The sequence below is a fragment of the Tsukamurella sp. II2bb genome (genome assembly GCF_057815145.1).
Window position 1 is genome coordinate 224,602 of sequence record NZ_JBYPZI010000007.1, and the last position, 56,143, is coordinate 280,744.

At 70.7% G+C, this 56,143-nt stretch carries 54 protein-coding genes and 1 pseudogene (1 of these 55 cut by a window edge); 32 read left to right on the top strand and 23 right to left on the bottom strand.

What is annotated here, in order from left to right; translation table 11 throughout:
* Window positions 1-36: 36 nt before the first annotated feature.
* From ftsH to AC21LY_RS17130, 15 genes are all read left to right on the top strand, one after another.
* Window positions 37-2,466: an ATP-dependent zinc metalloprotease FtsH gene (gene ftsH, locus AC21LY_RS17060; protein WP_489047745.1), complete on the top strand. Its 2,430-nt coding sequence runs from the start codon at window positions 37-39 to the stop codon at window positions 2,464-2,466.
* Complete coding sequence (gene folE / locus AC21LY_RS17065; RefSeq protein WP_489047746.1) at window positions 2,466-3,062, top strand: GTP cyclohydrolase I FolE; 597 nt, start codon at window positions 2,466-2,468, stop codon at window positions 3,060-3,062. Before ftsH ends, folE begins: the two co-directional genes overlap by 1 nt.
* A 20-nt stretch (window positions 3,063-3,082) precedes the next feature.
* Complete coding sequence (folP, locus tag AC21LY_RS17070) at window positions 3,083-3,952, top strand: dihydropteroate synthase (protein WP_489047806.1); 870 nt, start codon at window positions 3,083-3,085, stop codon at window positions 3,950-3,952.
* The gene (folB, locus tag AC21LY_RS17075) at window positions 3,952-4,332 is read left to right on the top strand and encodes a dihydroneopterin aldolase (RefSeq protein ID WP_489047747.1); all 381 of its coding nucleotides are present in this window, start codon (window positions 3,952-3,954) and stop codon (window positions 4,330-4,332) included. The genes folP and folB overlap by 1 nt, the downstream gene beginning before the upstream one ends.
* Entirely contained in the window at window positions 4,329-4,817 is a 489-nt protein-coding gene (gene folK / locus AC21LY_RS17080) for a 2-amino-4-hydroxy-6-hydroxymethyldihydropteridine diphosphokinase (protein WP_489047748.1), read from the top strand. Before folB ends, folK begins: the two co-directional genes overlap by 4 nt.
* Complete coding sequence (locus AC21LY_RS17085; RefSeq protein ID WP_489047749.1) at window positions 4,814-5,341, top strand: DUF3180 domain-containing protein; 528 nt, start codon at window positions 4,814-4,816, stop codon at window positions 5,339-5,341. Before folK ends, AC21LY_RS17085 begins: the two co-directional genes overlap by 4 nt.
* A gap of 105 nt (window positions 5,342-5,446) precedes the next feature.
* On the top strand, window positions 5,447-6,526 hold the full coding sequence (locus AC21LY_RS17090) for a DUF6779 domain-containing protein (RefSeq protein WP_489047750.1): 1,080 nt from the start codon (window positions 5,447-5,449) through the stop codon (window positions 6,524-6,526).
* Between the two features lie 110 nt (window positions 6,527-6,636).
* Window positions 6,637-7,608 carry a Rossmann-like and DUF2520 domain-containing protein gene (locus tag AC21LY_RS17095; RefSeq protein ID WP_489047751.1) on the top strand — a complete coding sequence of 324 codons (972 nt, stop codon included), beginning with the start codon at window positions 6,637-6,639 and terminating at the stop codon, window positions 7,606-7,608.
* The gene (gene panC, locus AC21LY_RS17100) at window positions 7,605-8,510 is read left to right on the top strand and encodes a pantoate--beta-alanine ligase (protein WP_489047752.1); all 906 of its coding nucleotides are present in this window, start codon (window positions 7,605-7,607) and stop codon (window positions 8,508-8,510) included. The genes AC21LY_RS17095 and panC overlap by 4 nt, the downstream gene beginning before the upstream one ends.
* Window positions 8,510-8,944, top strand: a complete 435-nt coding sequence (panD, locus tag AC21LY_RS17105; protein ID WP_489047753.1) for an aspartate 1-decarboxylase — start codon at window positions 8,510-8,512, stop codon at window positions 8,942-8,944. The genes panC and panD overlap by 1 nt, the downstream gene beginning before the upstream one ends.
* Window positions 8,944-9,777 (top strand): type III pantothenate kinase, encoded by an 834-nt coding sequence (locus AC21LY_RS17110; protein ID WP_489047754.1) that lies wholly within the window; start codon window positions 8,944-8,946, stop codon window positions 9,775-9,777. Before panD ends, AC21LY_RS17110 begins: the two co-directional genes overlap by 1 nt.
* Before the next feature lie 158 nt (window positions 9,778-9,935).
* A complete protein-coding gene (locus AC21LY_RS17115) occupies window positions 9,936-10,310 on the top strand; it encodes a rhodanese-like domain-containing protein (protein WP_489047755.1) in 375 nt (124 codons plus the stop codon).
* A gap of 128 nt (window positions 10,311-10,438) precedes the next feature.
* Window positions 10,439-12,199 (top strand): lysine--tRNA ligase, encoded by a 1,761-nt coding sequence (lysS, locus tag AC21LY_RS17120; protein ID WP_489047756.1) that lies wholly within the window; start codon window positions 10,439-10,441, stop codon window positions 12,197-12,199.
* Window positions 12,200-12,383: 184 nt separating this feature from the next.
* Entirely contained in the window at window positions 12,384-12,728 is a 345-nt protein-coding gene (locus AC21LY_RS17125; RefSeq protein WP_489047757.1) for a histone-like nucleoid-structuring protein Lsr2, read from the top strand.
* Between the two features lie 286 nt (window positions 12,729-13,014).
* A complete protein-coding gene (locus tag AC21LY_RS17130; RefSeq protein WP_489047758.1) occupies window positions 13,015-15,594 on the top strand; it encodes an ATP-dependent Clp protease ATP-binding subunit in 2,580 nt (859 codons plus the stop codon).
* Between the two features lie 35 nt (window positions 15,595-15,629).
* On the opposite strand, the gene AC21LY_RS17135 is transcribed toward AC21LY_RS17130, so the two are convergent.
* Window positions 15,630-16,412 (bottom strand): potassium channel family protein, encoded by a 783-nt coding sequence (locus AC21LY_RS17135; RefSeq protein ID WP_489047759.1) that lies wholly within the window; start codon window positions 16,410-16,412, stop codon window positions 15,630-15,632.
* Between the two features lie 211 nt (window positions 16,413-16,623).
* Between AC21LY_RS17135 and hsaB the strand changes: the two genes are divergently transcribed.
* On the top strand, window positions 16,624-17,175 hold the full coding sequence (hsaB, locus tag AC21LY_RS17140) for a 3-hydroxy-9,10-secoandrosta-1,3,5(10)-triene-9,17-dione monooxygenase reductase subunit (protein WP_489047760.1): 552 nt from the start codon (window positions 16,624-16,626) through the stop codon (window positions 17,173-17,175).
* A gap of 15 nt (window positions 17,176-17,190) precedes the next feature.
* Here hsaB and AC21LY_RS17145 read toward each other — a convergent pair whose 3' ends face one another.
* The 8 genes from AC21LY_RS17145 to AC21LY_RS17180 form a co-directional block, all read right to left on the bottom strand.
* Window positions 17,191-18,030, bottom strand: a complete 840-nt coding sequence (locus AC21LY_RS17145; protein ID WP_489047761.1) for a PRD domain-containing protein — start codon at window positions 18,028-18,030, stop codon at window positions 17,191-17,193.
* Window positions 18,027-19,487: a glycoside hydrolase family 1 protein gene (locus tag AC21LY_RS17150; protein WP_489047762.1), complete on the bottom strand. Its 1,461-nt coding sequence runs from the start codon at window positions 19,485-19,487 to the stop codon at window positions 18,027-18,029. Before AC21LY_RS17150 ends, AC21LY_RS17145 begins: the two co-directional genes overlap by 4 nt.
* Window positions 19,474-21,432, bottom strand: a complete 1,959-nt coding sequence (locus AC21LY_RS17155) for a glucose PTS transporter subunit IIA (protein WP_489047763.1) — start codon at window positions 21,430-21,432, stop codon at window positions 19,474-19,476. The genes AC21LY_RS17150 and AC21LY_RS17155 overlap by 14 nt, the downstream gene beginning before the upstream one ends.
* Before the next feature lie 188 nt (window positions 21,433-21,620).
* On the bottom strand, window positions 21,621-21,956 hold the full coding sequence (locus AC21LY_RS17160) for an antibiotic biosynthesis monooxygenase family protein (RefSeq protein ID WP_489047764.1): 336 nt from the start codon (window positions 21,954-21,956) through the stop codon (window positions 21,621-21,623).
* Between the two features lie 5 nt (window positions 21,957-21,961).
* A complete protein-coding gene (locus AC21LY_RS17165) occupies window positions 21,962-22,459 on the bottom strand; it encodes a DUF5994 family protein (protein ID WP_489047765.1) in 498 nt (165 codons plus the stop codon).
* Between the two features lie 44 nt (window positions 22,460-22,503).
* Window positions 22,504-22,935, bottom strand: coding sequence for a DUF5994 family protein (locus AC21LY_RS17170; RefSeq protein WP_489047766.1), 432 nt, complete (start codon window positions 22,933-22,935; stop codon window positions 22,504-22,506).
* Window positions 22,932-23,240: a hypothetical protein gene (locus AC21LY_RS17175; protein ID WP_489047767.1), complete on the bottom strand. Its 309-nt coding sequence runs from the start codon at window positions 23,238-23,240 to the stop codon at window positions 22,932-22,934. Before AC21LY_RS17175 ends, AC21LY_RS17170 begins: the two co-directional genes overlap by 4 nt.
* Window positions 23,237-23,752: a DUF5994 family protein gene (locus tag AC21LY_RS17180; RefSeq protein ID WP_489047768.1), complete on the bottom strand. Its 516-nt coding sequence runs from the start codon at window positions 23,750-23,752 to the stop codon at window positions 23,237-23,239. Before AC21LY_RS17180 ends, AC21LY_RS17175 begins: the two co-directional genes overlap by 4 nt.
* A 483-nt stretch (window positions 23,753-24,235) precedes the next feature.
* On the opposite strand from AC21LY_RS17180, the pseudogene AC21LY_RS17185 reads away from it, so the two are divergent.
* A pseudogene (locus tag AC21LY_RS17185) lies at window positions 24,236-25,028 on the top strand (DUF1214 domain-containing protein).
* 17 nt (window positions 25,029-25,045) lie between these two features.
* Here the strand turns inward: AC21LY_RS17185 and AC21LY_RS17190 are convergent.
* From AC21LY_RS17190 to AC21LY_RS17210, 5 genes are all read right to left on the bottom strand, one after another.
* Window positions 25,046-25,963, bottom strand: a complete 918-nt coding sequence (locus AC21LY_RS17190) for a fumarylacetoacetate hydrolase family protein (RefSeq protein WP_489047769.1) — start codon at window positions 25,961-25,963, stop codon at window positions 25,046-25,048.
* A gap of 34 nt (window positions 25,964-25,997) precedes the next feature.
* Entirely contained in the window at window positions 25,998-27,281 is a 1,284-nt protein-coding gene (locus tag AC21LY_RS17195) for an MFS transporter (RefSeq protein WP_489047770.1), read from the bottom strand.
* Window positions 27,282-27,339: 58 nt separating this feature from the next.
* A complete protein-coding gene (locus AC21LY_RS17200; protein WP_489047771.1) occupies window positions 27,340-28,941 on the bottom strand; it encodes a class I adenylate-forming enzyme family protein in 1,602 nt (533 codons plus the stop codon).
* The gene (locus tag AC21LY_RS17205) at window positions 28,938-29,894 is read right to left on the bottom strand and encodes an MBL fold metallo-hydrolase (RefSeq protein WP_489047772.1); all 957 of its coding nucleotides are present in this window, start codon (window positions 29,892-29,894) and stop codon (window positions 28,938-28,940) included. The genes AC21LY_RS17200 and AC21LY_RS17205 overlap by 4 nt, the downstream gene beginning before the upstream one ends.
* 178 nt (window positions 29,895-30,072) lie before the next feature.
* Window positions 30,073-31,092, bottom strand: coding sequence for an AsnC family transcriptional regulator (locus AC21LY_RS17210; RefSeq protein WP_489047773.1), 1,020 nt, complete (start codon window positions 31,090-31,092; stop codon window positions 30,073-30,075).
* Window positions 31,093-31,207: 115 nt separating this feature from the next.
* Between AC21LY_RS17210 and AC21LY_RS17215 the strand changes: the two genes are divergently transcribed.
* Complete coding sequence (locus tag AC21LY_RS17215) at window positions 31,208-31,804, top strand: GNAT family N-acetyltransferase (protein WP_489047774.1); 597 nt, start codon at window positions 31,208-31,210, stop codon at window positions 31,802-31,804.
* 30 nt (window positions 31,805-31,834) lie between these two features.
* On the opposite strand, the gene AC21LY_RS17220 is transcribed toward AC21LY_RS17215, so the two are convergent.
* A complete protein-coding gene (locus AC21LY_RS17220; protein WP_489047775.1) occupies window positions 31,835-34,318 on the bottom strand; it encodes a LuxR C-terminal-related transcriptional regulator in 2,484 nt (827 codons plus the stop codon).
* A 5-nt stretch (window positions 34,319-34,323) separates the two neighbouring features.
* Window positions 34,324-36,024 carry an Hsp70 family protein gene (locus tag AC21LY_RS17225; RefSeq protein ID WP_489047776.1) on the bottom strand — a complete coding sequence of 567 codons (1,701 nt, stop codon included), beginning with the start codon at window positions 36,022-36,024 and terminating at the stop codon, window positions 34,324-34,326.
* A gap of 201 nt (window positions 36,025-36,225) precedes the next feature.
* On the opposite strand from AC21LY_RS17225, the gene AC21LY_RS17230 reads away from it, so the two are divergent.
* The 7 genes from AC21LY_RS17230 (at window position 36,226) to AC21LY_RS17260 (ending at window position 44,044) form a co-directional block, all read left to right on the top strand.
* Entirely contained in the window at window positions 36,226-36,753 is a 528-nt protein-coding gene (locus AC21LY_RS17230) for an IniB N-terminal domain-containing protein (RefSeq protein ID WP_489047777.1), read from the top strand.
* Window positions 36,754-36,884: 131 nt separating this feature from the next.
* Entirely contained in the window at window positions 36,885-38,033 is a 1,149-nt protein-coding gene (locus AC21LY_RS17235) for an IniB N-terminal domain-containing protein (protein ID WP_489047778.1), read from the top strand.
* A gap of 236 nt (window positions 38,034-38,269) precedes the next feature.
* Window positions 38,270-39,016, top strand: a complete 747-nt coding sequence (locus AC21LY_RS17240) for a hypothetical protein (RefSeq protein WP_489047779.1) — start codon at window positions 38,270-38,272, stop codon at window positions 39,014-39,016.
* Window positions 39,017-39,089: 73 nt separating this feature from the next.
* The gene (locus AC21LY_RS17245) at window positions 39,090-40,889 is read left to right on the top strand and encodes a dynamin family protein (RefSeq protein WP_489047780.1); all 1,800 of its coding nucleotides are present in this window, start codon (window positions 39,090-39,092) and stop codon (window positions 40,887-40,889) included.
* Window positions 40,886-42,397, top strand: coding sequence for a dynamin family protein (locus tag AC21LY_RS17250; protein ID WP_489047781.1), 1,512 nt, complete (start codon window positions 40,886-40,888; stop codon window positions 42,395-42,397). Before AC21LY_RS17245 ends, AC21LY_RS17250 begins: the two co-directional genes overlap by 4 nt.
* 58 nt (window positions 42,398-42,455) lie before the next feature.
* Window positions 42,456-43,214: an alpha/beta fold hydrolase gene (locus AC21LY_RS17255; RefSeq protein ID WP_489047782.1), complete on the top strand. Its 759-nt coding sequence runs from the start codon at window positions 42,456-42,458 to the stop codon at window positions 43,212-43,214.
* A gap of 2 nt (window positions 43,215-43,216) precedes the next feature.
* Entirely contained in the window at window positions 43,217-44,044 is an 828-nt protein-coding gene (locus tag AC21LY_RS17260; protein ID WP_489047783.1) for an Fpg/Nei family DNA glycosylase, read from the top strand.
* Window positions 44,045-44,111: 67 nt separating this feature from the next.
* Here the strand turns inward: AC21LY_RS17260 and AC21LY_RS17265 are convergent, their stop codons facing one another.
* The 3 genes from AC21LY_RS17265 to AC21LY_RS17275 are packed head-to-tail and all read right to left on the bottom strand — an operon-like array spanning window position 44,112 to window position 46,643.
* On the bottom strand, window positions 44,112-44,819 hold the full coding sequence (locus AC21LY_RS17265) for a DsbA family oxidoreductase (RefSeq protein ID WP_489047784.1): 708 nt from the start codon (window positions 44,817-44,819) through the stop codon (window positions 44,112-44,114).
* 36 nt (window positions 44,820-44,855) lie between these two features.
* Window positions 44,856-45,695 (bottom strand): SDR family NAD(P)-dependent oxidoreductase, encoded by an 840-nt coding sequence (locus AC21LY_RS17270; RefSeq protein ID WP_489047785.1) that lies wholly within the window; start codon window positions 45,693-45,695, stop codon window positions 44,856-44,858.
* Window positions 45,696-45,722: 27 nt separating this feature from the next.
* Entirely contained in the window at window positions 45,723-46,643 is a 921-nt protein-coding gene (locus tag AC21LY_RS17275; protein ID WP_489047786.1) for an HhH-GPD family protein, read from the bottom strand.
* Window positions 46,644-46,653: 10 nt separating this feature from the next.
* On the opposite strand from AC21LY_RS17275, the gene AC21LY_RS17280 reads away from it, so the two are divergent.
* Window positions 46,654-47,307: a carbonic anhydrase gene (locus tag AC21LY_RS17280; RefSeq protein ID WP_489047787.1), complete on the top strand. Its 654-nt coding sequence runs from the start codon at window positions 46,654-46,656 to the stop codon at window positions 47,305-47,307.
* A 69-nt stretch (window positions 47,308-47,376) separates the two neighbouring features.
* On the top strand, window positions 47,377-48,162 hold the full coding sequence (locus AC21LY_RS17285) for a BsuPI-related putative proteinase inhibitor (RefSeq protein WP_489047788.1): 786 nt from the start codon (window positions 47,377-47,379) through the stop codon (window positions 48,160-48,162).
* A gap of 6 nt (window positions 48,163-48,168) precedes the next feature.
* On the opposite strand, the gene disA is transcribed toward AC21LY_RS17285, so the two are convergent.
* From disA to AC21LY_RS17300, 3 genes are read right to left on the bottom strand one after another with little or no spacing between them, the layout of a single operon-like run.
* Window positions 48,169-49,254, bottom strand: a complete 1,086-nt coding sequence (gene disA / locus AC21LY_RS17290; RefSeq protein WP_489047789.1) for a DNA integrity scanning diadenylate cyclase DisA — start codon at window positions 49,252-49,254, stop codon at window positions 48,169-48,171.
* A gap of 10 nt (window positions 49,255-49,264) precedes the next feature.
* Complete coding sequence (gene radA, locus AC21LY_RS17295) at window positions 49,265-50,665, bottom strand: DNA repair protein RadA (protein ID WP_489047790.1); 1,401 nt, start codon at window positions 50,663-50,665, stop codon at window positions 49,265-49,267.
* Between the two features lie 6 nt (window positions 50,666-50,671).
* Window positions 50,672-51,262, bottom strand: coding sequence for a hypothetical protein (locus tag AC21LY_RS17300; protein ID WP_489047791.1), 591 nt, complete (start codon window positions 51,260-51,262; stop codon window positions 50,672-50,674).
* A 291-nt stretch (window positions 51,263-51,553) separates the two neighbouring features.
* Between AC21LY_RS17300 and AC21LY_RS17305 the strand changes: the two genes are divergently transcribed.
* From AC21LY_RS17305 to ispF, 3 genes are read left to right on the top strand one after another with little or no spacing between them, the layout of a single operon-like run.
* Window positions 51,554-52,042 carry a CarD family transcriptional regulator gene (locus AC21LY_RS17305; RefSeq protein ID WP_068527521.1) on the top strand — a complete coding sequence of 163 codons (489 nt, stop codon included), beginning with the start codon at window positions 51,554-51,556 and terminating at the stop codon, window positions 52,040-52,042.
* The gene (gene ispD, locus AC21LY_RS17310) at window positions 52,039-52,710 is read left to right on the top strand and encodes a 2-C-methyl-D-erythritol 4-phosphate cytidylyltransferase (protein WP_489047807.1); all 672 of its coding nucleotides are present in this window, start codon (window positions 52,039-52,041) and stop codon (window positions 52,708-52,710) included. Before AC21LY_RS17305 ends, ispD begins: the two co-directional genes overlap by 4 nt.
* On the top strand, window positions 52,707-53,180 hold the full coding sequence (gene ispF / locus AC21LY_RS17315; protein WP_489047792.1) for a 2-C-methyl-D-erythritol 2,4-cyclodiphosphate synthase: 474 nt from the start codon (window positions 52,707-52,709) through the stop codon (window positions 53,178-53,180). Before ispD ends, ispF begins: the two co-directional genes overlap by 4 nt.
* Here the strand turns inward: ispF and rarD are convergent.
* Window positions 53,165-54,088 (bottom strand): EamA family transporter RarD, encoded by a 924-nt coding sequence (gene rarD, locus AC21LY_RS17320; RefSeq protein ID WP_489047793.1) that lies wholly within the window; start codon window positions 54,086-54,088, stop codon window positions 53,165-53,167. The two genes, ispF and rarD, sit on opposite strands and share 16 nt — an antisense overlap.
* Before the next feature lie 84 nt (window positions 54,089-54,172).
* Between rarD and cysS the strand changes: the two genes are divergently transcribed.
* Together cysS and rlmB are read left to right on the top strand one after the other, a co-directional pair.
* A complete protein-coding gene (gene cysS / locus AC21LY_RS17325; RefSeq protein ID WP_489047794.1) occupies window positions 54,173-55,573 on the top strand; it encodes a cysteine--tRNA ligase in 1,401 nt (466 codons plus the stop codon).
* Window positions 55,573-56,143, top strand: the 5' portion of a protein-coding gene (rlmB, locus tag AC21LY_RS17330; protein WP_489047795.1) for a 23S rRNA (guanosine(2251)-2'-O)-methyltransferase RlmB. Its footprint extends 398 nt past the window's final position; the window shows 571 of its 969 coding nt (coding positions 1-571); the start codon lies at window positions 55,573-55,575; its stop codon lies off the right edge, out of view. The genes cysS and rlmB overlap by 1 nt, the downstream gene beginning before the upstream one ends.

Sequence of the window (56,143 nt, forward strand, 5' to 3'; positions counted from 1 at the left end):
AAGAAGAAGGACTGACGAGCCGCGAGGCGAAGCCATATGAAACGGAAATCTCTCATCCGCACGCTGGCGATCATCGCCGCATTCGTCCTGCTCGTCTGGGCGTTCACCATGGTCGGCGGAGGCAACAAGGAGTACAAGCCGGTCGCCACCGGCGCGGTGATCAGCCAGCTCCAGGCCGGCAACGTCACCGACGTGCAGATCGACGACCGCGAGCAGACCCTGCGGGTCACCCTCGCCAAGCCGATCGCCGGCACGGAGGACAAGAAGGTCTTCACCAAGTACCCCGCCGGCACCGCGCGCGACATCCTCGGCGACATCCAGGATGCGAAGAACCCCGAGGGCAAGCCGGTCACGTACACCACCAACGTGACGCAGGAATCGCCGTGGGTCTCCATGCTCCTGTTCACGCTGCTGCCGATCCTGCTGCTGGTGGGCCTGTTCTTCTTCCTCATGAACCGCATGCAGGGCGGCGGCCGCGGCGGCGTCATGGGCTTCGGCAAGAGCAAGGCCAAGCAGCTCACCAAGGACATGCCCAAGACCACCTTCGCCGACGTCGCCGGCGCGGACGAAGCGGTCGAGGAGCTGTACGAGATCAAGGACTTCCTGCAGAACCCGGCCCGCTACCAGGCCCTGGGCGCGAAGATCCCCAAGGGCGTGCTGCTCTACGGCCCGCCCGGTACCGGTAAGACGCTGCTCGCCCGCGCCGTCGCGGGGGAGGCGGGCGTGCCCTTCTTCACCATCTCCGGCTCCGACTTCGTCGAGATGTTCGTCGGCGTCGGCGCGTCCCGCGTGCGCGACCTGTTCGAGCAGGCCAAGGAGAACAGCCCCTGCATCATCTTCGTCGACGAGATCGACGCCGTCGGCCGCCAGCGCGGCGCCGGCCTGGGCGGCGGTCACGACGAGCGGGAGCAGACGCTCAACCAGCTGCTCGTTGAGATGGACGGCTTCGGCGACCGGCAGGGCATCATCCTGATCGCGGCCACCAACCGGCCGGACATCCTCGACCCCGCGCTGCTGCGCCCGGGCCGCTTCGACCGGCAGATCCCCGTCTCCAACCCGGACATGGCCGGCCGCAAGGCGATCCTGAGCGTGCACGCGCAGGGCAAGCCGCTGGCACCCGACGCCGACCTGGACGGTCTGGCCAAGCGCACCCCCGGCATGTCCGGCGCCGACCTGGCCAACGTCATCAACGAGGCGGCGCTGCTCACGGCCCGCGAGAACGGCACCGTCATCACCGCGCCCACGCTCGAGGAGGCCGTGGACCGCGTGGTGGGCGGCCCGCGCCGGAAGAACAGGATCATCTCCGAGCACGAGAAGAAGGTCACCGCGTACCACGAGGGCGGGCACACCCTGGCGGCGTGGGCCACCGAGGGGCTCGACCCGGTCTACAAGGTGACGGTGCTCGCCCGCGGCCGTACCGGCGGCCACGCGCTGGCGGTGCCCGAGAACGACAAGGGCATGTACACCCGCAACGAGATGATCGGCCGGCTGATCTTCGCCATGGGCGGCCGCGCCGCCGAGGAGCTGGTCTTCGCCTCGCCCACCACCGGTGCCTCCAGTGATATCGACCAGGCCACGAAGATCGCCCGCGCCATGGTCACCGAGTACGGCATGAGTGCGCGACTGGGTGCCGTGAAGTACGGCCAGGACGAGGGCGACCCGTTCCTGGGCCGCGGCATGGGCGGCGGAGCGCAGTACTCCGACGCGGTGGCGGCGCAGATCGACGAGGAGGTGCGCTCGCTCATCGAGGCCGCGCACACCGAGGCGTGGGCCATCCTCAACGAGTACCGCGATGTGCTCGACGTGCTCGCGAGTGAACTGCTGGAGAAGGAGACGCTCGTCCGTAAGGATCTCGAGCGGATCTTCGAGTCCGTCGAGAAGCGGCCCCGGATCACCCAGTTCGACGACTTCGGCAGCCGCATCCCGTCGACCAAGCCCCCGATCAAGACCCCCAAGGAGATCGCGATCGAGAACGGCGAGCCCTGGCCGCCGGTCGACGAGGAGGCCGAGCGCCGTAAGCAGGAGCTCGAGTCGGCGGCCCGGGCCGCGCAGAACGGGCAGAACGGCCACGCCGGCCAGAACGGCTCGTGGGGCACGCCCGCACCCGCGCCGGTGGGTGGGCAGTGGCCCACGCCGGGGGCACCGTCGGGCCTCGGTACTGAAGGGCAGCAGCCCTACCAGCCTCAACCCGCCTACGGGCAGGGCGGCTACCAGTGGGGCGGCCAGCAGGCCTACCCCGGCCCGCAGTATCCGGCGCAGCCCGGCTCCTACGGTCAGCCGCAGGGGCAGTACGGCCAGCAGCCGCCGCAGGGCAGCCGCCCGGACTACGGCGCCCCCGCGGGCTGGTCGGCACCCGGATGGCCCCCGCAGGGCCAGGCCCCGCAGGCCCCCCAGGGCCCGGCGGAGCAGGGCGCCGAGCGGCAGCGCGGGGAGCAGTCCGGCACCGACCGATCGAGCGAGGGCTGATGGCCCACCGCGACGGGGTCGCCATCGCCCCGTTCGACCACGAGCGTGCGGTCGCCGCGGTCCGCGAGTTGCTGATCGCCGTCGGCGAGGACCCGGACCGCGAGGGCCTGCAGAAGACCCCCGAGCGGGTCGCGCGCGCCTTCAAGGAGGTCTTCGGCGGCCTGCACACCGATCCGGATGCGGTGTTGGACACGACCTTCGGCGAGGACCACGACGAGCTGGTGCTGGTCAAGGACATCCCGATGTACTCGACCTGCGAGCACCACCTCGTCTCCTTCCACGGCGTCGCCCACGTCGGCTACCTGCCCGGCACGAGCGGCCGGGTCACGGGCCTGAGCAAACTGGCCCGCGTGGTCGATCTGTACGCCAAGCGGCCGCAGGTGCAGGAGCGACTGACCGCGCAGATCGCCGACGCGCTGGTCCGCAAGCTCGATCCGCGCGGCGTCATCGTGGTGATCGAGGCCGAACACCTGTGCATGGCGATGCGCGGTATCCGCAAGCCGGGTGCCAGCACCACCACGTCGGCCGTCCGCGGTGCCTTCAAGGACAGTGCGACCTCGCGCGCCGAGGCGCTCGAGCTCATCCTGCGCCGGTGACGGGGGAGCGCACGCTCATCATGGGCGTGGTGAACGTGACCGCCGATTCCTTCTCGGACGGCGGCCGCTACCTCGATCCCGACGCCGCCGTGGCGCGGGCGCGGGTCCTCGTCGCCGACGGTGCTGCGATCGTGGACGTGGGCGGCGAGTCGACCCGGCCCGGCGCGCACCGCGTCCCGGCCGACCTGGAGCGCGACCGGGTGGTGCCGGTGATCGCGGCGCTTGCCGCCGAGGGCATCGCCGTCTCCGTGGACACGATGCGGGCGTCAGTGGCGGCCGCCGCGCTCGAGGCGGGCGCGACGATCGTCAACGACGTCTCCGGCGGCCGCGCCGACCCCGACATGACGCGCGTCGTCGCTGGCTCGACGGCGCCCTGGATCCTCATGCACTGGCGGCCGTCGCCGGGCGCCCCGGGCCCGGTGTGGGCGGGCATCCACCACGAGATCACCGAGTACGACGACGTGGTCACCGAGGTGCGCGACGAACTGCTGCACCAGGCCGACGCCGCGATCGCCGCGGGCATCGCCCCGGAGCGGATCGTCCTGGACCCGGGCCTCGGCTTCGCGAAGAACGCCGGCCACAACTGGGCGCTGCTGCGCGGCCTGCCCGTGCTGCAGGAGACGGGCTACCGGATCCTCGTCGGCGCCTCCCGCAAGCGCTTCCTCGGTGAGCTGCTCGGTGGCCGCGAGCCCGCGGGCCGGGAGGTGGCGACCGCCGCCGTCTCCGCGCTCGCCGCGCAGGCCGGCGTGTGGGGCGTGCGCGTGCACGACGTCCGGTCGACGGCGGACGCCATCGCGGTGAGTGCGGCGTGGATGAGGGGCAGCACACCGCCCGCCCCCGGCGTTGATCGCCGAGAACCCAGCGAGGCGTGGCAGAAGGGTGGAGCCTGATGGCGGACCGGATCGAGCTCACGGGCCTGCGGGTACGCGGGCACCACGGCGTCTTCGAGCACGAGCGGCGTGACGGGCAGGAGTTCGTGGTGGACCTCGTGCTCTGGGTCGACTCGCGGCCCGCGGCGGCCTCCGACGACCTGAACGACACCGTCGACTACGGCGCGCTCGCGCAGCGCGCGCACGACATCGTCGCGGGGGAGCCGCGCAATCTCATCGAGACCGTCGCCGCGGAGATCGCCGACGACGTCGTCGCCGACGAGAAGGTCTACGCCGTCGAGGTCACGGTGCACAAGCCTTCGGCGCCGATACCGTTGTCCTTCGCCGATGTCGCCGTCGTCGCGCGGCGCTCGCGTTCCGGCGCGCGGAGCGTGCCGTGAGCCGCGCGGTGCTCTCGATCGGCGCCAACCTGGGCGCCGCCGATGTCGCCGTCCGCGCCGCGATCGACGCCCTCGGTCCCGCGCTGGTCCGCGCCTCGGCGCTCTTCCGCACGCCGCCCTGGGGTGGAGTGGAGCAGGAGGACTTCGTCAATGCGACGGTGCTCGCCGACGATCCGGCCCGCGACGCCGCGGGCTGGCTCGCCTTCGCGCGCGAGCAGGAGGCCGCGGCGCAGCGGGTCCGGGAGGTCCGGTGGGGTCCGCGGACCCTCGACGTGGACGTGATCGCCGTGTGGGAAGACAGGGAAGCAGTGCTCTCCGACGATCCCGAGCTGACCCTGCCGCATCCCCGCGCGCACGAGCGGGCCTTCGTCCTGATCCCCTGGTTGGACGCCGACCCGGAAGCCCGGCTGCCGGGGCACGGCACCGTCGCCGACCTGGTGCGTTCCCTGCCCGCCGACGAGACCGCGGAGGTGACGCGCCTGTGAGCGGACCGTCGAACCGCCCGAGCCGGGACCCCGGGGAGCCGGACGGGCCGACCGTGCGGGCGACCGGCTGGATCGAGCTGGTGGTGATCGCGGCGGGCGTGGGCATCGGCTCGTACCTGCTGGTGCGGGACGTGGTTCCGGTGGTGCCGGTGTGGGCCGGCGCGCTGCTCTACGGCATCGCGGCCGCCGATCTCTACATCGCGCAGGTGGTCCGCTCCCGGCTGGCCGAGGGCCGGGTCGGGTGGGGTCCGGGCCGGATCCACCCGATCGCGATCGCGCGCGCGGTGGCGCTGGCCAAGGCGTCCGCCTATCTCGGTGCCGTGGCGCTGGGGTTCTTCGGCGGCATGCTCGTCTTCCTCCTCACCGAGGGCGACGGCCTGGCGGCGACGCACGCCGACCGGCCGGGCGCGTGGATCGGTGTGGCGGGGGCGGGCCTGCTGGTCGCTGCCGCGCTGTGGCTGGAGCGGTGCTGCCGCACGCCCGACGATCCGGACGACCAGCCCGCCGACACATCGCCTGCTTGAGGAATCCGACCTCGGGAAAACGGTAGGGTCGCAGCTATGACGCAACCGCCGATCCCGAATTCACGAAAGCGCGTCCCGCGGCGTTCCTCGGGAGCGGGTCAGTGGATGCTCGGTGTCATCATCCTGCTGGCGGTGGTGGGGACCGGCATGTGGGTCTTCTCGGAGGACCGCCGGTGGGGCCTGGTCTCGCTGATCCTGCTGGTCTGGGGCCTGGTGATCGCGGCCTTCCTGATCGCTCGGTACTCGCGCGATCTGCGGGCGGCGGAGTCGAAGGAGAGCGGCCTCAAGACGGTCTACGGGCTCCAGCTGGAGCGGGAGATCAGCGCGCGCCGCGAGTACGAGCTGCAGGTGGAGCGCGACATCCGCGCCGAGGTGCGCAACGAGGCGAATGAGGAGTTGACGGCGCTCAAGGCCGAGGTCCTCGCGCTGCGCGCGAACCTGGAGGAGTTGCTGGGCCGGGATCTCGGTCCCTCGTACAGCGAGCTCTACGCCGCGGCGGAGCAGCGCGCGATCGACGCGCAGCGGGCCAAGTCCGTCTTCGAGGACGACGACCGGTTCCGGGCGCAGCAGGACTTCGCGGGCGTGCCCGAGCCGGACGCCGTGGTCGACGATTACTACGGCGCGGCGTCCGTCGCGAGCGGGGCGATCAGTGAGGCGACGGTGACCGACGTGCCGGTCGCGCCCGTCCCCGGCGGTACCCCGCGGGAGGACCCGCCGACCGCCGTCTTCCACGTGGTCACCGACGAGCAGACCGCCGAGCCGGCGGCCTCGGCACCTGCGTCGGCGGCCGAGTCGGCGCCGGTCGACGTCGAGCACGTGGATTCCGCCGTGGACGCGCCCTTCGTGCCGCTGGCGCCGCAGTCCGGCTACCGCTCGCCGCTGCCGCCCCGGCCGTACACGCCGGACGTTCCGGCGGCGACCCCGCCCGCGGCCGCGCCGTACCCGTCGTACTCACCGTTCCAGTCGGCCCCGCCGCGGGCGCCGCAGTACCCGGAGCAGGCCTGGGCGCAGCCGCAGCCGCAGCGGACCCCGCCGGAGCAGGCCCCCGAGGATCGGCAGGATCAGCAGGTCGAGCACTCCGGGCACGCCGGGCAGCACACGTCCGGCAGCACTGTGGCCGATCTGATCGCGCGCATGAACGCCGACACCGAGCGCACCGGTGGCCGTCGCCGCAAGCCGGAGTGATGATCTAGCTCACACGCCGTTGCCCGGGCGACCTGCGCGGGCATAGCCTTCTCGTGACCGTCTGGTACCCGCGACGCGGGACTGGAACGACCCCTTGGAGGCGTACGCCCATGTCGAGTTCTCGTAGCTCGCCCGATGCCGTGAGTGCACTGTCCGGCATCCCCAATCCCCCCACTCCGGCGCGGTTGTCCGTCGGCGTGATCTCCGCCGGCCGCGTCGGCACCGCCCTGGGCGCCGCGCTGGAGCGGGCGGGGCACGTCGTCACCGCGGTCTCGGCACCGTCGGCCTCCTCCCGCGAGCGCGCCGCGCTCCGCCTGCCCGAGGCGGCGGTGGGCGCACCGTCGTCGGTCGCGGAGAAGGCTGAGCTACTGATCCTGGCGGTGCCGGACACCGAGCTCCCCGCGCTGGTCCACGAGCTCTCGGCGCGGATCAACCCGTCGGCGATCGTGCTGCACACCTCGGGCGCCCTCGGCGTGGGAGTGCTCGCGCCGCTCGCGCGGCTCGGCTGCACCACCATCGCCTTCCATCCCGCGATGACCTTCGTCGACGATCCCGAGGACACCGTCCGGCTCGCCGCCGCCTGCATCGGCATCACGGCCGCCGACGAGATCGGGCACGCCGTGGGCCAGGCGCTCGCCCTCGAGCTCGGGGCCGAGCCCGTGCGGGTGCCCGAGTCGTCCCGGCCGCTGTACCACGCGGCGCTCGCGCACGGTGCGAACCACCTGGTCGCGCTGGTCGACGATGCCGTGCTCGCCCTGCGTGCGGCGCTCGCCGGTGGGGCCGGGCTGGACGATCCCGAGTTCCTGGGCGGCGGCTCCGTCGACTCGCTGGCCGAGCGGGTGCTGGCGCCGCTCGCCCGCGCCGCGCTCGAGAACGCCCTGGCCCGCGGACCGGCGGCACTGACGGGGCCGGCCGCTCGCGGGGACGCGGAGGCGGTGGCCCGGCACCTGGCCGCGATCGACACCGTCGATCCCGCCATCACCGCCGCGTACAGGGCCCAGTCCCGGCGCGCTGCAGCCCAATCCGGAACGACAGCCATGATCGAACCCGCCCTCGAGAACCGAACTGAGGAAAACCGATGAGTGCACCCACCCGCCCGTACATCCCCGGTCAGCTGACGGTGCATCACGACCCGGCGCAGCTGACGAAGGTCACCACCGCGCTGAAGTCCACCGGGCGGCAGATCGCCTTCGTCCCGACCATGGGTGCGCTGCACGCGGGACACCTGGAGCTGGTGCACGCCGCCAAGCTGAACGGCGCGGTCGTGGTGGTGTCGATCTTCGTGAACCCGCTGCAGTTCGGCGCGAACGAGGACCTGGACGCCTACCCGCGCACCCTGGACGCGGACGTGGAGAAGCTGCGCGCCGCCGGCGTCGAGCTGGTCTTCGCGCCCTCGGCGGCGCAGATGTACCCGAACGGCCCGCGGACCACGATCCAGCCCGGCCCGGCGGGCGACGGCCTGGAGGCGTCGAGCCGGCCCACGCATTTCGCGGGCATGCTGACCGTGGTGAACAAGCTGTTCAACATCGTCCGGCCGCACGCCGCGTACTTCGGTGAGAAGGACTACCAGCAGCTGGTGCTGGTGCGGCAGATGGTCACGGACTTGAACATGGACGTCAAGATCGTCGGTGTGCCGACGGTCCGCGAGCCCGACGGCCTGGCGATGAGCTCGCGCAACGTGTACCTGTCCGAGGACGAGCGGGAGGCCGCGACCGCGCTGTCGGCGGCCCTGCTCGCCGGCGCCTACGCCGCGCAGGGAGGCGAGACCGCGATCCTGGCGGCCGCGAACGAGGTGCTCGCCTCGCGCCCCGAGATCGACGTGCAGTACCTCGAGCTGCGCGCCCCCGACCTGGGCGTCGCGCCAGAGCAGGGCGACGGCCGGTTGCTGGTCGCCGCGAAGGTGGGGACGACCCGCCTGCTGGACAACGTGGGTATCGCGATCGGCACCGGCTTCCTGGCGGAGCCGGGACAGGAGGCACCGTAATGCTGCGCACCATGATGACCAGCAAGATCCATCGCGCCACGGTGACGGAGGCGAACCTGCACTACGTGGGTTCGGTCACCGTCGACGCGGATCTGCTGGACGCCGCGAACCTGCTCGAGGGGGAGCAGGTGGCCATCGTCGACGTGACCAACGGCGCACGGCTCGAGACCTACACCATCGCCGGTGAGCGGGGGAGCGGTGTCATCGGGATCAACGGTGCGGCAGCGCATCTGGTGAATCCGGGCGACGTCGTGATCCTCATCGCCTACAGCCAGCTGAACGAGGAGGAGCTGAAGGCCTACGCGCCCAGCGTCGTCTTCGTCGACGCCGACAACAAGCCGGTGGAACTGAGCGCGGACGCCGCGCACGTGCCGGACGGCTTCGGCCTGGTGACGGGCCGGCGGAGCGGCCCCTTGGTCGAGGCACGGGCCTGATGCTGCTGGCGATCGACGCCGGCAACACCTCGGTCACCGTCGGGCTGTTCGCATCCGCCGAGAGCGAGGAACTGCTCGGCACCTGGCGGCTGCGCAGCGACGCGCGGATGACCTCGGACGAGCTGGCGCTGATCCTCAGCGGTTTCCTCACCGGCGGCGGCTTCGATCCCGCGGACGTCGCCGGTGTCAGCGCGCTCTCGACGGTGCCCGAGCTGCTGCGCTCGCTGCGCGCGGTGATGCCGCGCTACTACCCGGCGGCCGAGCACGTGATCCTGGAGCCGGGTGTGAAGACGGGCGTCCCGCTGCTGGTGGACAATCCGCGTGAGGTGGGCACGGACCGCGTGGCGAACGCCGCGGGCGCGTACGAGTTGGTCGGGCGCGCCGCCGGGGTGCCGTGCATCGTGGTCGATTTCGGCACCTCGACGCGGGTGGACGTGGTCAGCGCGCGCGGGGAGTTCCTCGGTGGCGCGATCGCCGCGGGCGTCGGGAGTGCGCTGGACGCCCTCGCCGAGCGGACCGTCGCGCTGCGCCGGGTCGAGCTGGTGCCGCCGCGGTCGGTGGTCGGGAAGAACACCGTCGAGGCGCTGCAATCGGGCATCATCTACGGCTTCGCGGGTATGGTCGACGCGCTCGTCGGCCGGGCGCTCGCGGTGGTCCCGGACGCCCGCGTGGTCGCGACGGGCGGTTTCGACGAGGGGATCGCCCAGGAGTGCCGCACGGTGACCGACCACCGGGCGGACCTCACCCTGCAGGGGCTGCGGGCCGTCCACCTGCGCGAACGAGCTAATCGAGCGCAGCGGGAGCGGCGCACGCGGGATTCGCGTCACGCATGATCGCAATCCTTGCCGGTGGCCGGGCCGGGGTGCTAGCTTCGTTCTCATGAGCCAGGTGCGCAGCTGCATGGAGTGTTGTCGGGTCCGCTAGGAACCCGGCCCCCTTCCGCTGCCCGGACGCGCCCTTCCGCGCTCCGCCTCCCTCCTGGAGATTCTCGATGCACGCCGTGCACTTCACCCCCGCCGCAGGTCAGATCGTCGTCGACGTGCGGGATCAGTCCGAGCGCAACCGCGACGGAATCCTGCCGGGCGCCGTCGCCGTCGACGCGGCCGCCGTGGCCGCCCGCCTCGTTCCCGGCCTGCCCACCAGCCTCGCCGCCGCCGGCCCCGACGCGCAGTGGCTGCTGGTCAGCGGCAACGGTGCCACCGCCGCCGCGATCGCCACCCGCCTGCGGGACCGGGGCGTGCAGGCATCGTCGGTCGACGGTGGCTTCCGCGCTCTCGCCCTGGGGCTGGCCCCCGGCGCGGGCGTGCCCGCGGAGTCGTCGGCGTACCGCCGGGCCGTGGACCAGTTCGCCGCGCACGAGGCCTAGCCCGCCCGACGGTGCCGCCCGACGCTGGGCGGGGGAGTCGGCGCCGCGCGGGGGACGACCGGCACCGTCGGGTAGGGGGCGTCTCGCCGGGTACGGGGGCCGAGTGGGCGGCGGTAAGATGACGGTCCGTGACGGAACTGAACGCTCCCCTGGACGACTGGGTCTCCCGACTCGCCGATGAGGCCGTGGCCTTCGCCGAGCGGAACGACACCCCGGTGAAGGTGGCGTCGGGCATCTCGCCGTCGGGGCCGATCCACCTCGGCAACCTGCGCGAGGTGATGGTGCCGCACCTGGTGGCCGACGAACTGCGCCGCCGCGGGCTGGCGGTCGAGCACATCATCTCCTGGGACGACTTCGACCGTTTCCGGAAGGTCCCCAACGTTCCCGGCGTCGATTCCTCCTGGGAGGAGCACATCGGCAAGCCGCTGACCCGTGTTCCCGCGCCGCACGGCTCGGACGCCCCGAACTGGGCGGAGCATTTCCGTCGCGAATTGCAGGGTGCGCTCGACGAACTCGGCGTCGAGTACCGCGGAATCAGTCAGAGCGAGATGTACACCTCCGGTGCGTACATCGACTCCGTTCTGCATGCGATGGCCCAGCGCGGGCGTATTGATTCGATCCTGGAGCGGTATCGCACGCTCGATCGCGGCGAAACTCCGGCGGCGGACGGGAATTCGGAGGAAACCGAGGCGGCGTCGGGCGCGGCGGAGGACGCCGACGGATCGGGGGAAACCGGCTACTACCCGTACAAGCCCTACTGCTCCGTGTGCGGCACCGACTTCACCACGGTGACCGCGTACGACGACGACTCGACCGATCTCACATATACGTGCCGGTGCGGCCACACCGAGACCGTCGTTCTTCGTGAACACACCGATGGGAAGTTGGTGTGGAAGGTGGATTGGCCCATGCGCTGGGCTTTCGAGAAGGTCACCTTCGAGCCCTCCGGTGTCGATCATCAATCGCCCGGGTCCTCCTTCGCGGTCGGCAAGGATGTGGCGCCGATCTTCGGCTGGAAGCGACCGCTCGGCCCGATGTACGCCTTCGTCGGTATTCGCGGAATGGCGAAGATGTCGTCGTCGAAGGGCGGCGTCCCGACGGCCGCGATCGCGCTGCGCTACCTCGAGCCGCCACTGCTGCGCTGGCTGTACGGGCGCAAGAAGCCCAATCAGTCCTTCGACGTGGCGCTCGACGGCGAGCTGCCGCGCACCTACGACGAGTGGGACGCCCTGGTCCGCAAGACCGCGAGCGACAAGGCCCAGCCCGGCGACATCGCCGCCCATGCGCGCGCCGCATCGGTGTGGGACAGCGCGTCGGGGCAGTTGCGGGAGCTGCCGCTCACGCCGCGTCCCATGCCGTACAAGACGCTGGCCTCGGTCATCGACATCACCACCGGCGACGACGAACAGACCCTGCGCATCCTCGCCGCGCTCGAACCGGAGGACCCGCTGACGAGTCTGGAGCCGCTGCGCCCCCGGCTCGACCTCGCCGCGACCTGGGTCGCCGAGCAGATGCCCGCGGACGAGCGCACCCGGGTGCGGACGGAGCCGGACGCCGAGCTGCTGGCCGCGCTCACCGAGGAGCAGCGCGAGGGACTGCGGCTGCTGTTGGAGGGCTCGGGTACGCCCGCTCCGGCGGGCCTCGGCCGGCTCGAGGACGACTGGTCACTGGCGGGTATCACGCATCAGGTGTACGGCGTCGCCAAGGTGCAGCGTGGACTCGGCGCGGATCAGATAGTGAAGGGCGATAAGGAACTCGCCGCAGCGCAACGCGCATTCTTCGTGCTGCTCTATCAGCTCCTGGTGAGCAGCGACACGGGGCCGCGACTGCCCACGCTGTTGCTGGCAGTGGGGGCCGATCGAGTGCGTTCGCTGCTCACCACTGCGTAGTCCCGGAATTCGGCGAATCGGGTATCCTGTGCGCACTTCGCCCGGTCTCGACCGATTCGGCGACCCGAATCGTTACCGGATCGCGACCCTATTCGGTGGGTTTGAATCGTGAATAGCTCATTCGTGTGTATAGACTCCGACTGAACGACTCATTCGAAGCGAAAATCGAGAAGGGGCCAAAACTATGGCGCGCAAGGTCACCGTTACGCTGGTCGACGACGTTGACGACACGCAGACCGCCGACGAGACCGTGGAATTCGGTCTGGACGGTGTCACCTACGAGATCGATCTCTCGGCCAAGAACGCGGCGAAGTTGCGGGGGTCCCTCGAGGAATGGGTCGCCAATGCTCGTCGGGCGGGTGGCCGTAAGCGCGGTACCCGTGCTCTCGCTGCTCCCCGCGGCCGGACGCCGATCGACCGCTCGCAGAGCGCGGCGATCCGCGACTGGGCTCGCAAGTCCGGCATGAAGGTCAACGATCGCGGCCGGATCAGCCAGGACGTCATCGACGCCTACAACGCGGCCAACTGATCGCTTTTCGATCCACCCCGGCGCCCGGTGCGCCGGGGTGGCGTCGTATCCGGGGTCGTTTCGCTCACGGCGGAACGGGGATCAAAAGCCGGTGGGGGCGCGTTTGACCTGGTGTATCAGGATCCGGAAGGCGGACGGACGGTGCCCGCGACCCCGTGGGCGGGGCACTGCCGACACCATCGCCTTCCGGTCCGAACTACAGTGAGAAGACGTTGATTGCAGACGGCTATCTGCGGGTCCGGCCCCGGCCGGTCCCCGAAGTAACCGGGATGTGAGGAAAATGGCCATGTTCGAGAGGTTCACCGACCGCGCTCGTCGCGTCGTCGTCCTGGCGCAAGAAGAAGCCAGGATGCTCAATCACAACTACATCGGCACCGAGCACATCCTGCTGGGCCTGATCCACGAGGGTGAGGGTGTCGCGGCGAAGGCCCTCGAATCGCTGGGCATCTCCCTCGAGGGAGTGCGCAGCCAGGTCGAGGAGATCATCGGGCAGGGCCAGCAGGCCCCGTCGGGTCACATCCCCTTCACGCCGCGTGCCAAGAAGGTCCTGGAGCTCTCGCTGCGCGAGGCGCTGCAGCTCGGCCACAACTACATCGGCACCGAGCACATCCTGCTCGGCCTGATCCGCGAGGGCGAGGGCGTCGCAGCCCAGGTCCTGGTGAAGCTGGGCGCCGACCTCAACCGCGTGCGCCAGCAGGTCATCCAGCTGCTGTCCGGCTACCAGGGCAAGGAGGGCGGTGGTGAGCCGGCCGGCGCCGGGGCTCGGACGAGCGGCGGAGGCGAGGCGGGCACCCCGTCGACCTCCCTGGTCCTGGACCAGTTCGGTCGGAACCTGACCGCTGCCGCGGCGCAGGGCAAGCTGGACCCGGTCATCGGCCGGTCCAAGGAGATCGAGCGCATCATGCAGGTGCTCTCGCGGCGCACCAAGAACAACCCGGTGCTGATCGGCGAGCCCGGTGTCGGTAAGACGGCCGTGGTCGAGGGCCTGGCGCAGGCCATCGTCAACGGCAACGTGCCCGAGACGCTCAAGGACAAGCAGCTCTACACGCTGGACCTGGGCTCCCTGGTCGCCGGCAGCCGCTACCGCGGTGACTTCGAGGAGCGCCTGCGCAAGGTGCTCAAGGAGATCGACACCCGGGGCGACATCATCTTGTTCATCGACGAGCTGCACACGCTCGTCGGGGCGGGTGCCGCCGAGGGTGCGATCGACGCCGCGTCGATCCTCAAGCCGAAGCTGGCCCGCGGTGAACTGCAGACCATCGGCGCGACCACGCTCGACGAGTACCGCAAGTACATCGAGAAGGACGCCGCCCTGGAGCGCCGCTTCCAGCCCGTCCAGGTGGGCGAGCCGAGCGTCGAGCACGCCATCGAGATCCTCAAGGGCCTGCGCGACCGGTACGAGGCGCACCACCGGATCTCCATCACCGACAGCGCGCTGGTCGCCGCCGCCACCCTGGCGGACCGGTACATCAACGACCGGTTCCTGCCGGACAAGGCGATCGACCTGATCGACGAGGCGGGCGCGCGCATGCGCATCCGCCGGATGACCGCGCCGCCGGACCTGCGCGCCTTCGACGACAAGATCGCCGACGCGCGCCGCGAGAAGGAATCGGCGATCGACGAGCAGGACTTCGAGAAGGCCGCGTCGCTGCGCGACAAGGAGAAGCAGCTCATCGCCGAGCGCGCCGAGCGGGAGAAGCAGTGGCGCGCCGGTGACCTCGACGTGGTCGCCGAGGTCGATGAGGAGCAGATCGCGGAGGTCCTGGGCAACTGGACCGGCATCCCCGTCTTCAAGCTCACCGAGGAGGAGACCACCCGTCTGCTCCGCATGGAGGACGAGCTGCACAAGCGGATCATCGGTCAGGAGGACGCCGTCAAGGCGGTCTCGAAGGCGATCCGCCGTACGCGTGCGGGCCTGAAGGACCCGAAGCGCCCGTCGGGCTCGTTCATCTTCGCCGGCCCGTCCGGTGTGGGTAAGACGGAGCTCTCGAAGGCGCTCGCGAACTTCCTGTTCGGCGAGGACGACGCGCTCATCCAGATCGACATGGGCGAGTTCCACGACCGGTTCACCGCCTCGCGCCTGTTCGGTGCCCCTCCCGGGTACGTGGGTTACGAGGAGGGCGGCCAGCTCACCGAGAAGGTGCGCCGCAAGCCCTTCTCCGTGGTGCTCTTCGACGAGATCGAGAAGGCGCACAGCGAGATCTACAACACGCTGCTGCAGGTCCTCGAGGACGGCCGCCTGACCGACGGTCAGGGCCGCACGGTCGACTTCAAGAACACGGTGCTGATCTTCACGTCGAACCTCGGTACGGGAGACATCTCGAAGGCGGTCGGCCTGGGCTTCAGCTCCGGCGACTCCGACGGTGCCAACTACGACCGGATGAAGCAGAAGGTCAACGACGAGCTCAAGAAGCACTTCCGGCCCGAGTTCCTCAACCGCATCGACGACATCGTCGTCTTCCACCAGCTGACGCAGGACCAGATCATCGAGATGGTCGATCTCATGCTGAACCGGGTGGGCACCGCGCTGAAGAACAAGGACATGGAGCTCGAGGTCAGCGCCAAGGCCAAGTCCCTGCTCGCCAAGCGCGGCTTCGACCCGGTCCTCGGTGCCCGGCCGCTGCGCCGCACCATCCAGCGGGAGATCGAGGACGCTCTGTCCGAGAAGATCCTGTTCGGTGAGGTCGGCGCGGGCCAGATCGTCGAGGTCGACGTCGAGGGCTGGGACGGCGAGGGCAAGGGCGAGGACGCGCGGTTCACCTTCACGGGCAAGCCGAAGCCCGCGAGCGACGTGGACAAGTCCGACGACGCCGTGCCGGCTCTCGTGGCCGATGGTTCGTCGACGACCCCCGGCGAGAGCGCGTAGAGCTCGACGCGACGCCCACCGAGCCGGAGAAGCCGTCACCCTTCGGGGTGACGGCTTCTCGCGTTCTCGGGCACCGCACCGTCGTCGCCCGGGGACCGCGGGGCCGCCGCCGCGGCGAGCCTGCCGATCTCCTCGCGCAGGGCGCGCACCTCGGTGGTGAGCTCGTCGACCTCCTGGTCGGTGCGGCGGGCGCTCGCATCGACGGCCTTGAGCCGGTCGACGACCCAGCTGGTCGCGGTGCCGATCGCGAAGCTGATCAGGCCGATCCCGAAGACCATCAGGAACAGGGCCACGGCCCTGCCCTCGGCGGTGACCGGGTAGACGTCGCCGTAGCCGACGGTGGTCACGGTGACCGCGGCCCACCAGAGGGCGTCGCCGTAACCGGTGACCTTCGTGTCCGGCGCGCCGCGCTCGGCGTCCAGGAAAGCCAGGCTGCACAGCAGGACGACGAGGACCGACGTGGTGCCGATGAAGACCGCGAGGCGGGCGCGGGTCAACCGCGCCCGGTGCAGGCCGCCGAGCAGGAGCGGGGCCGCGCGCAGCGCGCGGAGCGGCCGGAAGGGCGGCATCGCGATCGCGAGGAGATCGATCGGATGAGTCCGCACGAACCGCCATCGGTCCGTCGACAACCACACCCTGATGGCGTAGTCGGCGACGAAGGCCGCCCAGATCGCGATGTCGCTCCAGTCCACGAGACGTCGCACCAGTGGCGTCGGCGCGACGTCGAGCACCTGCGTCGCGTACACCGCGAGGAAGGCCAGCGCCAGCGCGATCATCAGTGGATTGGTCCGCCGTTCCCAGACCTGCCTGCGTGTCACCGGCGCAATGTACGCCCCGTGCGGCACGGGCGTTCGCGATTTCATGGTGGCCACGGCGATTCCCGCCGGCCGAGGAACCGGATACGGATCACGACGAGCGGATCGGTGGTGCGGGCGTCGGCCGAGCACAGACCGGACGCCCGCGGTCGTGGGGCGTGCCTGCCCGTGGTCGGCCGCGCACCGTCGAAGGCCGCGGGAGTAGGTTGGCAGCATGACCGAGGCGGCATTCGACCAGCGCACGTTCCGACATGTGATGGGGCAGTTCTGCACCGGCGTCACGATCATCGCGACGTCGGACGTCGAGGACAAGCCGGTCGGCTTCGCGTGCCAGTCCTTCGCGGCCCTGTCGCTGGATCCGCCGCTGGTCCTGTTCTGCCCGATGAAGACCTCGCGGACCTGGAAGCACATCGAGGCCGCCGGGCGGTTCGCGGTCTCCGTCCTGGGGCAGGAGCAGGAGTCGGTGAGCACGGCGTTCGGGCGGTCCGTGGACGACAAGTTCGAGGGCCTGCAGTGGACGCCGTCGCCGCTCGGCAATCCGACGATCGACGGCTCGCTGACGTGGATGGACTGCACCCTGGAGAACGTGCTCGACGGCGGTGACCACCACATCGTGATCGGTCGCGTGCACCACCTGGGTGACGTCGATGACGCCAAGCCGCTGTTGTTCTACCGCGGCGCGTACCTCTCGACGAACCACCCCCAGCAGCATCCGGCGGCCAGCCTCGAGTCGTTCCTGACCTGGGATTCCGGCGCCTGGCTGTGACGGCACCGCCCGGCGCTACTGCGGCGGTGAGGCCCGAGCGATGTGCAGGGCGAGGTACGCCACCTCCTCGTCCGGGATCCGGACGTCGTGCCGGGTCAGCACGAACTCCCGGATCCGTTCGGCGGCGCTGATCGCGCGCGGCTGCCGGGCCTGCAGGCTCCGGTAGAGGAAGTCGTCGCCGGACAGTAGCGTGCCGCCGAGGAGACGTTCGGCGAAGAACTGCAGGTGCGCCGCGAACCGGGCGCCCAGCAGGTTGTCGCGGTGCAGCGAGACGCCGATGGAGTTGGTGACGATCGTGCTGATCGACTTGATCAGCTGCGCGACCTGCATCGAATCGACGTCGGGGTGGGCGGTGCTCGCGTTCACCAGGTGGAAGGCGATGTTGGTGGCCTCGTCCTCGGGCAGGTCCAGCCCGAGCGCCGCGCGCACGGTCTCCAGGGCGGCGACGGCGATCTCGTACTCCCGGGGGTAGACGGTGCGCACCTCCCAGGTCAGGCGGTTGACCAGGACCTGACCCCGGCCGTGCCGTTCCACCGCGAAATGCAGGTGGTCGGTGAGCGTCAGGTAGATGTGCGGGTCCAACTGGAGGCCCGCCGCTTCGGCGCTCGCGACGATCCCCCGTGCCAGCTCGACGAACCGCACGGGGATCCGGCTCAGCAACTCGACGAAGTTCCGCAGGTCCGTGTCGTCGAGGGCGACGAAGACCCGATCGCCGGCGTCGTCGCGCACCGGGTCGCCCGGCCGGTGGGCGTACCCGATGCCCTTGCCGAGCAGCACCCGCTCCACCCCGTGGGCGTCCTCGACGAGGACCACGGAGGAGTTGAGCACCTTCTTGATGGTCTGACCGCCGGTCATGCCAGGTCGGCGCCGTTCGAGGAGATCACCTTCTGATACCAGAAGAACGAGTCCTTGCGCCGCCGGGTTCCGGGGCCCACGCCGAGGTCGTCCTGGTCGACGTGGATGAAGCCGTACCGTTTGGTGATCTGCGACGAGGACGCGCTGATCGAGTCGATCGGGGACCAGGCGGTGAAGCCGAGCAACTCGACCCCCTCGTCGACGGCCCGGATCATCTCGACGAAATGGGACCGGAAGTAGTCGATCCGGTACTCGTCGTGGATCCGCCCGTCCGGAGTCAGCTCGTCCCGGGTGCCCAGGCCGTTCTCCACGATGAACAGCGGTTTGCCGTACCGGTCGTAGAGATCGATCAGTGCGATCCGCAGCCCGACGGGATCGATCTGCCAGCCCCATTCGGACGATGCCAGGTACGGGTTCTTGACGCCGAGCACCGTGTTGCCGGGCGTGCGTTCGGCATCGGGGCGCACGGATTCGGTCATCGACATGTAGTAGGAGAGCGCGATGTAGTCGGCGGGGTGGTCCCGGAGCAGGTCCTCGTCGCCGGGCTGGAAGGGGATCGACACCCCCTGCCGGGCGAGTGCGTTGAGTGCGAGCCGTGGGTAGCCGCCACCGGCCTGCACGTCGGTGCACAGGTAGAGCAGGCGTTCCTTGGCCTGGGTCGCCGCCACGTCGTCCGGATGGCAGGTGTTGGGGTAGGTGATCAGCATGGTGAGCATGCACCCCATCTGCGCACCGGGCCACATCTCGTGCAGCATCCTCGTCACCGAGGCGCCGGCGACGAACTGGTGATGCAGCGCGGTGTAGACCGCCTGCCGGACCTCGCGCTCGCCGCCGGGGACGGTCTCCTCGATGATCCCGCCGGAGGTGAAGGGGTGCCGGAGGATCCCGTCGATCTCGTTGAACGAGAGCCATCGGGTGACGAGGTGCCCGAACCGCTCGAAGCAGGTGCGGGCGAAGCGCTCGAACAGTGCGATCGTGCCCCGGTCGACCCAGCAGTTGTTCTTCAGCGCCAGGGCGAGCGGTGGGTCGTAGTGCGACAGCGTGACCAGCGGCTCGATCCCCAGGCGCCGCATCTCGGTGAAGAGCTCCAGGTAGAAGGCGATCCCGGCCTCGTTCGGCTCGGTCTCCTCGCCGGTCGGGTACAGGCGGGTCCACGCGATCGAGACCCGCAGCACCTGAAAGCCCATCTCGGCGAACAGTGCCAGGTCCTCGCGGAACCGGTGGTAGAAGTCGATGCCCCGGCGCTTGGGGTAGTAGGCGAGATCGTCGTCGGCCATCGCCTCCTGGATCCCGGCCACGGTCCACTGGTGGTGCACCGCGTACTCCTTCGGGTCGACCCGCGGGCGGTACCGCGCCGCGTCCGAGACGGCGGCGCCGCGCCCGCTCTCGCGCCAGGCGCCCTCGCACTGGTTGGCGGCGAGAGCCCCGCCCCAGAGGAAATCGTCAGACAGTGCCATTGTGAGCAGCCTTCCGGATCGCGGCGAACAGCGGCGCACCTGCGGCGACGGTACCCGTCGGTGCGGAGGTGGTCTCCACCCCCCGGCTCAGGAGCACGACGGGGGTGGTGGTGTCGTATCCCGCGGCCCGGATGGCGTCGAGGTCGGCCGTGATCAGCAGCTGGCCGGCTTCGACGGTGTCGCCCTGGGCGGCGTGGGCGGTGAACGGCTCGCCCTCGAGCCGGACCGTGTCCAGGCCCACGTGGACGAGGACCTCGATGCCGTCCGCACCGCGGATACCCACCGCGTGCCCGGACGGGAGCATGCTGATGACGGTGCCCGCGATCGGGGCGTGCACGGCACCGTCGGTGGGGCGGATCGCCGCGCCGGTCCCGAGGACACCCGCCGAGAAGGCGGCATCGTCGACCTCGGTCAGGGGAATGACCTCGCCGTGCATCGGCGCCGCGACCGGCACGACGCTCACGGTTTCCTCGGCCGACGGTGCGGTACCCGTCGGCGCGTCGGCCTCGGGCCCCGTCGTCGACGGTGCGGTGGTTCCGCCCGGGGCGGTGCCGCCGGTCTCCGCGGCGAGCGCGCGCAGCGTGGCCGAGTCACCGTCGCGCCACAGCACGAGCGAGACGACGAAGGCGACGAGGAAGGCGATCAGGGCGCCGATACCGGCGTTGACCACGTTCGAGACGACTCCGGGTTCGATGAACATCGAGAAGCTGGCGACGCCGGGGCTCACGACGACGAAGGCGTTGACCGCGGTGAGGCCGAGGTAGCCGCCGCCGAGGAAGGAGCCTGCCACCACGGCGATCAGCGCCCGCCGGTTCTGCAGGGTGACGCCGTAGAGGGCGGGTTCGGTGATGCCGAACAGCGCGGAGACGCCCGCGGAGATGGCCGTGCCGCGGAGGGTGCGGTTCCGCGTGCGGATCGCGACTGCGAAGCTCGAGCCCGACTCCGCGATGTTGTGGGCCAGCGAGGCCACCAGGTAGAAGCTCTCCCGGCCGTGCTCCGCCACCGCCGCGATGGTCGGCGGGATGAAGGCCTTGTGCATGCCGACGGAGATCACGAAGGGCAGAACCGCGGCGAGCAGTGCGATCGCGACCCAGCCGAGCGTGCTGTGCATCCACAGCATGGCGCTGGTGAGCAGGCTGCCGAACCAGAAGCCCAGCGGGCCGAGCACGAAGATGAGCAGCGGCGAGACGATGATCAGGCACACCATGGGTACGAAGAAGGTCCGGATGGGGCCGGGGGTCCATCGGGTCGCGTACCTCTCGACCACGGACAACAGCAGCACCGCGAGGATCGATGGGAAGACCTGCGCCGAGTACGAGATCACCGGCACCGGCAGCCCGAAGAGATCGGCGCCGCCCTTCTGGCCCACGAGGGTGGTGAAGGCGGGGAACAACAGCAGCGCCACCGTGCCCAGCGCCAGCGGGATGTTCACGTTGAGCTTCTTCGCCGTGGTGTACGCGACCAGGATCGGCAGGAAGGCGAAGACCGCGTCGGGGATCGTGGCCAGCAGCTTGTAGTTCGGTGAGGTACTGGGCAGCCAGCCCACGGTGGACAGCAGGATGAGGATCGACTTGAAGACACCCGCGCCGGCGATGGCGGGAATGATCGGGACGAAGACGCTGACCACGAAGTCCATCACGGTGCCGCCGACGGAGCGCAGGGTGCGCGGTCCCTTGTCGGCGGGCGCGCCGGGGGCGGCCGCGGGGCCCCGCAGCCGCTCGATCGCGGCGTAGTAGTCGGCCACCTTGGTGCCGACGATCACCTGGGTCTGCGGCCCCTTGACCACACCGACGACGCCGGGGATCGCTGTGAGCGCCGCCTCGTCGACGACCGAGTCGTCCACCAGCGAGAACCGCAACCGCGTGGAGCAGTGTTCGAGGGCGCTGATGTTCCCACCACCGCCGACTCCGGCGAGAATGTCGCGTGCCGCTTGCGGTCCGCTCATATCCTTACTCCTTCGTTCTGCAGAGCGTGACTCGGGTGTTTCGGGCAATAAAAAAAGGACCCGAAGGGGCGAATAGATTCGCCGAGCTTCGGATCCTGCCTGCACTACCAGTCACATGTCCGTGACGAGAGTCTCATAGGCCGGGGGTGCACGCAAGCCCCGGCCCATGAGGCTCGGAGTCGCACCGGTTACTGCGCGGGCTTCCCCTGCACGTCGAGGACGACCTCGAACTCCAGCAGGTCGGCGCCCGAGGCGACGGGCTTCCGGCCCTCGCTGCCGCCCGGGTCGCGCTGGCCGGCGTGCGCCTCGCGGGCCGGACCGTCGCGCCATGCGGCGAAGGCGTCCTCGGACTCCCACTGCGTGACGACGAAGTACCGGTCGTCGCCCTTGACGGGGCGCAGCAACTGGAATCCGAGGAAGCCCGGGGAGTTCTCGACGGCGTGCGCGCGGTGCGCGAAGCGCTTCTCGAGCTCGGGGCCCGCGCCCTCGGGGATGTGGATTGCGTTGATCTTCACTACGCTCATAACGCTCAATTCTTACATCTCGTAGATGTCCTCGCGGTGCGTGTCAGATACGTGCCGGATTCTCCGCTGTGCAATCCCGGCACCTGGCTAGCCTGCCCCTGCGCGGCGTGATTACCGCGTCGCCGTGCCGCAGGCGGCACAACTATGAGGCGCAGAACTCGACCCGCCGTTGGATGAACGCGCATCTCTTCACGCGGCTGCCCGTGATCGGGGTCCTCAAGTGCGAGGCCACGGATTCTCATCGCCCGAACGTGCTCAGCGGTGTCATGGTTCCACGCGAAGGTGATCCGGATGATCTCCTGCTCGAGTGCCAACCCGCAGCTGTAGGCGAGATCACGGATCTCAGCGACGTAGTCGGTGGAGCGGGGCCACCACAGGCCAGTTGTCAGGTTGTCATCGAGGGCCAGTCGTACGCGCTCTGTGCCGGTGTCCAACCGGTGTTTGGCGTGAGGTGCGCTCGATGCCGGCGCGCCCGTCGGCAGTCGGTGGGGTCTGATGGGCATCGCTGATTACCGTCCGTTCTGACGAGATGCGAACTCTGTAACGCTCATTTAGGTAGGTGGCGGGCAGCGATCTCTTCCGCGACCGATGTCGACGCATTCGGGGCGATGAGGGCGTAGATGATCGCGACTCGGGGGCCGGTGAAGACCACCAAGCCCGCGGTGACGAGGTGACGGGTTTCGATGGCGTCGCCGTCACGTGCCGGGAATCGGCGGGCGCGGGTGGTCCAATCCATAGGGCTGAAGTGGATGCACTCCAGGGTCTGCAGTTTCAACCCGATCGAGGGGAGCACTGTGGGGAGCTCTGCCTGTAGATCTCGGCTGCGGGGCCACCACACTCCGTCGATCCCGCGCAGGAGTGAGGTCCGGTGCGGTAGTAGTACTCGGCCGGGTATCGGCGTGGGGATTCCGTCCCGGGCGGGCCCCCGGTTCAGGAGTCGGCGTAGAGCATCGGGCCCGGGATGAGCGTGTGAGCTCACTCGGTGCCCGGGTCGGTGGAAACGATGCTCCTTGCGTCGTCCCGCGCGGTGGTCAGGGCGGCGATGACGCTGTCAAGCACGGCGATAGGGATCCCGATTCGTCTCGGTGACTTCCGGTCGGTGACTAGTAGCTCTACGTCGGCGGCGGAGAGTTCGCCGGCGCTGTTGTCGAGCGTCTTGATCGTGGTCTCGATGGTGACTTGGCGGTGGGTCATGGTGCGGGCCGACCACCATCGTTCGACGGAGCCGTCGAGGTTGCGGTAGGTGGTGATGGGGTCCATGGCAATGCGCAGATGCTCGTTCATGGCGAGACCACAGCGACAGCCGGAGCGCTTCGGGAAACCGGTGGGGCATGGCCACCCTCGCTATCCCACACGCGCTCAGCGTCCTCGCGTTGATGGAGCCTGGATGCGGTCTCGGTCGCCGTCACATTGAAGGTGTGCGCAAGCTGGGACAGTGCGCCGGTCATCGCCAGCACGGAGGCGAGCGCCGCTACATCCTGGTCGGTGCCCGGCGGGATCAGGGCGCACACCAAAGACCTTTTGATGCCGACGAATCGAACCGTGTCGAGTTCCTGGGTGGTGTAGCCGTCCAGCCGAACCACATCGCCGTCGATCAACACCTTCCGAGGGGCCGCATCCCAGTTCGAGTAGCGGTAGCACACCCTCTCGAGTTGGCAGACGCGGTCGCGAAGCAGCGGGTAGACCTGCGCCAGCTCGTCGCGCAGGTCGCGTGAGCGGGGCCACCAGACGCCGTCGACCGCGCCCACAATCGACCCGATCGGTTTCAGTTCGAACCGCGCCGGTACGGGTGCCATAGGGGGAAGTGGATGCGTCATGAGGACGCTCCGATCCGGAACAGGGTTCCGATGAGCAAGCCGAGAGCACCAAGGGGATCCTGGTGGGAAATCAACTCTTCCTTAGACTACGCCTCTACGCTCTCCTGCGCACCGGTGCTCGCTCAGCTCATGCTCCAAGCTGGAGGAGCGACAACCAGCGAGCCGACGATCCACGGCCACTTCCGTCGACGCCTGGGCTATGTGTCTCCCTGTGTGCTCATCTTCCCGGCTACCGCCGCTCGCGTCGCCGGATTCGTGCGTCCGCGGTGTGGTCGCGTTCACCTGGACGGAGCCGTGCCCACCTGGAATCGTGGCCGCATGGCCTTCCGGCGAATCCCCACACTCATCGCGCTGATGTCGCTCGCAACGCTCGCGGCCTGCGGTTCCGGCCCCACAGAGTCACCGGCGACGTCCTCGCCGGCATCCGCTGCCCGCGAGTACCCGCTGGACCGGCCGCTGCCCGTGACGGCGGAGAACTTCACCCGCGCCGAGACGGACGCCCAGTTCGGACGGATCGTCGCCGCCGGCGGCTTCGGGAAGTTCCACACGACCCGGACGCTGACTCCGCTCGACCGTCAGGCCGTCGTGCGCATGAATCGACCGAGCGCGGATCGGGACGCGCTACATGTTCGTCTCGATCCGGATCTTCGTCGATCCGAACTCGCCGGACGACGTCGCGAAAGTCCATGCGCTGCAAGATCAAGTGAAGTCGAGCCAGCCGGGCGGGCCCGGGAAGTTCGAGATCCCGCAGTGGGACGCCCCGTCGATGGCCCGGGTGCGCGAGGCCCTGATCACCCTGGCGGGCACGCTGCCCGACCTGAACCGGTCGTTCGGTAAGCCCGGGGAGGTCGATGAGATGCGGCACCTGGTGAACACCGCCGCGGCCTGGGGCGGCCTGCCCGAACGGGAGGCGACGTACTTCTCCGTCACTCCCCAGCGCAACGACGGCGCCACCCCGTACCGGCTGACGCTCAAGGACGTTCCCGCCGACGGATTCTGGTCGGTGAGCGTCTACGGACCCAACGGCTACTTCGTGGCGAACCCGCAGAACTCGTACACGGTCAACAGCACGACGGCCGTGAAGTCCCCGGACGGCTCCGTCGAGGTCAACCTCGGCGGGTGCACGGCCACCCCGGCGCCGGTCAATTGCATTCCGACCCCGCCGAATTGGAACTACTATGTCCGGCTGTACCAGCCGCACCAGTCGGTACTGAGCGGCGAGTGGAAGCTGCCCGAGGCGGTGCCGGTCGGCTGACGGGCACCGCCTCGGGGTCAGTGGCCCGAGCTGAGCGGATGCTTGATCATCGGGACCGCGATGCGGACGTCCATCCGGCCGATGAGGTCGACCTCGAAGGTGACGGTCTCGCCCTCGCGGAGCCAACCACGGAAACCGTCCGGATCCAGGACCCGCTGCTCGTACAGGCATCCCTTGCCGACGGTGCCGGAGCCGAGGACGGCGCCCGTCTGCAGCGAGGTGCCGCGAGAGGTGAAGGCGACGACATCGTCGAAGGACCAGTCGATCGTCGACCAGTTGCCGGTGCTGATCGACTGTCCATCGATCGCGACGGACATGGTGACGTCGAATCCCTTGCCCGCACGCCGAGATTCGAACTCGTCGGCGGAGACGAGCACCGGGCCGAGGGTGGTGGCACCGTCCTTGCCCTTGGCCGGCCCGAGCCGCAGGCCCATCTCCTCCATCTGCAGATCCCGTGCGCTCCAGTCGATGTACATCGTGTACCCGACGATGTGGTCCCGGGCGTCCGCCGGCGCGATGTTCGTGCCGGGCGGTCCGATCACGGCGGCGACCTCCATTTCGTAGTCGAACGCCTCGCATCCGGGGGAGACGGGGACGTCGTCCGCCGGGCCGTGCACGGCGGTGTGGTTGGAGACGTAGAAGGCCGGGAAGCGGTGGTGCAGCGGGTCCACCTCGCCCATGCAGTTGCGGATGTGCTCGTGGAAACACATCGAGTCCCGCATCGACGGGGGCCGGATCGGCGCCTCCAACCGCACCGAGGCGAGGGGGACCGGCGTCGCCGAGGCACGCGCCTCCCGGCCGCGGGCCAGCAGTGCATCGAGGCCGTCGCCGATGATGTCGAGGACGGACTCGGCACCGTCGACCGGGTACAGGAGGTCGTCCTCGAGCACGGCAGCCCGGGTGCTGCTCTGGTCGGAGTAGGTCGCGAATTTCATGTCGGCGCTTACCTTTCTGTGGTGGTCGTGGGGTCTATGCGACCGCGGCGTCGCGGGCGGCGGGCTCGGTGGGCGCCTGCGCGTTCGGGTACGGCAGGCGGGCGAGAAGGAGCAGGAAGACGGTGCTCAGGACGAGGAGGGCGGCGCTGCCCACGAGCGCGGGGGTGTAGTCGCCGAGCTTGTCCTTGACCTGACCGTAGATCAGGGGTGAGACGGCGGTACTGATCAGGATCGTGCCGTACAGCATTCCGTAGACGCGGCCGTACGAGGCGAATCCGAAGTAGCGGGAGGCGAAGTAGCCGACCATGTCGATCTCGGCGCCGACGGTCATCCCGATCGCGATGGCGCCGAAGACCGATCCCCAGGTTCCGGAGAACGCGAAGACCAGCGTGGACACCGCGCCGAGCCCCATGATGGCGGCGGACACCCGCTGGGCGGGGAAGGCGTCGAGCAGGTAGCCGGTGACCACCCGGGTGATGGTCAGGACGATGCCGATGGCGCTGGCGTACCACGCCACCCACTGCGTGGACAGGCCGTTGTCGCCGAGGATCGCGACGAAGTGCAGTTGCATTCCGGCACTGGCGATGGCGATCAACGGGAAGACCACCGCGAGCACCTGGAACGGCCTGCTCCGCATCGCCTCCCGCGGGGTCATGCCGATGGCGCCGACCTCCGCGTCCGTGAGCCTCTCCGCCGGGGCCTGCGCACGGGTGGCGCGCCGGGGCTTCGGCTCACCGATCCGGAGCAGGACCGCGATGATCGGGGCGGCGATCACGGCGATCACCGCGAGCGCGCGGAACCCGGCGCGCCAACCGTTCTCGGCGACCAGGGGGACGAGCAGCTGCGGCAGCGCCACGCCGGACAGTCCGTTGCCCAGCATCGCCAGCCCGAGCGCCTTGCCCCGGTTGTCCCGGAAGGCGATGCTGATCGCGCGCGCGAACGGCACCGTCGTCACGCCGGCGGCGAGCAGTGCGGTCATCGCGAACAGGGCGAGGTAGACCCCCAGGTTCTTGCCGGCGTGGCTGAGGAGGAGGAAGCAGCCGGCCATGGCGAACATCGAGAATCCCGTGATCGCGGACGTGCGGTAGCGGTCCGCCAGGAAGCCGATCACCGGAGCGGCGAGAGCGAGGGTCGCGAGCACGATGGTCGAGGTGAACGACAGGTCGGTGCGGGACCAGCCGAAGTCGGCCTGGATCGAGCGCATGAACAGGGAGATGGCGGCGGTCGGCAGGGCGATCGCGCCGCAGCCGATGCCGATGATCGAGGCGAGCATCACGTTCCAGTGCTGCGCGAACTCCTCGCGGAAGGGACGGGTCATGTGGGGGTCTGCCTTTCGACGGTGCCCGGGAGCGGGCATCGGTGGATCGCCGGGGGAGTCACCATCCGTCCCAGCCGGCGCGGAGCTGCTTCTTGTCGACCTTCCCGAACGGGGTGACGGGCAGGTCGCGGACGATGCGGTAGGCCTTCGGGCGCTTGTAGGTCGCCAGTTCCGCGGCGCACCGCCGGACCAGGGGAGCGGTGTCGATCTCGACCGTGACCTGGCCGCCGGCCCCGTCGCCGGCCTGCGCCTGTGCGGGGACGACGAAGGCGACGACGGCCTCGCCCCAGTCCGGGTGCGGGACGCCGACCACGGCGACCCGGGAGACCTCCGGGCAGCCGGCCAGCACGTTCTCGACCTCCGTGGTGTAGACGTTCATGCCGCCGCTGATCAGCATGTCCTTCGCCCGGTCCAGGAGGTGCAGGTAACCGTTCCGGAGGTATCCGATGTCCCCGGTGTGCAGCCAGCCGTCGATGAGGGTCTCGGCGGTGACCTCGGGGAGACCGAGGTAGCCGCTCATCAGGTACGGGGCCCGGGCGCAGATCTGGCCAGCCTCGCCGTCCGGCACGCGGCGTCCGCTCGCGTCGCGGACCTCGATCTCGACCATCAGCGCCGGGCGGCCGCAGCTGGTGAGCAGCTCGGGCCGGTCCGGGTCGTGATCGTGCCGGGACAGGCGGGTGAGGAAGTTCGGCGCCTCCGTCTGCCCGTACAGCTGTACGAACACCGGGCCCAACATCCGCAGCCCCTCCGCCAGCCGGTCCACCGCGATCGGTGCGGCGCCGTAGAGCACGGTGCGGAGCGCGGGAGCGCTGACCCCGGCGGCGCCGAACCGGTCCCGGGCGCGATCGAGGAGCCGGTAGATCATGGTGGGCACCATGAACGCCAGCGTCACGCCGTCCTGGGCGAGGGCGTCCAGCACGCGGTCCGGGTCGAACTTCGTCTCGAGCAAGTGGGTGGCGCCCTTGAGCATGCCCGCCTGCAGCAGGTACCCCGCCGAATGCGGAAGCGGGGTGGACAGGAGGAGGCACTCGCGGTCGCCGAGTTCGAGCTCGATGACGTGTGCCAACAGGTTCAGCGCGAGCGAGGCCTGCGTGTGGACCACGCCCTTCTGCCGTCCCGTCGTGCCGCCGGTGTAGGCGATCATCGCCGGATCCGACGGGGCGATCGGCGTGGCGGGAGGGCCGTCCGGGGCGGGGCGGGCCAGCAGCTCGTCCCAGGACACGGCGCCCGCGGGCGGCTCGCCGACGACGATGACCGTGCCGAGCCGGTCTCCGACGGCGAGGGCCAAGCCGGCCCGGGACTCGTCGGTGAGGGCGATCGCGGCACCGCAGTCGCGCAGGATGAACTCGCACTCCGGTTTCGAGAGCATGTCGCCGACGGGGACCTTGGTCGCGCCGCAGCGGAGCACCGCCTGATCGGCGATGACCCACTCCGGGCCGGTCGGCAGCATGATCGCCACCGGCACGCCCGGGCCCGCGCCCGCCTCGGCCAGCGCGTGGGCGAGCGTGTTCGCGGCGCGGTCGATCTCCCGGTAGGTCAGCCGCCGGCCGGCGTGGACGACGGCGGTGGAGTCCGCGGCCCGCGCGCATGCGGCGACCAGCAGGTCGCGCAGCACGGGCACGGGTGCCGGCGGGGCACCGTCGAGGTGCTGATCGGTCATCGGGACGCGGACGGGGACGCGAAGCCCTCGAGCCCGCCGATGCGGCCGATGACGCTGGGCCGCGGCGGGATCGGGAAGCTCTGGTCCAGCTCCTGGTAGACGCGGTAGACGTTCTGCGCGAGGCGCCCGTGCTCCGGCAGGGTGGAGTACTGGCCGAGGTCGATCGAGTCGATCGCCTCGTCGGCGGACAACCCGTCGTGGAACCGCTTGGTGGCCTCGTCGATGACGAAGGCCAGGTAGTCGCGGACTCCTGCGACGCCGGACTTGTCGGTGACCGGTCCGTGTCCGGGGACCACCACGTCGATGTCCATGTCGAGGATCCGGTCGCATGCGGCGATCCAGCGCTCCGCCGGGCCGGCCCAGACGATCGGGGTGCCGCCCACGAAGACGATGTCGCCCGCGTACACCAGCCGGGCGTCCGGGACGTGCACGAAGGCGTCGCCCGGGGTGTGCGCCGGTCCGACCTGCACCACCCGGACCTCGCGGCCGCCCACGTCGAGGGTCAGCTCGCCCTCGAAGGTCCGGGTCGGGCCGGTGGAGGTGATGCCCTCGAAGGTGAACGGGGCGAAGATGTGGCGGGCGAAGTCGCCCTCGTAGCCCTCGGCCAGCTTGAGTGCGGCCAGCGAGTCCACGTTCTCCTGCGTCATCAGCTCGGCCGCGGCCTCGGTCGCCACGATCTCCACGTCGCCGCGCGCCGCCACCAGCTCGTTGCCGAAGTAGTGGTCGCCGTCGGAATGGGTGTTCACCAGCGTGCGGATCGGGTGCTGATCCACGACCGGCGCGATGCCGTCCAGCATGTCCTGGGTGGTGGCCAGGTCGAAAAGGGTGTCGACCAGCAGGGACGTGCCCGATCCCTGGATGAGCCCCGAGTTGCTCCATCCCCAGCTGCCGTCCGGCTGCAGCCAGGCGTGGCAGCCGTCGGCGACGGTGTGCAGACCCTTGGTGTACGACATGAGCGCTCCTTACCGCCGTTTATCGGCAGGTATTTGATCCGAACTTCGGACCAGTGTGCGTCATATCACGTCCGGATGGTGGGGAAATGAAAGAAGAAGCGGTGAAATTGCCGTACGGACGTCGCACGGTTCTCTGTTTCGAGACGAATGGCGGCAGATAATGCCGATAATCGGCTTGCTACGGAGTGGGGGCCGAATGCGGGTGTTCCAGGCCCGCGGCGCGGGAGTACGTGACGGCGAAGAAGTCCACGATCTGCTGCGCGGCGGCGATGTAGTCGCCGGTGAGCGAGGTGGCGGAGTCGTAGTACAGGCACACCGTCGCCAGGAGGGACTGGCCGTACAGCATCGGGAGGGCGAGCAGCGCCGTGTAGCCGGCCTCCCGGACCAGGTCGTGCAGCCCCGTCATCACCGGATCCGTCGTGGCGTCCTGCACCGCGACGTGCATCCGCGTCTCCCAGACCAGCCGGATCACGCCGTGCACCTCGTTGTCCAGGCGCGCGGCCATTCTGTCCAGGTACTCGTCCGTCACCCCGCGCTTGGCCGCCGCGGTCATCGTGGCCTGGTCCAGGGCACCGTCGTCCGTCGTGGTCGGCGCTCCGCCGCGGGCGACCACCACGCGGTCCGCGCCCAGCCCGTCGACGGCGGCGTCGCAGACCGCGGCGAGCACCTCGTCGCAGGTCTGCCGCGGCGCCGAGGCGATGGTCAGTGCGGCGAGCGCGTCCTGGTCGATGTGGGGTACCCGGCCGTTCGCGCCGGCCGCGGGAGCGTCGTCGATCAGGTGGCAGGACTGCACGGACGTGACGTGCGGATCGGCCTCGACGACCTCCACCAGGAACCGCAGAGCCGCCGAATCGTCGGGGAATCCCGCGATCACGATCACGTCCGCCGCGCCGGAGGCGAGGTACACCTGTTCCACACCGGCCCGGGCGCGCAAGGAGTCGGCGACCGTGATCCGGCGCGCGGGCTCGGTGCGCAGCATGCACATCAGCCGACTGGCGCGCGGGGCGCCGGACAGCTCCGCCGTGACCACCAGGCCGTGTTCCTCCCGGAGCCGCGCGATGCGCAGCCGCACGGTCTTCTCCGAGATCCCGAGCCGTCGCGCCAGATCGACGTTCGAGGTGCGGCCGTCCTGGCGGAGCGCGGCGAGCAGCGCGCGATCGGTCTCGTCCGGTTCGCGTCGCCGCGGTCGTCCCGTCACATCGCACCCCCCTCCGCGTGCCGCGGCCACAGTCCGGCGCCGGGCCGATCGACGGACCCGACGATACCGGTGCCCGACCGGGAAAACCGGTGGCGCCCGGAGTTACGGTGAGCGCATGACTTCCCTCCCCGCACCCCGCGACTGGGTCGGCTCGCCCACCCTCACGGGGGTTCGCGCCCTGCTTCGGCCGCTGACCGCCGCGGACGCGGAGGCGCTGGCCGGCACCGTCGACGATCCCGACGGTTTCGTGTGGACGGCCGTACCGCGCGACACCGACCAGGCCCACGCCTACATCGAGGTCGCGGACGCCGCTCCGAACCGGGTGGCGTTCGCGGTGACCGATCGGCGCACCGGTGAGCTGGTGGGCACCACCAGCTTCTACGACATCGATCCGGCGAACCGCGCGCTGGCCATCGGCTACACCTGGTACTCGACCGCCGCGCAGGGCTCGGGCATCAACCCGGACGCCAAGTACCTACTGCTCCGGTTCGCCTACGAGACCCTGGGCGCGATCCGGGTGGTGTGGCACACCGACGAGCGCAACGCCCGCTCGCGCGCCGCGATCGCGAAGCTCGGCGCGCGGTTCGAGGGGCTGCTCCGCAAGCACCGGCCCGCCGCCGACGGCGGCTGGCGCACCACCGCGCAGTACGCCTTGATCGACGACGAGTGGCCGGCCACCAGAGACCTGCTGCTGGAGCGTATCCGGCCGTAGGGCCCGGGGTCGATGGGGCGGACGACCCGCTCAGGCGTCGGCGCCGGCGGTCATCGAGCGCAGCAGCGACAGCATCTCGGAGCGCGTCTGCGCACCGATCCGCCGCCGGATCCGCGCGACGTGGTGTTCGACCGTCTTCGCCGAGATGAACAACCGCTCGCCGATGTCCCGATAGGTGAGACCGAGGAGCATCAGGTCCACCACCTCCCGTTCCCGATCCGTGAGGATCGAGACCGGCGATTTCGGCGGCAACCCCACGGGGGCGGATTCGTGGGCGGTCACCTGGTGCGTGCGCAGCGAACGGGCCAGCTGCAACATCGTCGCCGTCACCCGCTGGTCCGCGGCGTGGAGGGCCGCCTGCCCGGCCAGCCGGGTGGCGTCCCAGCCGTGCCCCACCGCATCGAGCTCGTGGCACGCCGCGTCCACCTCGTCGGGGTCGACGGTGCCGCCCAGCACCAGGACCCAGGCCCGTCCCGCGCGGGCGAGCGCTCGGGCGTAGCCGCTGTGCTGCGCGCCCTCGGCGAGTGCCTGGGCGTGCGGGACGAGTGCGGTGGGCGAATCCCCGGCGATCGCCGCGTGCACGCCGTACCAGTGCAGCGCCGCCGACCAGTACACCGGGTTCCCGAGCGCTGCCAGCAGGGCGAGCGCGTCGTCCACCACCGGCATGATCTCGTGCGTCATGTGCAGGCGCGCGGCGGCGACCCACAGCTCGCCCACGAACAGCAGGCCGAACAGATCGACGGTGTACTCCGCGAGCGGCCCCACCGCGTCGTCCCAGGCGGCGCGCAGTTCGCCGAGGTCGCCGGACCGGCGGGCGAGCGCGACCCGCAGCGCGGCGAGTCCCAGTTGGTCGCGGGTCCCGGGGACGTGCTCGATCCGGTCGATCATCGCAGTGGCGGCCGGACCATCGCCCTCCGTCATCAGAACCCAGGCGGTGAGCAGGCACCGTCGGGTGCGGTGCGCGGCGGGCCACCGCTCCGGCGGCGTCCGGGACAGCATCGACCGGGCCCGCGCCACCTCACCGACCTGCAGTGCCGCGATCGCCGCGATCGCCGCGGGAACATCCGGGGCCACACCCGGCTGCGCGGTGCCGGCCAGGCCCACCGCGCGGGCGAGCGTCGTCAGCACGGTCGAGCCGCCCCGGTCCAGGGACTGCAGTAGTCCCTGCAGCAACGCGCGGTTGACGGCCGCTCCCGCCACCGGGTTCGGCGCCGCGTGCCGCGCCAGCTCGTCGAGTAGCCGCCCGGCCGTCGTCGGGTCGCCCGCCGCCAGGTGCACCACGCCGGCCATCGCGGCGTCGGGTCCCCAGAGCTGCGGGTCCGGAACGTGGCGCGCCTGCCAGTCGTAGAGCTCGGCGGCACGCGCGGAGTTGCCCGCCTCCACAGCCGCGCCGGCGCAGATCCGCACCGCTCGGACGACGAGCCCCGGATCGGTCGCCGGCGCCTCGAGGTCGGTCCAGACCGCGTCGATCGCGGTGGCTGCACCGTGGACGTCGCCGGCGAGCGCGCGCATCTCCGCGGCTCGGACCTGTGTCGCGACGGGGTCGGCCCCGGATCGGATCGCCAACCGGCACAACGCCTCGCGCCGCTCCGGTTCGGTCGTCGCGCGGGCCATGATCGGGTCGATCAGGCGGTCGTCGACCACGCCCTGCTCGGCCAGCTCCTCGGCGAACTCCGGTGGGATGGGCCCGAGCCGATCGAAGCCGTCCAGCAGCGCGTGGGCCAGTGCGTGGCCGCGGGACTCTCCGAGCACGCTCAGCGCGGACCGGCGTACCCGGGCCGTGAACGGATGCGGCCCGTCGGTCAGGCCGGTGCCTCGCGCGGCGTCGGTCAGCCGATCGGCCGCGGCCCGGTCCACGTCGAGTACCGCTGCGATCTCGGCCGTGCCGATCGGAGCGGACATGGTCAGCAACGCCACTGTCGCGAGCACGTGCTCGTCGAGCCGGAACAGTCGCTCCCGCATGGCCCGGGCGGCCGCTTGACTCATTCGTTGTTGATCGGGTGCTTCGGCCAGCGCTGCCGTGACCAGGTCGAACAGACCTCCGGACAGGTGGTGCACCCAGTCGACGGCCGGTGGATCGGGAGTCGGCGCCTCCATCCGGGCGGCGATCTCGGTGATCTGTGCGAGGGTGAGCGAGGGCAGCAGGACCGGCGGGGTGTCCCAACTCAGCGCCTCCACGGCCCCGGCCCACTGGGGATTCCGCGGGCGCGGTTCACCGGCTACGACGATCCGGGTGTTCCCGGCCCGAGCGAGCGCGGCCACGACGGCCAGATCCGCGTCGGGCAGGCGGTGTCCGTTGTCGATGATCAGCACCTCGTGGTCATCGGGCGAGAGATTCTGTGCCGGTGACACCCCGGCCCGCCGATACACCCGCCGGATCTCCTGGAGTACCACGGTCTTCCCCGAGCCCGCGGTGCCGATGATCACCTGCACCCGGCGGGAGTCCGGGCGCGCGGCGATATCGGCCACGAGGCCGTCGGCGTTCGGGGGGAGGAGGCCGCGCGGATCAGTCATCGCACCTACCGCGCCGGCGCCAGCACGGCGGGCGGAACAGGCACGGCGGGTTGAGCCGTCGCGGCGACGCCGGTTCCGTTCGCGGTTCCGCCGGACCCGGTCGAGCCGCCGCCCGTTCCGCTCGCCGGGACCTTGGACGAGCCACTCGACGGAGGCCGCGACGAGATGCTCGGCGGGACCTTCGACAGATTGGGCCGGGTGGTCGGCGGCGGGGTCCATGTCTGCACCACTTCGGTCGTCTCATCGGTCGTCGAGGTGATCGATGTCGTCGTCCGGGCCGAGGTGGTCGGCGGCGGCGGTCGATCCGAATCCCGGGAGGTGTCTCCGAGCATGTACAGGACCCCGATTCCCACCGCCACAACCATGCCGATGCCGCCGAGGATGAGGAGGAACACCAGCCACGGATGACGCTTCTCCGGCTGCTCCCGGTCGTCGGCCCGGTTGTAGGTGATGCGGTGGACGGGGGTGCTCCTGCTCACCGTCGGGTCCGTATGGACCAGGAGCGGCGCCGACGGTGCGAGTGGCCGGGCCGGTGGGGGCGGGGCGGGCCGCACGGGGTGCTGCCCGGTCTGCGGGCTCTGCGCCGTCCGGCGCTCGGGGTGCGGATCGACGGGGCGGGGAGTACCGGGACCGGGACGCGGCACCGTCGGCCTCAGGCCCGGAGACGTGGTCGTGTGCGGTGGCCCCGCCTGGGCGGCAGCCAGGTCCGCCGCCCCCAGCGCGGCGGTGAGCGACGGTTCCGGGTTCGGGAGCACCGCCGTGTGGAAGTAGGCGGACAGACGCTGCGTGACCAGCGGAATCGCCGCGCCACCGCCGAAGAGTGCCACCGCGGACACCGCGGACGGCTCCCGTCCCGATCGCTCGAGGAGACCACTCAGGCCTGCACTGATCCGATCGACGGACTCACTGATCAGGTCCTCGAACTCGGACCGGGTGATCCGTACGTCGCCGTGGAAGCCCGGCAGGTCCACCGGCACCGAGGCCACCGGTGCCGCCGACAGCCGCTCCTTGGCGGCGCGGACACCCGCTCGCACCCGGGCCAGCGCAGCGGTCAGATTCGGGTCGGGCGAGATCAGGTCGGCGGGGTCCATGACCTGGGAGAGGATGTGGCGCAACAGCTGGTGATCGAGATCCTCGCCGTTGGGCTCGTCCAGCCGGTCCTGGGCGAGCGGCTGATCCTCGCCCGCATCCCAGATCGCGATGGTCGTGCCCGTCGCCCCGAGGTCCGCCAGGCACACCACCCCGCTGTGCGGAGCGTCCGGCTGACGGCGCAATCGGAGGAAGGCCGTCTCGAGATCGCTCCGGATCTGCACGGCCCCGGGCAGTGCGACGGTGGCCGCCGCGAAGGCGGACCGCGCCTGGTCGGACCAGTAGGCGGGGACTGCGATCACGATCACCGGCAGGCTCGGGACGGTGCCGGCCTGCGCCGCGATCAGGCTCCCGATCGCCTCCACCACGAGGTCCTCGGCCCGGCGTTCGGCGCCGCCCGGGCCAGTCAGCGGCACCGGGTCGCCCACGCGCTGAACGAAATCCGACCACCGGATACCGTCCGCCCGGACCCGGGGATTCTCCTCCGGCAGGCCGGCCTCCGGCCGCACGTGGGGCGCGATCGTCAAGACGGACGTCCAGCGGGTGACCGCGCCCGGGTGGCGGGCCGCAGTGAGGTGTGCGGCACCGACCGAAACGCCGAGGGAATCCGTGTCCATGAGCCCAACTCCGTCCCCAGCGTCTTCTTCGCTGCTGTCATGCTCGCAGTCCGCCCCCGCTAGGGGAAGAGTCACGCGGGGAGTACGGGAATTTCCCCGAATTCCCCTAATCCGAGTCCCCTATCGATCCCCTAATCGCCCTGCGGACGATCGGGGATTTCCCACTGCTCGGGCCCGTCGGGCCCGCAGTATCGTGGCGATATGGCCACCGGTTCACTTCTCGACTTCATCACCGCGCTGACGCACGATCCGGTAGCGGCTGCGGCCTATCGCGCGGATCCGCAGCGAGCACTCAGCGAGGCCGATCTGCACGGTGTGACCACCGCCGACGTCAACCAATTGCTGCCGTTCGCCGCGGAATCGACCAGCTCGGTGTGGTCCGGAACAGCGGCGGCGAATTCCTTCGACCTCGCTTTCGCCCCGTCGTCCGACCCGGCGGCGGACGGTGGGAACGACGATCGCGCCTACTCGCCGGGGGCGACCGGTTTCGATTCCGAGTCGATTCCCGGTGCGGACCTCCCCGACCCGGTGCGACCTGTGGAGGCCTGGGGGCAGGCGCCCACGGTCGACGACGTCACCGACGCGGTCCCGCCCTTCGATTCCGGCGCCACCGGCACCGTCGATCCCCCGGAGATCGACGTGCCGTCGGACTCGCTGTGGGGTCCCGCTCCGCTCCTCGACGATGCGGCTACCGACGGACATCAGCCGGTCGCCGACCATCACCCGTGAGGCCCGCAAACCCCCAACGGCGGTCACCGTCACGGGGGATCTCCCCCGTTATCGGCGGACGATTTTCCTCCTAGGGTCGTAAGACAAGAAGCCCGAACGGGCGGTTCCCCGGACCACCTCAGGAGATCATCATGTCGCTCACGCAATCGATCGTCGACTTCATCCTCGACCTGCTCGGAAATCCCGAGAAGGCCGAGCAGTTCGACCGAGATCCGCAGAAATGCATGGCCGATGCCGGACTGTCGCACGTGCAACCCGCCGACGTCCAGCAGGTCATTCCTCAAGTCGTCGCACAGGTGGGCGGTGGCGGGAACTGGCACCCGGACGCGGGCGGGGGAACCGCGACGCAGATGATCACCAGGATCGTGAATAATTACTACAAAGAAATCAATATTCACGTCGAAGGCCACGACAACAAGGTCAACGTGAACACCGGTGATGGAGCGGTGCTCATCGACGGCGACAATACCGGCACCGTCGGCACCGGCGATGGCGTCACCGGAACCGGAAACTCGGTGGGCAACGAAACGAAGTCCACCGACGTCCACAAGGATGAATCCGTCCACGGCGACGGCAGCGGAAACGATACGAGGACCACCAACGACGACCGGAGCCGCAACGACGGTCACGGCACCACGACGACCGGTACCCAGCCCGGCGCGCAACCCGCGGGCGGGACGCCGCCGACGACACCGACCCCGGTGGCACCCACCTCGCCGGTCGTCCCTCCGGCGACGGCCCCCGTCCCCGCGGCGCCGGTCGCTCCTGCCGCGGCCGCTCCCGCCGCAGCCGTACCGATCGTCGCCGGCGCCGACGCGGCACCGGTGGTGCCGACCCTGTCGAACCTGACGGCCGCGCACACGGCCAGCCCGCTCGACGCGGCGGTTCTGGGTGGCGCGCCGGCGACGACCAGCGTCGTCCCCGAACACGGCGCGAGCCCGACCCTCTTCGGCGGCGGATCGATCCCGGTCCCGGACACCCCGTCCACCCCGGTGCTCCCCACAGGCCCGGAGTTCGACACCCGTATCGTGCCGGACGGCACCGATCTGCCGTCGTCCGGGGGGACACCGTCGGGAGTGGTGACGATCCCGGGCACGCCGACGCACCCCGATGTCCTCGGGCTCACCGACCACGGCGAGTCATCGGTCTTCATCGACCACCTCGTCGACACCTCCGGCGCCGCGGCGGGCCACACCGCACCGGTGCACGAAACCGTGGTGAGTTCCGATGCGCTCACGGCACCGGCGACTACCCATATCGCCCCGACCTACGAGCACTGAGCCGACCGAACAAGCGGACCCGAGAGTCGATCTCGGGTCCGCTTCGTCGTGCGCGCTCCACCCCGGGGCCGGACCCCCGTACGCCCCGAAATCCCCCTGCCGCGATCCCCTAAGAACCCCCAACGACTGCGGGGATTCACCCCGTTTTACGCGGTCTTCGCCGGTCGTAGTGTTTGTTTCACCGGGAACGCCTTCCCGCAACTCCATCTCAATCCCACGAATACGAGGAGCTTGAAATGTCGAAGTCAACCTGGACCCAGGGAATCAATGTCAGCGGTGTGGACAACCACGTCACCAGCACGTCCGGCGCCGGCGCCGTCTCGGTCGGCGGAAGCAACAGCGGGATCGTGAGCACCGGTGGCGGCGTCACGGGAAGCGGCAACTCGGTGGGTAACACGTCGACGCACACCGAGGTCCACGTCGACAAGTCCGTCCACGGCAACAACAGCGGCAACACCACGTCGACCACCAATACCGACAACAGCCAGAACGACAATCACGCCCAGGTCCACGTGGCCGCGGGGAACGGCGGCGACGCTGCGCACCCGTTCGACGGGGCGCCCGGCGGCCACGGTGGCGCGGGGCACGCCGGCTTCGACGGCGGGGACGGCGGCTGGGGAGGAAACGTCTCCCTGTCGGGCATCGATCTGGGCACCCATCACTCGGGGCCGACCACGCTCAATCAGAACGATTATCGGGAGACCAACAACACGGATTCGTTCAACACCGATAACTCGCGGCACGATTCCCACAACAACAACTCGCGGCACGACTCGCACAACACCACCGATTCCCACAACATCACCGATTCCCACAACATCACCGATTCCCACAACAATTCCGAGCACGGGCTGCACCTGCCCGATCCGGCGGACGGGATCGACGCTCTCGGCAACCTGTTCACGGGGGCCGCGGGCGGCGTTGCCGGAGCGGCCGGCGGCATCGTCGACGGCATCGGCGACGCCCTCGGCGACATCTTTTGAGCGGAGTCGATGACGAAGACGGTCCGAACCGGTTGGAATACCCGGAAGAACACACGCAGGAAGGAGCGCTCCCGTGGACGAGGGTGGGCAGAAGGTCATCAAGATCATCGAACGACTGATGGGCTACGCACACGATCACGGGCGCTCCGACCTTGCTGCCCGCCTCGGCGGGACCGCCGAACGGGTCACCGATCCGCGAGCGCGGGTGGTGGTCGTCGGCAGGCAGAGCCAGGGGAAGAGTCAGCTCATCAACGCGTTGCTCAACGTTCCGGCCTGCCGGGTGGGCGACGGCAAGACCACCCAGGTGATCACCGTGATCGGTAACGGCGCGGAACCGGCCGCCAGACTGGTCGTCACGGACGGTGAATCCGACCGCACCGTACCGTTTCCGATCGATGACGTGACCCGCGATCTGGACGCGTCCGCGGTGGCCGGCGGCGGCGAGATCACGCGGGTGGAGATCGACATCCCCAGCCCGCTGCTGGCGCAGGGACTGCTGCTGATCGATACCCCGGGGACCGGCGGGGTCGGGGCGGTGCACGCCGGCGCCGCCCTGGGCCTGCTCCCCACCGCCAGCGGCATCGTCATCTGCAGCGACGTCAGCCAGGAGTACACCGCGCCGGAGATGACCTTCATCCGGCAGGCGCTCGACCTGTGCCCGAAGGCATTCCTCGCCGCGACCAAGGTGGACGTCTACCCGTTCTGGCGCGACGTCATCGCCGCTGACACCGCGCACCTCCGCACCGCCGGCTTCGGGCTGACCCCGCAGCCGCTGTCGTCGGCCCTGCGCGCACACGCCGTCGCCCTGGAGGACGCCGAATTGAACACCGAGTCCGGCTATCCCGAATTGCTGCGGTTCCTCACCGGCGAGGTGATCGCGAACGCCCGGACCGACATGCAGGCGGCGGTGAAGGCCGAGATCGCGTCCGCGGTCGCGCAACTCTCCCTCGCGGTGCGGAGCCAGCTCACGGTGGCGTCGGACCCGTCCGAGCGGGACCGGATCGTCGCCGAGCTCGAACGCGCGAAGGCCGAGGCCAAGGACCGCGCGAGCCGCACCGCCCTGTGGCAGCAGGTGCTAGGAGACGGGATCGCCGATCTGTCCGCGGACGTGGACCACGACCTGCGGGGCCGCGCCCGGGCTCTCCTCAAGGCCTTCGAGGAGGAGATCGACGCGCAGGATCCGTACCCGATCTGGGCCGATCTGACGGAACGGATCCAGCAGGCGGCGTCCGAGGCGGTCGGTGACAACTTCATCTGGACGCATCGGCAGTCGGTGCTGCTCGCCGGCCGCGTCGCCGAATCCTTCGCCGACACCGGCACCGTCGCCCTACCGGAGGTCGAACTGGCGTCCATCGGGGGCTCGCTGCAGCCGATCGACCCGCTCGCCGCGCTGGAACAGGCCCCGGCGGGGTTGGGCCACAAGTTGATCACCGGGCTGAGGGGCGGATACGGCGGAATGATGATGTTCGGGATGTTGTCGTCGGCCGTGGTGGTCGGCCTGCACATGATCAATCCGTTCTCGGTGGCCACCGGCGCCGCTCTGGGGTGGAAGTCGTACAAGGAGGACCAGGAGATGCGGCTGGCTCGGCGGCGCGGCGAGGCCAAGCTGGCGATTCGCAAGCTCATCGACGATGTGCAGTTCGAGGCGAGCCGCGAATCGCGCGAACGGCTCCGCACGATCCAACGGGTGCTGCGGGACCACTTCCGGGTGATCGCCGAGGAGACCACCCGCTCGCTCGCGGAGTCGATCGCGTCGACCGAGGCGGTGGCCAAGGTGCAGGTCGCGGATCGAGATCTGCTGCGTACGCGGCTGGAACAGGAACTCGCCTTCCTCCGGGAGGTGTCGGCGTGGGCGGGCGAGGTGTCGGCATGAACACCCACGACCGGGTCGCCGCCCTCCTCGCGGACGCCGAGCAGGTGTTCAGCACCGATCCTGCGCTCCGGCACACGCCGGCCGCGCAGCAGCTCAGCGCGTGTCGCGAGCGGTTCGCCGAACCTCTGCGCATCGCTTTGGCCGGCACGCTGAAGGCGGGTAAGTCGACGCTGCTCAACGCTTTGATCGGCGAGGAGCTCGCGCCGAGCAATGCCACCGAGTGCACCCGCATCGTCACCTGGTTCCGGCACGGACCGGCGCCGGCGGTCCGCGCCTGGCATACCAACGGGATGAGCGCGGGGGTGCCGGTCGACCGGACCGACGGTCACCTCAACTTCGATCTCGACGGGCTCGACCCACGATCGATCGATCGACTGGAGGTCACCTGGCCGTCGCACGAACTGCGCCGCACCACGGTGATCGATACGCCCGGCACCGCGTCCCTGAACGCCGAGATCTCCGCGCGCACGCTCCGACTGCTCAACCCGGAGAGCGGTGTCTCGGGCGCGGATGCCGTGGTCTACCTGCTCCGCAGCGCCGGCGCGGCCGAGGTCAACACGCTCAACGAGATCAGCCGTCAGGTCAGCGGGCGCACCGGCCCGCTGGGCGTCGTCGGGGTGGTCTCGCGGGCCGACGAGATCGGAGTGGGCCGGCTCGACGCGATGTTGTCCGCGAAGGAGGTGGCGGCCGGGTACGCGGCCGATCTCACCGCCACCGGGCTGTGCCAGGCCGTCGTCCCGGTCGCCGGACTGCTCGCGCTCACCGCCCGCACCCTGCGGCAGAGCGAGTTCGCGGCACTGCGGACCCTGGCCGCCGTGCCGGCCGAGGAGATGCGGTCGGCCATGCTCTCGGTGGATCGGTTCGCCCGGGTGGAGAGCCCGCTGCCGCTCGATGCCGAGGAGCGAGCCCGGCTCCTGGCCCGCTTCGGGTTGTTCGGCATCCGGATCGCCCTCGCTCTGCTGTGCACCGGGGTCAACGACGCCTCCACGTTGGCCGATCAATTGCTCGAGCGGAGCGGACTGACCGAGCTCCAAGCGGCGCTGGACACCCAGTTCGCGCAGCGCGCGGAGCAGTTGAAGGCGCACTCCGCCCTCACCGGTCTGGCCCGGGTCCTCGAGGGAACCCCCGCATACGCCACGGGCGAACTCCTCCAGCAGGTCACGAGGATGCTCAGTGACGTGCACGGCTTCGAAGAACTACGGCTACTGGGGCTCCTGCGCTCCCGGACCCCGTTCCTCTCCGAATCCGAGCGGGTCGAGGTCACCCGGCTCATCGGCGGGTACGGCACGTCGGCGCCGGACCGGCTGGGGCTGGACCCCTTCGGCACCATGACATCCGGTCCGACCGCCGCACTCGCCGCCGTCCAGCGCTGGCGCCAACGCTCCGAACACCCCATGAACGACGCCTTCACCCGGCGGATCTGCCTCGCCGCGGCGCGCAGCGCCGAAGGGCTCCTCGCCGAGTTCACCGCCGACCGGGACCGATCGCCCACAGGCCTTCGCCCCTAGGGCGTGTACCAGGGGCGGTGCCGTCCGACCGGGTAGGTTGGGGCACGTGGATGAGTGTGTGGGCCTGAGAGATTGGGGCGGCCGGGAGAGGGCCGCGCCGATCGTGCTGCTGCACGGCCTCATGGGCCGTGGACGCACCTGGCGCCGGCAGATCCCGTGGCTGCGCCGCTACGGCAGGGTCTTCACCTTCGACGCCGAGTTCCACCGCGGCGCAGGATTCTCCCTGCCGCCGGATGACATCACCACGGAGCGATTCGTCGCGGACGTCGCCGAGATCCTCACCTACCTCGACCAGGGGCCCGCGACGCTGATCGGGCACTCCATGGGAGGTCTGCACGCCTGGTGCACCGCCGCCGAGTACCCCGAGCTGGTACGCGCCCTCGTCGTCGAGGACATGTCGCCCGAGTTCACCGGACAGTCCACCGACACCTGGGCGCCGTGGTTCGCGAGCTGGCCCGCGCGGTTCGCCTCGCAGGCCGAGTGCGAGGCGATGTTCGGTCCCGTCGCCGGGCGCTACTTCTATGAGGCCTTCGACGACGGAGCGCTCCACGGCGAGCTCGACGTCTTCCGTGCCATCGCCGACCACTGGGGCCCGCGCGACCACTGGTCGCAATGGCGCGCGGTGCAGGCGCCCACCCTGCTCATCGAGGCCGGGTTCTCCGTGGTGCCGCCTGGCGTGGGGGAGCGCATGGCCCGCTCCTACACCGGCCCGGACCTGCGGTACCTCAAGGTCGACGGTGCCGGCCACCTCGTCCACGACGACGCCCCCGCCGTGTACCGCGGTGCCGTCGAGGCCTTCCTCTCCGGCCTGGACTGACGATGCCCGAGGGTGACACCGTCCACAACCTCGCTGCGCGGCTGCAGCCGGTGCTGGGCGGGAAGGTGCTCACCGCCTGCGACATCCGGGTGCCGCGGTACGCCACCGTCGACCTGGCCGGACGCACGGTGGGTTCCGTGACGGCGCGCGGGAAGCATCTGCTGATCGACGCGGGCGTCGCCGTGATCCACAGCCACCTCAAGATGGAGGGGCAGTGGCAGGTGTACCGGCCGGGTGAGCGCTGGCGCCGTCCCGCACACACCGCCCGCGCGGTGCTGGCCGTAGACGGAGCGCAGGTCGTCGGTTTCTCGCTCGGGAAGCTCGAGGTCCTCACGCCGGCGGAGGCCGACGGTGCCCTCGCTCAACTGGGGCCCGACCCGCTCGGCCCCGACTGGGACGCCGGGCGCGCCGCGGCGAACCTCGCCGCCGAGCCGGACCGCCCCGTCGGGCTGGCACTGCTGGACCAGCGGAACCTGGCCGGCGTGGGCAACGTCTACCGCAACGAGCTGTGCTTCCTGCACGGCGTCCACCCGGCGAAGCCGACTTCCGAGTGCGGGGACCCGCGCCGCTGGGCCGACGATGCGGCGCGACTGCTGCGCGCGAACCTGGGGCGCGGACGGCGGATGACGACCGGGATCGACCGGGACGGCCGGCGGGTGTTCGTCTACGACCGCGCGCGGCGCCCGTGCCTGCGCTGCGGGACCGCTATCGTCGCGGGCTCGCTCGGCGGCGCGACCGATCCCGATCGGGCGATTTGGTGGTGTCCGCGCTGCCAGCCGCGATCGGCAGGTACTCCACCGCGCCGCTCTGCTCACGATGTCGGGTTTTGAGCGATCAGACGTGCGCGACGACACCTCTGAGGCACCAGAACCCGACATCGTGAGGACACTCGGGTGGTCAGTCGCGCGCGGGGAGCTCGCAGCCGTCGGGGCCGCAGGCGTCGGCACCGTCGGAGCCGAGGACGGTCAGCGGCTGCTCGCCCCGCGCCTTCGCCAGCGCCTCGGTGAAGACCTCGGGCGGTTGAGCGCCGGAGACCGCGTACTTACCGTCGAAGACGAAGAACGGGACGCCGCCGATGCCGATCCGCTTCGCGGTTTCCTCGTCGGCGCGGACGGCGTCCGCGTAGGCGGTGGGATCGTCGAGGACCGCGCGGGCGGCGGCACCGTCGAACCCGGCGGATTCGGCGATCGCCACGAGGCGGTCACGGCTGCCGAAGGCGGGCTCCGGCTCGGCGAAGTTGGCGGCGTAGAGAGCGTCCAGCAGCGCCTCCTGCCGACCGAGTTCGAGGGCCCAGTGCAGGAGACGGTGCATGTCGAAGCTGTTGCCGCTGTCGCGGCCCTCGACCTGGTAGGGCAGGCCGAGTTGCTGTGCCTGCGCGCCGAGGCCGCGCTCGTTCGCGGCGGCCTGCGCCTCGCTGATGCCGTACTTGGCGGCGATCCGTGGGATGACGGGCTCCGACGCGCCGGCCGTGGGGTCGAGCTCGAAGGAGCGGTGGATCACCTCGACCCGGTCCCGCTCCGGGAACGCGGCCAGCGCCTCCTCGAAGCGGGCCTTCCCGATGTAGCAGAAGGGGCAGTTGATATCGGTCCAGACGTCCACGCGCATGGCCGGTTCAACGCCCGACCGGGGTCGGTGATTCCCTCAGAGCGGGTAGGTGACACCCGTGAGCTTCTCCGAGACCGCCCACAGCTCGGCCCACTTGGCCTTGTCCTTCGAGACCGCGGTGGACGAGCATTTGCCCACCGGGCCGCGGGACTGGAACAGCTGCGTCGGGCCCCACCACGGGTGCGGGTCGAGGTCGGGGTCCGTGGCGGCGAGGACGATCGACTCGGCCGCCTTGGCGGGCGGGTTCGCCAGCATCGCGACGGCCGGCTTCATCACCAGATCCAGCGGCGTGTCGGTGCGGGCGAACAGCCCCGTCGGGGAGACGCCGGGGTGCACGTAGTACGCCCGCTTGTCCGACCCGGCGGCCTCGAACCGGCGCTGCAGTTCCCGCGCGAACATCATGTTCGCGAGCTTGCTCTGCCCGTAGGCCTCGGTGCGCAGGTACTTGCGCTGTTCGTAGTTGGGATCGTCCATGCGCCACCGGTAGTTCTGCCGGTGCGCGACCGACGAGACCGCGACGACGCGGTCCGTCAGCCGGTCCAGCAGCAGGCCGGTGAGTGCGAAGTGCCCGAGGTGGTTGACGCCGAACTGCATCTCGAAGCCCTGCTTGGTGCGGCGCAGCGGGATGTTCATCAGGCCGGCGTTGTTGACGAGCACGTCGACCTCGCCGGTGCGCTCGGCGAAGGCGCGCACCGAATCCAGATCGGCCAGGTCCAGGGCTTCGACGGCGACGTCGCCGTCGATCCCGTCGGCGATGCGCTGGGCGCCCGCCACGTCGCGGCAGGCCATGACGACGCGGCCGCCGGTGGCGGCGAGCCGCCGCGTCACGACCTCGCCGAGGCCGCCGTTCGCGCCGGTCACAATGTAGGTGGTCATGGCGGCCAGCCTACGAGGTCGCGCCGCTCACGCCTCGCCGGCCAGGGCGAACCTCCCGTCTGTGGTCTGCTCGATCAGCCCGTCGACCAACAGCGAGTCCAGCGCGCGGTCGCGCTGCGCCGGATCGCGCGGCCATGCCAGGTCGAGTTCGGCGCGGGGGACGGCACCGTCGGTGCCGCGGAGCACGTCGAGCAGCCTGCCGCGCGCCTGCCGGTCCGTTCCCTCGTACTTCTGCACCTTCCGCGGTGCGACGGTGCCCTCGGGCGCCCCGGCCGCGAGCCAGGCGCACTCGGCGTGGACCGGGCACTGCCCACAGCGCGGCGACCGGGCCGTGCAGACCAGCGCACCCAGTTCCATCAGGCCCGCCGAGAGCCGCGTCCGCCGGTCCCGGGGGACGGTGCCCAGCGCCGCCGTCGCCGCCGCCAGGTCTCGCCTCGCCGACGGTGCCGCGGCGTCCGAGTCGCCGTCCACGGCGCGGGCGAGCACCCGCCGGACGTTGATGTCGACCACCGGGACGTCCTGGCCGAAGGCGAAGCAGGCCACGGCGCGCGCGGTGTAGTCGCCCACGCCGGGCAGGGACAGGAGCTCGTCGACATCGGAGGGCACGGCACCGTCGAACCGCTCGACGAGGGCCTGCGCGCAGGCGTGCAACCGCATCGCCCGGCGCGGATAGCCGAGCTTGCCCCAGGCGCGCACGGCGTCGGCGCCCGTGGCGGCGGCGAGGTCGGCGGGGGTGGGCCAGCGCTCCATCCACGCACGCCACACGGGTTCGACGCGCACGACCGGCGTCTGCTGCAGCATCACCTCGCTGACCAGGATCGCCCAGGCGCCGACGCCGGGGACGCGCCAGGGCAGATCCCGCTCCGCGGTGTCGAACCAGCCGAGGACCGGTGTGAAATCCGTCGCCGTCGCGGGGGTGCCGTCGCGGGAAGTATGCACGAAGAGCATTATCGATGGTATGCCGACTTCGACTCCTTCCGGCGCCTGGCGCGCCCTTCGTGATGGCAACCGTCGCTTCGTGGAAGGGGCACCCGCGCACCCGAATCAGGGTGCGAGCCGGGTGGCCGAACTGACGGCCGGCCAGCAGCCCACCGCCGTCCTGTTCGGCTGCGGGGACTCCCGCGTCGCCGCCGAGGTGATCTTCGACCAGGGCCTCGGCGACATGTTCGTCGTCCGCACCGCCGGCCACATCATCGACGCCGCCGTGCTGGGCTCGATCGAGTACGCCATCGAGGTGCTCAAGGTGCCGCTGATCGCGATCCTCGGGCACGACAGCTGCGGCGCCGTCGCCGCCACCGTCAACTCGATCGACACCGGCACCATGCCGCCCGGCTACATCCGCGACATCGTCGAGCGGCTCACCCCGTCGGTCCTGGCGGGCCGCCGCGAGGGGCTCTCCGACGTCAACGACATCACCGCGCAGCACGTCATGGAGACCGGCTGGCTGCTCATGGAGCGCTCGCGGATCATCGCCAAGGGCGTCGAGGAGGGCCGCGTCGCGATCGTCGGCCTCACCTACGAACTGGCCGAGGGCAAGGTGCACCTGCGGGGCTCCGTCGGCGATATCGGCGAGGCCGCCACGTCGCCCTTCCAGGCCGTCCGGCCGGAGTGATCCGCGCGGATCCGTGACACGCCGCCGCAGGTCAGCGGCGTGAGGCCGGGGAAACGCTACCGTTGAGGCGTGCTTGAGCCCCATGGACCCCTGCCGCCCGAGATCTACTGGCGCCGCCGCGTGCTGGCCGCCGTCTTGGCGCTGCTCGCCGTGGTCGTGGTGGTCCTGCTGATCGTCTTCGCCGGCGGCGGTGACTCGTCGCAGAACGCCTCGTCCACGTCGTCGTCCGCGCCGGTCACCACCGGCGTTCTGCCCCCGTCGCAGGCGCCCGACGGTGCCGGCCCCTCCGGCGCGAACAACAACAACGGTGGCGCGGCCGGTGCGGGTGGCTCGGGCTCCCCGCAGGCCGGTGCCGCACCGTCGGGGTCGGCGTCCGCCAGCGCCAACCCGTCCGGCGCCGGCGTCCCGACCCCCGGCGCGGTGGTCGCAGGCGGTCCGTGCCCCGACGCGAACGTCTCCGTGGTCGTCAGCGCCGACAAGGCGACCTACACGCTCGGCGAGCAGCCGATCTTCGAGGCCACGGTGACCAACGCCGGATCGGTGCCGTGCTCGCGGGACATCGGTACCGGCCAGCAGCAGCTGATCGTGCTCACCCTCGACGGGTCCAAGCAGCTGTGGTCGAACTTCGACTGCACCTTCCAGCCGGAGATCAAGAACGAGGTGCTGCAGCCCGGCCAGCAGTTGCGCTACAAGCTGCAGTGGGCCGGCACCACCTCGGCGCCCGGCTGCCAGGCCCAGCGGGTGCCGGTCGCGCCCGGCGCGTACCAGGTGGTCGCGCAGCTCGGCGCGAAGCGCAGCGCCCCGGTCACCTTCAACATCGTCCGCGCCGCGGCCCCGCCCGCCACGGGGAACTGACGCGGCTCAGAACCGCTCGACCGAGGCCTCGGCGAGACGGGAGAGGCCCTCGCGGGCCTGCCGGGCACCGTCGGGCCCGATACCGGGGACGGCCTGCAGATCCGCGGCGGAGGCGGCGAGCAGCGTCTGCAGCGAGCCGAAGGCGTCGACCAGAGCCTCCACCTGGGAGGCGCGCAGCCGCGGGATCGAGCCGAGCAGGCGGTGGCCGCGCGGGGAGACCGGCTCGTCCTGCGCCTCGACGGTGCCCGAGAAGCCCAGCGCCGCGGCGACGGTGGTGGCGGCGAGCAGGTCGGCGTCGCTGAGCGCGTCGATCCGGGCGACCGCCGCATCGACGGTGTCGCCGCTGTCGAGGTAGTCGCGGAGCACGGGCTCGCGCAGCGAGACCGACTCGCCCAGGAGGTCTTCGAGCTGCAGCGCGATCTGCCGGCCCGAGCTGCCGAGCTCGAGCACGTGCTGCTCGATCTCGACGGCGAGGCGGCGCACCAGCTCCAGCCGTTGCACCACCTGAGCGACCTCGCGGACCGTGACCACGTCCTCGATCTCGGCGCGGGAGAGGTGCCCGAGCACCTCGTCGAGGCGGTGCGCGTACCGCTCCAGCGTGGCGATCGCGAGATTGGCGCGGGAGAGGATCGGTGCCGCGTCGTCCACGAGGTGCCGTACCCCGCCGACGTAGGCGTGCACGATCGCCATCGACGCGCTCACCGAGATCACCGGGTAGCCGGTCTGGATCGCGGCCCGCTCGGCCGAGCGGTGCCGCGTGCCGGACTCCTGCGTGGGGATCGCCGGGTCGGGCACGAGCTGCACGTTCGCGCGCACGATCCGGGCGCCGTCGGTGGAGAGCACCACCGCGCCGTCCATCTTGGACAGTTCCCGCAGGCGCGTCGGCGCGAACTCGACGTCCAGGTGGAAGCCGCCGTCGCAGATCCGCTCGACGCGCTCGTCGTAGCCGAGCACGATCAGGGCACCCGTGCGGCCGCGGAGGATCCGCTCGATCCCGTCCCGCAGGCCGGTGCCGGGGGCCACGCGGATCACGGTGTCGCGCAGCGGCGCGTTCCCGGCGAACGCGCCGCCGCCGAGACTTCTGTGGTCCATGCGGGTAAGGCTAACGCCCGCGCTTCGCCTCGGTCAGGGAGCCCAGCCGCAGGGCGTCGGCGACGGTGGCCGCCTCGCCCACGTGGATCCCGTCGACCTTCAGCTTCTGCCCGTCGGGCGAGGGCGGGACGATGGCGTGGGTGAAGCCGAGCCGGGCCGCCTCGGCGAGGCGGCGCTCTAGCCCGGTGACCCGTCGCACCTCGCCCGCGAGGCCCACTTCGCCCAGCACGACGGTGTTCGGCCGCAGGGCCTTCTCCACCGCGCCGGACGCCACGGCCAGCGCCAGCGCCAGGTCGGCGGCCGGTTCGGTGATCTTCATCCCGCCCACCGTGGCCGCGTAGACGTCCTTCTGCGGCAGGTTCTCGATGCCGCCGTGCTTGGTCAGCACGGCCAGGACCATCGCGACCCGGGCCGAGTCCAGGCCCGAGACCGCGCGCCGCGGGGAGGGGAGCGGTGTGGGGGTGACGAGGGCCTGGAGCTCGCCCAGCATCGGCCGCTTGCCGTCGAGACCGACGGTGACCGCGGTCCCCGCCGCGGCCTGGTCGCGGTGGTGCAGGAACAGGCCCGACGGGTCCGTGACCTCGGCGATGCCGGACTCGCGCTGCTCGAAGCAGCCCACCTCGTCGGAGGCGCCGAACCGGTTCTTGATGCCGCGCACCATGCGCAGCGTGGAGTGCTTGTCGCCCTCGAAGCTGAGCACCACGTCCACGAGGTGCTCCAGCGAGCGCGGGCCGGCCACGGCGCCGTCCTTGGTGACGTGGCCGACGAGGATCACCGCGATCCCCGTCGCCTTGGCCAGGGACGTGAGCGTGGCGGTGATCGCCCGGACCTGGGTGACGCCGCCGTGCACACCGTCGACGCCGGACGCGGAGAGGGTCTGCACAGAGTCGACCACCATGAGCGTGGGCGCGATCTGTTCGACGTGGCCGAGCACGGTACCGAGGTCGGACTCGGCGGCGAGGTACAGCTGATCGTTCAGCGCCCCGGTGCGTTCCGCGCGCAGCCGGACCTGCCCGGCGGACTCCTCGCCCGTGACGTACAGGGACTTGCCGCGGCCCGTCGTGGCCCAGCGGTGCACGACCTCGAGCAGGAGCGTCGACTTGCCGACGCCGGGCTCGCCCGCCAGCAGAATCACCGAACCGGGCACGATGCCGCCGCCCAGCACGCGGTCGAGCTCGCCGATGCCCACGGGCAGCGCCCGCGTCGAGTTCGGGTCGATCCGGGTGATCGGGACGGCCGGCGTCTTCGGCAGGGTCAGCCCGACGTTGCCCGCGGGACCGGAGCCGGCGGCGCGCACGGGCGCGCCCTCCTCCATCGTGGACCAGGCGCCGCACGACGGGCACCGGCCGACCCATTTGGCCACTGTGTGGCCGCATTCGGTGCAGGTGTACTGCACCTTGGCTTTCGCCACGGAGACCTAGTGGCCGCCGCCCTTGCCCTCGCCGTGCGAGCCGCCGCCGGTGACGGTGATGCCCGCGGCGGAGGCGGGCAGGGCGCCGGCGTCGAGCGGAACGTCGATCGGGAGCGAGCCGGCCTTCTCCAGGTGGAACCAGAGCTTGTTGGTCAGGCCCGGGCGCCACGAGGCGTCGACCGGGACCGTGACGTTCAGGCGGGTGATGCCGGCCGCCTTGCTGTCGCTGCCCACGGGCGCGGCGCCGTACAGCGAGCCGCCCGCCGTGAGCGTCGTGTCACCGCTGATGGTGGCGAAGCGGCCCTTGTCGTCCGAGATGGCCTTGAGCTTGTCGGCCGCGTTCGGGTTCAGGTTCGTCAGCACGAAGGAGAGCTTGCCCTGGCTGCCCGAGACGGGGTACATCACCGAGATGTCGCTGAGCGCGATCTTCTGGTCCACGAAGGTCTGGTTGGCGCCGTTGATCGCGGCCACCTGATTGGCGGTCTGCGAGATCTGGCCAGCGCCGCAGGCGGACACCGAGAGCAGGGCGCCGGCGGCGAGCAGGGCGCCCGCGACGGTGGTGGCGGTGCGGCGGGTCGAGACGGTGCGTGCGGACACGGTTCCTCCAGTTTCCTCCCCGTGCGCGGCGACACCCGCGTGCGGACGGTGCTGAGTATGTCACCACGCAGCGTAGTAGAAGGCGGGCCGGGCCGTGCCGCCGGGCGGCAACTATCCCGTGACATCGCCGCCGGAGGACCTCCGCGCCGGTCGCCGGAACCTGCGGAGAACAGCCGAGGCTTCGTTTGTCAACCACTGAATAAGGTCTGACCTGCGGTGTTGTCCAAGGTTGCCGAGCAGCCCGGTTCGGCACCGTGTTATCCTAGTCATATCGAAAGGGGCAAGGATCAGATGATTTTCAAGGTCGGAGACACCGTTGTCTACCCCCATCACGGTGCCGCACTGATCGAAGCTATCGAGATCAAGACCATCGGTGGACGTGAGCGCGAGTATCTGGTGCTCAAGGTCGCACAGGGTGATCTGACGGTCAAGGTTCCCGCGGAGAACGCCGAGGTCGTCGGCGTTCGTGACGTGGTCGGCCAGGAGGGCCTGGACAAGGTCTTCCAGGTGCTGCGCGCGCCGCACACCGAGGAGCCCACGAACTGGTCGCGCCGGTACAAGGCGAACCTCGAGAAGCTCGCATCGGGCGATGTGAACAAGGTGGCCGAGGTCGTCCGCGACCTGTGGCGTCGTGAGCAGGACCGCGGTCTGTCGGCCGGCGAGAAGCGCATGCTGACCAAGGCCCGCCAGATCCTCGTGGGTGAGCTGGCGCTCGCCGAGTCCACGGACGATCAGAAGGCGGAGTCGCTGCTCGACGAGGTGCTGGCGGCGGCCTCCTGACCGTCGTCGCGCTGGTCCCCGCCGCAGGCCGGGGGACGCGCCTGGGGTTGAACACGCCCAAGGCATTCGTGGCTCTGAAGGACCGTTCACTGCTCGAAAGGGCGGTGAACGGTCTTTTCGCATCCGGGGTGGTCGACGAGGTTGTCGTCATGGTCCCGCCGGACATGGTCGACGGTGCGCGGACCCTCGTGCCGCGGGCGCGGGTCGTGGTGGGCGGGGCCGAGCGCACGGACTCCGTGCGTGCGGGCCTGGTCGCCGCGGGCACGGCGGACCTGGTGCTGGTGCACGACGCGGCGCGCCCCCTGACCCCGCCCGCGATGATCGTGCGGGTGGTCTCGGCGCTGCGCGCCGGGGCGTCGGCGGTGATCCCCGTGCTGCCCGTCGCGGACACCGTCAAGCGGGTCGACGCGGACGGGGTGGTGGAGGCCACCGTCGAGCGCGCGGACCTGCGGGCCGTGCAGACACCCCAGGGGTTCACCGCCGAGGCGCTCCGGGCCGCCTACGCCGCCGCGCCGGGCGCGCTCGCCACCGACGACGCCGGGCTCGTCGAGCGGGCCGGCGGCACCGTCGTCACCGTTCCGGGCGACCCCCTGGCGATGAAGATCACCACCGCATTCGACCTGCGGATCGCGCAGGCGCTGGCTCTCGAGGCTGAGGAGCAGAGATGATCGTTCCCCGCGTCGGTATCGGCACGGACGTCCACCCCGTCGAGCCGGGCCGGCCCTGCTGGATGCTGGGCCTGAAGTTCGACGGTGACGGCTGCTCCGGGCACTCCGACGGCGACGTCGCCGTGCACGCCCTGTGCGATGCGCTGCTCTCCGCGGCCGGGCTCGGCGACCTGGGCACCGTCTTCGGGGTGGGCCGCTCGGACAACGTCGGGATCACGGGCGCGTCGATGCTCACCCACGTGCGTTCGCTGCTCGACGGGGCGGGCTTCGCGGTCGGCAACGCCGCGGTGCAGTTGATCGGGAACCGGCCCAAGGTCGGGCCGCGCCGGGCCGAGGCCCAGGAGGTGCTCAGCGGGCTGCTCGGCGCACCGGTCTCGGTGTCCGCCACCACGACCGACGGGCTCGGCCTCACCGGCCGCGGCGAGGGCGTCGCCGCGATGGCGACGGCGCTGGTCTACGCGGTGAGCTGACCGGACCGTACACGGCGCATCGTGCGGATCGTGTCCGCGGTGAGCAGGATCAGCGCGACCCAGACGATGCCGAAGCCGATCCACCGGGCGGGGGAGACCTGCTCGCCCAGGAGGAGCACCGCGCACAGCAGTTGCATGACCGGTGTCGCGAACTGGATCAGGCCCACGGTCACGAGCGGGATCCGGCGCGCGGCCGCCGCGAACAGCAGCAGCGGCACGGCGGTCGCGACGCCGGAGAGCGCCAGCAGCGTGGTGTGCACGGGGCCGTGCCGACCGATGTCGAGCCCGCCGCCCCAGGCGGCGATGACGCCCAGCGCGATCGCCGCCAGCGGCGCCAGGATCGCGGTTTCCAGGGTGAGGCCGTGCAGCGCGCTCAGGCTCGCGCCGACCTTGTTCTTGAGCAGCCCGTACAGCCCGAACGAGCAGGCCAGCACGAGCGAGGTCCAGGGGAACCGGCCGCCGGCGACGGCGAGGAAGGCGCCCGCGAACACCCCGACGCCGACCGCCGCCCACTGCAGTGGCCGCAGCCGTTCGCCCAGCACGAGCACGCCGAGCGCGACGGTGACCAGCGGGTTGAGGAAGTAGCCGAGCGCGGCGTCCGAGGTGTGCCCGGACGTGACCGCGGCGACGTACACCACCCAGTTGGTGGCGATGAGCAGTGCCGCGATCGCCACGCCGCCGAGCAGCTTCGGCCGGCGCAGGATCGGCCGGAGCCAAGCCCAGTCGCGCAGGACCAGCAGGATCAGTCCGCAGAGCACCAGCGTCCAGAGGATGCGGTGGGCGAGGATCTCCCACGCGCTGGTCGGCCGCAGCGCGTCGAAGTAGAGCGGGAACAGGCCCCAGAGCAGATAGGCCGCGATGCCCATGAGGGTGCCGCGGCTGACCTCGGACGAACTGCGATCGGGCACCGAATGATCCTACCTATCGACTGTGATGCCGGAGAAGTGCTCGCGTGATCGCCGCGCATGCGGCGCACCGTAGAATAGGCGGTCGTGACGCTGCGCCTTTACGACTCCCTGACCCGCGAGATCCGCGATTTCGTGCCCCTCATCGAGGGTAAGGCGGGCATCTACCTCTGCGGCGCCACGGTGCAGGGCGTCCCGCACATCGGCCATATCCGCAGCGGCGTCGCCTTCGACGTGCTCCGACGGTGGCTGCTCGCCAACGGATTCGACGTCGCCTTCGTGCGTAACGTGACCGACGTCGATGACAAGATCCTGCGCAAGGCCGCCGAGGCGGGCCGGCCCTGGTGGGAGTGGGCCGCGACCCACGAGCGAGAGTTCACCCGCGCCTACGACGCCCTGGGTGTGCTGCCCCCGTCGGCCGAACCGCGGGCGACGGGCTTCATCACCCAGATGGTCGACTACATGCAGCGGCTCATCGACCGGGGGCACGCCTACGCCGCCGACGGTGACGTCTACTTCTCCGTCCGCTCCCTCCCGTCGTACGGCGAGCTCAGCCGGCAGAAGGTCGACGACGTGCACCAGGGGGAGTCCGCGGCCACGGGCAAGCGGGATCCGCTGGACTTCACCCTGTGGAAGGCCGCCAAGCCCGGCGAGCCGAGCTGGCCCTCCCCGTGGGGCGAGGGCCGGCCCGGCTGGCACCTGGAGTGCTCCGCAATGGCCACCAGCTACCTCGGGTCGCGCTTCGACATCCATTGCGGCGGTATCGATCTCATCTTCCCGCATCACGAGAACGAGATCGCCCAGGCGCACGGCGCCGGGGATCCGTTCGCGAACTACTGGCTGCACAACGGCTGGGTCACGATGTCGGGCGAGAAGATGAGCAAGAGTCTCGGCAACGTGGTCTCCATTCCCAATCTGCTCACGCAGGTGCGAGCGGTGGAGCTGCGCTACTACCTCGGCTCGGCGCACTACCGCTCGATGCAGGAGTACTCGCCGGGCGCGCTGCAGGAGGCCGTCACCGCGTACGGGCGGATCGAGGCGTTCGTGCGCCGCACCGTCGAGCGGGCGGGGGAGGTGCCCGTCGGGGAGTGGACCGACGGTTTCGCCGCTGCGCTGGACGACGATCTGGGCGTACCGTCGGCGTTGGCGGAGGTGCACGGTGCGGTGCGGGCCGGGAACGCCGCGCTCGAGTCGGGGGATCTCGACGAGGCGCGGCGCCTGGCCGGTGCGGTGCGCGCCATGACGGCGATCCTCGGCGTCGACCCGCTGGACCCCCACTGGGTCACGGAGAACTCCGGCGACGGTGCCGCGCTGGACGCGCTCGGCGTGCTCGTGGACGCCGAGATCGAGCGGCGGGCCACCGCCCGCGCGGAGAAGAACTGGGCGGAGGCCGACGCCGTGCGCGACCGGCTGCACGCCGCGGGCATCGAGGTGACCGACGGTGCCGGCGGTTCGGCATGGACTCTCAAGAAGAAGGCGGGCAACTGATGGCAGGCAATTCGCAGCGCCGCGGCGCGGTTCGCAAGGCGGGCACCAAGAAGGGGCAGGTCACCGGCTCCGGCGGCGTCCGGCGCCGCGGGCTGGAGGGGCGCGGCGCGACGCCGGCCGCGAAGGACCGTCCGTACCATCCCGCGCACAAGAAGGCGCGGGCCGCGGCGAAGGCGGCCGCGAATCCGCAGCGCCGCCCGGCGAAGGTGGCGGGTCGCTCGGCGGAGGACGGGCCCGAATACGTCCTCGGCCGCAACCCCGTCGTCGAGTGCCTGCGCGCGGGCGTTCCCGCGACGGCCCTGTACGTCGCGATCGGCTCGCAGAACGACGAGCGGCTCACCGAGTCCGTGCAGATCGCGGCGAACACGGGCATCGCGATCCTCGAGGTGCAGCGCGGCGAGCTGGACCGGATGAGCGACAACGGCCTGCACCAGGGCATCGCCCTGCAGATCCCGCCGTACACCTACGCGCATCCGGAGGACCTCCTCGCCCGTGCGCAGGACCGGGGCGAGGCGCCGCTCATCGTCGCGCTCGACAACATCACCGATCCCCGCAACCTCGGCGCCGTGA

Excerpts from the sequence above, each read along its gene's own strand:
- AC21LY_RS17115 (WP_489047755.1), top strand. The coding sequence starts at position 9,936 with ATGCACGCCGTGCACTTCACCCCCGCCGCAGGTCAGATCGTCGTCGAC.
- AC21LY_RS17195 (WP_489047770.1), bottom strand. The coding sequence starts at position 27,281 with ATGACCCGTCCCTTCCGCGAGGAGTTCGCGCAGCACTGGAACGTGATG.
- AC21LY_RS17270 (WP_489047785.1), bottom strand. The coding sequence starts at position 45,695 with ATGACCACCTACATTGTGACCGGCGCGAACGGCGGCCTCGGCGAGGTC.
- folP (WP_489047806.1), top strand. The coding sequence starts at position 3,083 with ATGGGCGTGGTGAACGTGACCGCCGATTCCTTCTCGGACGGCGGCCGC.
- AC21LY_RS17305 (WP_068527521.1), top strand. The coding sequence starts at position 51,554 with ATGATTTTCAAGGTCGGAGACACCGTTGTCTACCCCCATCACGGTGCC.
- AC21LY_RS17125 (WP_489047757.1), top strand. The coding sequence starts at position 12,384 with ATGGCGCGCAAGGTCACCGTTACGCTGGTCGACGACGTTGACGACACG.
- AC21LY_RS17155 (WP_489047763.1), bottom strand. The coding sequence starts at position 21,432 with ATGAGCGGACCGCAAGCGGCACGCGACATTCTCGCCGGAGTCGGCGGT.
- ftsH (WP_489047745.1), top strand. The coding sequence starts at position 37 with ATGAAACGGAAATCTCTCATCCGCACGCTGGCGATCATCGCCGCATTC.
- AC21LY_RS17220 (WP_489047775.1), bottom strand. The coding sequence starts at position 34,318 with ATGACTGATCCGCGCGGCCTCCTCCCCCCGAACGCCGACGGCCTCGTG.
- AC21LY_RS17215 (WP_489047774.1), top strand. The coding sequence starts at position 31,208 with ATGACTTCCCTCCCCGCACCCCGCGACTGGGTCGGCTCGCCCACCCTC.
- AC21LY_RS17180 (WP_489047768.1), bottom strand. The coding sequence starts at position 23,752 with ATGGCACCCGTACCGGCGCGGTTCGAACTGAAACCGATCGGGTCGATT.
- AC21LY_RS17200 (WP_489047771.1), bottom strand. The coding sequence starts at position 28,941 with ATGACCGATCAGCACCTCGACGGTGCCCCGCCGGCACCCGTGCCCGTG.
- AC21LY_RS17130 (WP_489047758.1), top strand. The coding sequence starts at position 13,015 with ATGTTCGAGAGGTTCACCGACCGCGCTCGTCGCGTCGTCGTCCTGGCG.
- AC21LY_RS17265 (WP_489047784.1), bottom strand. The coding sequence starts at position 44,819 with ATGCGCGTGGACGTCTGGACCGATATCAACTGCCCCTTCTGCTACATC.
- hsaB (WP_489047760.1), top strand. The coding sequence starts at position 16,624 with ATGACCGAGGCGGCATTCGACCAGCGCACGTTCCGACATGTGATGGGG.
- AC21LY_RS17260 (WP_489047783.1), top strand. The coding sequence starts at position 43,217 with ATGCCCGAGGGTGACACCGTCCACAACCTCGCTGCGCGGCTGCAGCCG.
- AC21LY_RS17145 (WP_489047761.1), bottom strand. The coding sequence starts at position 18,030 with ATGACCGGCGGTCAGACCATCAAGAAGGTGCTCAACTCCTCCGTGGTC.
- AC21LY_RS17190 (WP_489047769.1), bottom strand. The coding sequence starts at position 25,963 with ATGAAATTCGCGACCTACTCCGACCAGAGCAGCACCCGGGCTGCCGTG.
- AC21LY_RS17165 (WP_489047765.1), bottom strand. The coding sequence starts at position 22,459 with ATGCCCATCAGACCCCACCGACTGCCGACGGGCGCGCCGGCATCGAGC.
- AC21LY_RS17160 (WP_489047764.1), bottom strand. The coding sequence starts at position 21,956 with ATGAGCGTAGTGAAGATCAACGCAATCCACATCCCCGAGGGCGCGGGC.
- AC21LY_RS17280 (WP_489047787.1), top strand. The coding sequence starts at position 46,654 with ATGCCGACTTCGACTCCTTCCGGCGCCTGGCGCGCCCTTCGTGATGGC.
- AC21LY_RS17240 (WP_489047779.1), top strand. The coding sequence starts at position 38,270 with ATGTCGAAGTCAACCTGGACCCAGGGAATCAATGTCAGCGGTGTGGAC.
- AC21LY_RS17150 (WP_489047762.1), bottom strand. The coding sequence starts at position 19,487 with ATGGCACTGTCTGACGATTTCCTCTGGGGCGGGGCTCTCGCCGCCAAC.
- panD (WP_489047753.1), top strand. The coding sequence starts at position 8,510 with ATGCTGCGCACCATGATGACCAGCAAGATCCATCGCGCCACGGTGACG.
- disA (WP_489047789.1), bottom strand. The coding sequence starts at position 49,254 with ATGGACCACAGAAGTCTCGGCGGCGGCGCGTTCGCCGGGAACGCGCCG.
- AC21LY_RS17110 (WP_489047754.1), top strand. The coding sequence starts at position 8,944 with ATGCTGCTGGCGATCGACGCCGGCAACACCTCGGTCACCGTCGGGCTG.
- AC21LY_RS17090 (WP_489047750.1), top strand. The coding sequence starts at position 5,447 with ATGCTCGGTGTCATCATCCTGCTGGCGGTGGTGGGGACCGGCATGTGG.
- AC21LY_RS17275 (WP_489047786.1), bottom strand. The coding sequence starts at position 46,643 with ATGCTCTTCGTGCATACTTCCCGCGACGGCACCCCCGCGACGGCGACG.
- ispF (WP_489047792.1), top strand. The coding sequence starts at position 52,707 with ATGATCGTTCCCCGCGTCGGTATCGGCACGGACGTCCACCCCGTCGAG.
- folE (WP_489047746.1), top strand. The coding sequence starts at position 2,466 with ATGGCCCACCGCGACGGGGTCGCCATCGCCCCGTTCGACCACGAGCGT.
- AC21LY_RS17175 (WP_489047767.1), bottom strand. The coding sequence starts at position 23,240 with ATGAACGAGCATCTGCGCATTGCCATGGACCCCATCACCACCTACCGC.
- folB (WP_489047747.1), top strand. The coding sequence starts at position 3,952 with ATGGCGGACCGGATCGAGCTCACGGGCCTGCGGGTACGCGGGCACCAC.
- panC (WP_489047752.1), top strand. The coding sequence starts at position 7,605 with ATGAGTGCACCCACCCGCCCGTACATCCCCGGTCAGCTGACGGTGCAT.
- AC21LY_RS17235 (WP_489047778.1), top strand. The coding sequence starts at position 36,885 with ATGTCGCTCACGCAATCGATCGTCGACTTCATCCTCGACCTGCTCGGA.
- AC21LY_RS17225 (WP_489047776.1), bottom strand. The coding sequence starts at position 36,024 with ATGGACACGGATTCCCTCGGCGTTTCGGTCGGTGCCGCACACCTCACT.
- AC21LY_RS17230 (WP_489047777.1), top strand. The coding sequence starts at position 36,226 with ATGGCCACCGGTTCACTTCTCGACTTCATCACCGCGCTGACGCACGAT.
- AC21LY_RS17250 (WP_489047781.1), top strand. The coding sequence starts at position 40,886 with ATGAACACCCACGACCGGGTCGCCGCCCTCCTCGCGGACGCCGAGCAG.
- AC21LY_RS17095 (WP_489047751.1), top strand. The coding sequence starts at position 6,637 with ATGTCGAGTTCTCGTAGCTCGCCCGATGCCGTGAGTGCACTGTCCGGC.
- AC21LY_RS17205 (WP_489047772.1), bottom strand. The coding sequence starts at position 29,894 with ATGTCGTACACCAAGGGTCTGCACACCGTCGCCGACGGCTGCCACGCC.